Below are 56,529 nucleotides of genomic sequence, written 5' to 3'. Positions count from 1 at the left end.
GGTGCCGACCGTCGGCATCGGCGCCGGCGTCGATTGCGACGGCCAGGTTCTGGTGCTCGACGACATGCTGGGGCTGTTTTCCGACTTCCGCCCGAAATTCGTCAAGCGCTATGCCGAACTGGGCGAGGTGGCCGAGGGCGCCATCGCCGCCTATGCCGCCGAGGTGCGCACCCGGCGCTTTCCCGCCCACGAACACAGCTTCGGCGAGGGAAAACCCGGATGAGCGCGCCGATCGTCCGCCCTCTGGCCCGGTTGCGCGCCATGGTCCGCGACTGGCGCCGGCGCGGCGAAAGCATCGGCGTCGTGCCGACCATGGGCGCGCTGCACGAGGGGCATCTGAGCCTGGTGCGCGCGGCGAAACGCGACTGCGACCGGGTGATCGTGACCCTGTTCGTGAACCCGCGCCAGTTCAACAATGCCGAGGATTTCGCCCGCTATCCGCGCACGGAACTGGCCGATGCCAAGCTGCTGGCACCGCTGGCGGTGGATGCGCTGTTCGTCCCCGACGCGGCCGAGGTCTATCCGCCCGGCCATGCCACCACGATCTCGGTCTCGGGGGTGACCGCGCCGCTTGAGGGCGCGCACCGGCCCGGGCATTTCGACGGCGTGGCGACGGTGGTGACGCTGCTGTTCAACATGACCGGCGCCGACCGCGCCTATTTCGGCGAGAAGGACTGGCAGCAGTTGCAGCTGGTGCGGCAGCTGGCGCGCGACCTGCTGCTGCCGGTCGAGATCGTGGCCTGCCCCTGCATCCGGGCGGCAGACGGGCTGGCGCTGTCCTCGCGCAACCAGCGGCTTGGCCCCGAGGCGCGGGCGCGGGCCGCCGCCCTGCCCCGCGCGCTGTTTCGCGCCGCCGAGCGCATCGCCGCTGACGCCCCGCCCATCGCGGCGCTGTCCGAAGCGCGGGAGGCGATCGCGGCGGCGGGTTTCGACCCGGTGGAATATCTTGAACTGCGGGATGCCGAGACCCTGACCGAGGCGCAGCCCGGCCGCGAGGCGCGGCTGCTGGTCGCGGCCTGGCTGGAGGGCGTGCGGCTGATCGACAATGTGGCGGTCGCCCGGCGCTGAGGCGGCGTCACCCCGGGCGGCAGCGCCGTCACGGGCTGCTGGAACCCGGCTGGTCCCGCTTGGACGCCATCGCGTCGAAGCGCAGTTCCGCCAGGAACCCCGGATGCGCATTCGCCAGCCGCAAGTCGCCCTGCGCCGCATCGACGATATCGGCGACGATGGCCAGGCCGATGCCCTGCCCCTCGCCGCTGGGGTCAAGGCTGAGGCCGCGCCGGGTCAGAAGCGCCAGCTGCGCCTCGGGCACGCCGGGGCCGTCGTCGCGGATGGCGATGACCACGCGCCCGGCCTCGGCGCGAGTGGTGATGCGGATTGCCGTCTCGGCGTGGCGGGTGGCGTTTTCCATCAGCGCGCCCAGGGCCTCGGTCAGGTCGTCGGCGTCGATACGCGCGCGCAAGCCCGGCGCCGCGTCAAGCTGCCAGTCGAGGCCGGCGCCGGCGGGGGTGCGTTTCAGCACCCCGATCAGCTTGGCAAGCACCGTCTCGGGGGCGGCGCCGGCGCCGTCGCGTCCGGAATGGATGCGCGCCCTGGCCAGTTCGCGATCGACATGGCGGCGCATGGCGGTGGCAAGCGATTCGATGCTGGCGGCGATCTCGGGCTGCTGGCGGGCGCGCAGTTGTGCGGCATCGCCCAAAAGCGCCTGCAGCGGTGTCTTGAACCCATGCGCAAGATTGGCAGCGCGGTGGCGGGCGCGGTCCAGTTCCCGGTCGCGGGCATCCAGCAGCGCGTCGATCTGGCTGGCCAGCGGCACCACCTCGGCGGGCAGGTCCTGGCCGATGCGCGGCCTTGCCCCCGAGACCAGCGCCGAGACCCGCGCCCCCACCTGCGCCAGCGGGCGCAGCCCGACACTGATCTGCGCCCATGAGGCCAAAAGCAGCATCGCCCCGAGCAGCGTCATATAGGGCCAGAGGTCGCCCAGAAAGCCGCGCCGCGCCAGGGTCAATTCGTCGCGGTCGGTGGCGACCAGGATGCGCAGCGGCACCGGCTTATCCTGCGGACCGGCCAGCAGGCTTTGCTCGACGGCCAGCAACGGCTCGCCCCGCGGCCCGCTGAGCGACAGCACCGATGTCTGTCCCGGCTGCGGTGCGGGGTGGTCCATCGCCAGGGTGAAATCCCACAGCGAGCGCGAGCGCTGCAGATCATCGCCCAGCCGGATCTGCCAGTAATGACCCGAAAGCGGCCGGGCATAAAGCGGATCGACCGGGGTGGCGCGCAGCACCGCGCCCGGGCCGTCCCGGGCATCGACCATGGCGGCCAGGGCCAGCGCCCGGGTCTTGAGATCGGCCACTGCGACGCGCTCGACATGGCGCTCGAACAGCATGGCCAGCCCCGCGCCGGCCAGCGCCAGCGCAAGCGCGATGGCCACGGCGCCCGCCAGCAGCAGCCGCCAGCGGATCGAGCGGATCACGCCCCGGCCTCGGGTGCCGCGCCCTCCAGATGATAGCCGAAGCCGCGCCTGGTGCCGATCACCCCCGGACCCAGCTTGCGGCGCAGCCGGGTGATCACCGCCTCGATGGCATTGGCCTCGCGCGAGTCGTCGTCGCCGTAGAGATGTTCCAGCAGTTCCGTCGGCGCGATGGTGCGGTCACGGTTCAGCGCCAGATAGGACACCAGCCGGAATTCGAGCGGCGTCAGCGGCACCGGCACGCCGTCCATGGCGACGGTCATGCGGTTCAGATCGACGCTGAGGCGCCCGACCTGCTGCAGCGCCGTGCCGCGGCCGCCGGCGCGGCGCACCAGGGCGCGGGCGCGGGCGATCAACTCCTCCATGCGGAAGGGCTTGGGCAGATAGTCGTCGGCGCCCGCGTCGATGCCCTCGACGCGCTCGGTCCAGGCGCCGCGCGCGGTCAGGATCAGCACCGGGCTTTCGCAGCCCTCGGAACGCCAGCGCTTGAGGATGGTCAGCCCGTCCAGCCGCGGCAGGTTCAGGTCCAGCACGATCAGGTCGTAATTCTCGGTGCCGCCGCGAAACCATGCCGATTCGCCGTCGGCGACATGCTCGACCAGAAAACCCGCCGCCGCCAGCGCCCGTTCAAGATCGGCGGCGATGCGGGCGTCATCCTCAACGACAAGCGCACGCATCAGTCGTCGTCGCCGTCGCTGTCGCTGCCACCATCGCCATCGCCATCGCTGTCGCCGTCATCATCATCGCTGTCGTCGTCCCCATCGTGGCCACCGCCCGGCCCGCCGCGGCCATTATCGCCAGCTTCGCCGTCGCGGCCAAGCCGGCCCGCAACCGATGCAGGGCCGCCATGGACGCCAAGCACCCGGCCGGTGGCGGCATCCGTAGCCACCTCGATCAGGCGCCCGCCGGGGGTCACCAGGCCCACCTCATAGACCAGCCGGCCGCGCTCGCGCGCCAGTTCGACCTCGGTGACCTGGCCGGGATGCGATGCCTGAAGCCGCGACAGCACCTCGGCCAGGGGCAGGATCTCGCCCCGGGCCACCGCCTCGCGGGCGAATTCGTAATCGGGGCGCGACATGGTCTGGCTGCCCGCAGCCTGCGGCAGCGACAGAATCGCGAGGGTCACAATGACATGCATTTTCATGGCCGGATGCATAGCGCAGGTGACCTGACAGCGGGCTGACAGGTCGCGGCCCTGGCTGACAGATTGCTGACAGCACGGGTCAGAACCCTGTCAGCCAGCTTGTGGCATTCCTTGGCCATTCCACGCGGCCGACGATTCGCCGCAGCAGCAACCCCGGGCGCCGCAAGCGCGCCCGCATAAAAGGACAGAGACATGGTTCGCAAGATTGGCACGGAAAAATCGGAAACCCTGAACGGCACGAATTTCGCCGACACCCTGTCGGGTCTGGGCGGCAATGACCGGCTGTTCGGCTTTGGCGGCAACGACCGGCTGTTTGGCGGCAACGGCAACGACTATCTGAACGGCGGCAGCGGCAATGACGACCTTTACGGCGGCAACGGCCACGACTTTGTCTATGGCGGCGCCGGCAGTGACGACCTGGAAGGCAATGCCGGCAATGATTCGCTTTACGGCTTCACCGGCGACGACGAGCTTGAGGGCGGCTACGGCAACGACATCCTGGTTGGCGGCGACGGCAATGACGAGCTGGACGGCGACGCCAACAACGACGTGCTGAACGGCGGTGCCGGCCGCGACAAGCTGGACGGCGGCCGCGGCAATGACGCGCTGGCTGGCGGTGCCGGCGCCGATGTCTTCGAATTCGAGCGCGGCGACGGTTTCGACATCGTCACCGATTTCCAGAACGGCACCGACCGCTTTGATTTCGACGATTTCAGCCGCGCGCAGGTGCAGGCGGTGATCAACGGCGCGCAGCAGGTCGGCAATGACGTGGTGATGCGCCTGGCCGCGGATACCGTGGTCACCGTCCGCGACATGCAGCTGTCGCAGCTGGACATCAACGACTTTACCTTCTGATCGGCCAGAGGCCCGGATCAGCGCATGGGCCGCCGCGGATGCCGCGGCGGCCCATGCCTTGCCAAGCCGGAGATTCGGGCCGATAAGCGCGCCCTGCCAACATGAGCCGCGCCCGTGCCCGACCCCCGCCCCATCACCTCTGTCGCCGGACTGCTCAGCGCCGGCCTGGCCGATGCCGCGCAGGCCGCGACGCTGGAACAGGTCGCGGCCGAGTTCCGCATCCGCCTTACCCCCGCCATGCAGCGCGCCGCGGCGGACGCGCCCTCGGGCCCGGTGGCGGCGCAGTTCACCCCCGACGCGCGCGAGCTTCTGATCCGTGCCGAGGAACTGGCCGATCCGATCGGCGATCAGGCGCACAGCCCGACCCCGGGCCTGACGCATCGCTATCCCGACCGGGTGATCCTGCATGTCACCCGCAGCTGCGCCGTCTATTGCCGCTTCTGCTTTCGCCGCGAGGTGGTGGGCGAGGACGGCGCCCTGCCCGAGGCCGAACTGGCCGCGGCGCTGGATTACATCGCCCGCACCCCCGCCATCCGCGAGGTGATCCTGACCGGCGGCGACCCGCTGGTGCTGTCGGCGCGCCGCCTGCAGGCGCTGATCGCGCGGCTGCAGGCGATCGCGCATCTGGATGTGCTGCGCATCCATACCCGCGTGCCGGTGGTGGCGCCCGGGCGCATCGACAGGGCGATGCTGGCGGCGCTCGCTCCGGGCCGGCTGGCGGTCTGGGTGGCGATCCACACCAATCACGCGCGCGAACTGACGCCCGAGGCCTGCGCGGCGCTGGCACGGCTGGCCGCGGCGGGGATTCCACTGCTGTCGCAGACGGTGCTGCTCAGGGGGGTGAATGCCGACGCCGACACCCTGGCCGAACTGTTCCGGGCGCTGATCCGCAACCGCGTCAAGCCCTATTACCTGCACCACTGTGATCTTGCGCGCGGCACCGGCCATTTCCGCACCACCATCGCCGAGGGCCAGGCGATCATGGCGGCCTTGCGCGGCCGGATCTCGGGCACCTGCCTGCCGACCTATGTGCTGGACCTGCCGGGCGGGCATGGCAAGGTGCCGCTGGGGCCGGAGCATGTCACGGAAACCGGCCCCGGCCGCTATCGCATCCGCGACTGGCAGGGCACCAGCCACGATTATCGCGACCCCGGGGACTGAGCCGGCAGGGGCCTGTCGCCGCCTGCTGGCAGGGGTCGGGCGCGGGTCCCGGGCGGAGAGCCGCCCGGGGTGCCGATCAGGGGGTGCCGGTCAGGGGGGCGTCGGTCAGGCCCGGGCCAGGCGGGCGGCCTGGCGGCGGGCGACGCGGGCGCGGATCGCCTCGATGTCGGTGACCGGCGTGGCCGAGAACAACTCGCGCGTGTAGGGGTGTTTCGGCGCGGCGAACACCTCCTCGCGGCTGCCCTGCTCGACCGCCTCGCCCTTGTGCATCACCAGCACTTCGTCGGCGATATAGCGCACCACCGACAGATCATGGCTGATGAAGACATAGGCCAGGTTGAACTCCTCCTGCAGGTCGGCGAGCAGGTTCAGCACCTGCGCCTGCACCGACAGGTCCAGCGCCGAAACCGGCTCGTCCAGCACCAGCAGCGTCGGCTTCAGCATCAGGGCGCGGGCGACGGCGATGCGCTGGCGCTGCCCGCCCGAGAACATGTGCGGATAGCGGTTGAACACCTCGGGCGACAGCCCGACCTTGACCAGCATCTCTAGCGCCCGATCGCGCCGTTCGGCGGCGGGGGTGTTGGTGTTCAGGATCAGGGGCTCCATCAGCACGTCGCCGATCTTCTGGCGCGGGTTGAGGCTACCATAGGGGTTCTGGAACACCATCTGCACCTTGGAGCGCATCTCGCGCGTGGGGCGGTGGCGGCTGATGTCCACGGGCTGGCCCTCGATCAGCAACTCGCCGCCCGAGGCCGGGTCGATCAGTGCGATGATGCGCGCCAGCGTCGACTTGCCCGAACCCGATTCGCCGACGATGGCCAGGGTCTTGCCGCGGTCCACGGCAAAGCTGATGCCCTTGACCGCGCGCACGGTCCTTGCCGCCCGCGTCAGCGAGCCGGACACGTGATAGTCGCGGATCAGGGCCTTGCCTTCGACGACGCTCATGCTTGGGCCTCCTCAAGGAAACTGCCCACGGTCGGCAGGCGGTCGCCCGTCGCGTTCTCGGGCAGGGCCGAAAGCAGCGCGCGGGTATAGGGGTGCTTCGGGGCCTCGAACAGCGACAGCACGTCGGCCTCCTCCATCTTCCGGCCCTTGTATTGCACCTGCACGCGGTCGGCGGTCTCGGCCACCACGCCCATGTCATGGGTGATCAGGATCAGCGCCATGCCGGTCTGCTCCTGCAACTCCATCAGCAGATCGAGGATCTGCTTTTGAATGGTCACATCCAAGGCCGTCGTCGGCTCGTCCGCGATCAGCAGTCGCGGGCCGGTGGCGATGGCCATGGCGATCATTACCCGCTGGCACTGGCCGCCCGACATCTGGTGCGGATAGGCCTTCAGCTTTTCCTCTGGGTCGGGGATGCCGACCTGCCGGAACAGCTCGATCGCCCGCGCCCGCGCCTCGGCGCGCGACATGCCGGCGTTGAAGCGCAGCACCTCCTCGATCTGGTATCCGGTGGTGAAGGACGGGTTCAGGGAGGCGATGGGTTCCTGGAAGATCATGGTGATCTCGCGGCCGATGATCTGGCGGCGCTGCGCGGGCGTCAGGGACAGCAGGTCCTGGCCGTCAAAGCTCATCTCGTCGGCGGTGACGGTGGCGGTATCGGGCAAAAGCCCCATCGTCGCCAGCATCGACACCGACTTGCCCGAGCCGCTTTCGCCGACGATGGCCAGCACCTCGCCCTTGTCCACATGCACGTCGATGCCGTCCACAGCGGTAAAGCTGCCGGTCGAGGTGGCAAAGCGCACGGTCAGGTTGCGGATGGTCAGAAGGGCCATGGCTCAGCTCCGCTTCAGTTTCGGATCGAGCGCGTCACGCAGACCGTCGCCCATCATGTTGATCGCCAGCACCGAGACGAGGATTGCCAGACCCGGGAAGGTGACGACCCACCAGGCACGCAGGATGAACTCGCGCGCTTCGGCCAGCATCGTGCCCCATTCCGGGGTCGGCGGCTGCGCGCCCATGCCCAGAAAACCCAGCGCCGCGGAATCCAGCACGGCGCTGGAAAAGCTCAGCGTCGCCTGCACGATCAGCGGCGAAAGGCAGTTGGGCAGAATGGTGCGAAACATCAGCCGCAGATTGCCGGCCCCGGCCACGCGCGCGGCGCTGACATATTCGCGCGACTTCTCACCCATCACCGCGGCCCGCGTCAGACGGGCGAAATGCGGCTGATAGACGATGGCGATGGCGATCATCGCATTGGTCAGCCCCGGCCCAAGCACCGCGACCAGCACCAGCGCCAGCAGAAGCGAGGGGAAGGCCAGCACCACATCCATCACCCGCATGATGAGATTGTCGACCCAGCCGCCGTAAAAGCCCGCGACCAGGCCGATGGCGATGCCGCCGGTCAGGGCGATGGCGACGACGACGATGCCGATGAACAGCGAATATTGCGCGCCAAAGATCAACCGCGACAGCATGTCCCGGCCAACGGCATCGGTGCCCAGCAGGAACCCGGCCCTGCCGCCTTCCTGCCAGACCGGCGGCAGCAGCAGCGCGTCGCGGTATTGCTGCGTCGGGTCATGCGGCGCCAGCAACGGCGCGAAGATCGCGGTCAGCACCAGAGCCACAAAGACCACAAGCCCGATCACCGCGCCCCGGTTCTGTCTGAAGTAGAACCAGAACTCGCCGATCATCTGGCGCCGGATGGCGGCATCGGAAAGTTTTGCAGTGGTATCGGTCATTGGTGCCGGATCCTCGGGTTGATGAGGCCATAGGTCAGGTCGACGATCAGGTTCACGATCATCACGATGGCGGCGATCAGCAGCAGGCCCGACTGCACCACCGGATAGTCGCGCCGCGAGATGGAATCGATCATCCATTTGCCAATGCCCGGCCAGGAAAAGATCGTCTCGGTCAGGATGGCACCGGCCATCAGCACGCCGATCTGCAGGCCGATGGTGGTGATCACCGGGATCATGGCGTTGCGCAGCGCATGCACACCGACGACACGCCCCGAGGACAGGCCCTTGGCACGCGCCGTGCGCACGTAATCCTCGCCCATGACCTCAAGCATGGCCGAGCGCGTCTGCCGCGCGATCACCGCCAGCGGGATCGTCGCCAGCACCACCGAGGGCAGGATCAGGTGGCTGACCGCCGAACGGAAGGCGCCCGACTGCCCCGACAGCAGGCTGTCGATCAGCATGAAGCCCGTGACCGGCGGAAAGAAATACATCAGCGAGATCCGCCCCGAAACCGGCGTCCAGCCCAACATGCCCGAAAAGAAGATGATCAGCAGCAGGCCCCACCAGAAGATCGGCATGGAGAAACCGATCAGCGCCCCGGTCATGGAAATCTGGTCGAACCAGCTGCCGCGCCGGATCGCCGCCAGCACGCCCACCGGCACACCGACCAGGGTGGCGATGACGATGGCGACCAGGCCCAGCTCGACCGTCGCGGGAAACAGCGACAGGAACTCGGCCAGCACCGGCTTTTTCGTCACCAGCGAATTGCCGAAGTCGCCCTGCAGCAGATTGCCGAGATAGTGGAGATATTGCTGCCAGACCGGCTTGTCATAGCCCAGCTGCGCCGAGATCTCGGCATAGCGCTCGGCGGTGACGCCGCGCTCGCCAGCCATCAGCAGCACCGGATCGCCCGGCAGCAGCCGGATGAAGCCGAAGGAAACCAGCGTGATCCCGATCATCGTCGGAATCAGGTAAAGCAGTTTTGTGATGATGAACTTTAGCATCGAACCCTGACCCAAGGGCCGCGCGAGGGGGTGCCCCGCGCGGCCGCATGAAGGTTAAGCCGGGACTGGCCTTATTCGGCCAGGTCCACGCTTTCGAAAGTGTAATCGCCCAGCGGCGACTGCACGAAACCGGTCACGTTCTTGGCCATCGGCACATATTGCGTCGAATGCGCCAGCGTCGCCCAGGGGTCCTGCTTCTTGAAGATGACCTGCGCCTCTTCGTAAAGCTTCACGCGCTCTTCATGATCCGAGCTGGCCTTGGCCTTGGCGAGGATATCAGAGAACTCCTTGTCGCACCAGAAGGCGCGGTTCGCACCACCGCCCTCGGCCGCGGCGCAGGACAGAAGCACCGACAGGAAGTTGTCCGGGTCGCCATTGTCGCCGGTCCAGCCCAGGATCACCGCGCCCTTGCGGCCCGGCTCCATCGACTTCTTAAGGTATTCGCCCCATTCATAGCTGACGATGTCCACCTTGACGCCGATCTTGGCGAAATCGGCCTGGATCATCTCGGCGGCGCGGCGCGCGTTCGGCATGTAGGGGCGCTGCACCGGCATCGCCCAGATCTCCATCGACAGGTCCTTGACGCCGGCTTCCTCAAGCATCTTCTTCGCCGCCTCGGGGTCGTATTTGTCATCCTCGACGGCGTCGTTGTAGGACCACATGGTGGGCGGGATCGGGTTCTTGGCCACGACCGCGCTGCCCTGATAGACGGCGTCGATCAGCGCCTGCTTGTCCATGGCCATGTTCAGCGCCTTGCGCACCTCGGGCTTGTCGAAGGGCGCCACGGTGGTGTTATAGGCCAGATAGCCGACGTTCAGCCCGGCCTGCTCATCCACCTTCAGGTTCGGATCGGCCTTGATCGCCGCCAGATCGGCCGGCGCGGGGTAGGGCATCAGGTGGCATTCGCCCGCCTTCAGCTTTTGCAGCCGCACCGAGGCGTCGGGGGTGATGGCAAACACCAGATCGTCGATCTTCGGCGCCTCGCCCCAGTAGTCGGCGTTCTTCTGGTAACGGATCACCGCGTCCTTCTGGTAGGCGACGAACTTGAACGGGCCGGTGCCGATCGGGGCGTTGTTCAGATCCTCCTTGGTGCCGGCCTTTTCCAGCGTGTCGGCATATTCCTTGGAGGCGATCGACACGAAGGGCATGGCGACATTGGCCAGGAACGGCGCCTCGGGGTGGTTCAGGGTGAACTTCACCGTATTGTCGTCGACCTTCTCGATGGACTTGATCAGCTTGTCCATCTCCATCGACGAGTAATATTCATAGGTGATGCCGGGGATGTATTCGTGCCAGGGGTTCGCGGCGTCGGCCTGGCGCATGAAGCTGAACACCACGTCATCGGCGTTGAAATCGCGCGAGGGGGTGAACTTGTCGTTCGAATGGAACTTGACGCCCTTGCGCAGGTGGAAGGTATAGGTCAGCCCGTCTTCCGACACTTCCCAGCTTTCGGCCAGCGCCGGCTCGATCTCGGTGGTGCCGGGCTTGAACTGCACGAGGCGGTTGTAGATCGCGTGCCCCGAGGCGTCGAAGGTGGTGCCGGCGGTATAGGGCGCCGGATCGAAACCCTCGGGCGAACCTTCCGAGCAATAGACGAAGGTCTTGGCGCTAAGCGGCGTCGCGACGATCAGCGCCAGCGCGGACGCGGCCAGGAACCGGGTCGAAAGAATGGACATGTTGCCTCCCATGTTTAGATTTATTTCCTGATGCTGATGCAATCCAATCGGCCAGACAGGTCAAGTGCCCTGACCGGTCTACTGCCCATTCTGCCGGCCTAACGCTGCGGAATGCCCGTCATTCGGCAAGATTCTCGGCGATCTGCCCGAACCCCGGCCTGTGCCTGCATCACGCGCGCGGCGTTCCCCGCCCGCGGGCTGCAACCTGCGCGGATGGCGATGATTCTGGCCGGCGGCAGTCCGGGGCGCATGCGCGCAATTTCGGAGCCAAAGCCTTGGGCATGCGATGGGAACGGCCGCAAGCCGGTTCCGGGCGGAGTTCTCGTCGCGGGTCACGATCTTGCGAGAATGCCTGGGCTTGGCGAAGAACCGCGCGACGAGGCCGGCAGAGCGCCGCATCGACCACATCGCCCGGGCGCAGGATGTGCGGCAGCCCTGGTGGACGCCTGGCCGGGGGTGGGCGCGATCGCCAGCCGCAAGCCCCGGCGATCGACCATCGCGCTGATCCTGATGCCCACCCCGCCACGAGAACGGTCAAGGCTGTGATCCGATCTGCCTGTTGAGCCGCCGCCTGCTGATGCGCGCGGCCAGTTCGGAAGCAGGGGCCGGATCGGATCTCGCTTTGCGTCCGTCAGATCAAGGCGCGCCATCGCTGCAGTGAACCAGCAGTCAAGCCGCGGGGACATTCCCTTGATGGCTGCACATCCCGGACCCCTCCCGGCATGTTGGCGCGGTGGCGGTTTTCTGCTAGGCCATGACCATCCCTTGCCGCTGCCATGGCGGTACGGGGCGGATGGCGGGAAAGGCAGGCTACGGCGATGGGGACCATGCGCATCTACGGACGATACACGATCTTTGGCCTTGTCGGCCTCCTGGCGCTGCTGACCTCGGCGGCGGCGCTGGCCTGGGGCGGATTCTGGACGGTGCTGACCACGGTCTTCTGGCTGCTGTTTCTGGCCGGGATCTATGACGTGACGCAGCGCCGGCACGCGATCTTGCGCAACTATCCGGTCATCGGCCATATCCGCTTCCTGCTGGAGGGCTTTCGCCCCGAGATCCGCCAATACATGATCGAGGGCGACAAGGACGAGGTGCCCTTCAGCCGCGAGGCGCGCGCCCTGGTCTATCAGCGCGCCAAGGGCGTCGAGGACAAGCGCCCCTTCGGCACCATCGAGAACGTCTATTCCGGCGGCTATTCCTGGCTTACCCATTCTGCGACCCCGGTGCACAACAAGGATTCCGACTTTCGTGTGCTGATCGGCGGCCCGGCGTGCAAGCAGCCCTATTCCGCCAGCCTCTACAATATCTCGGCCATGAGCTTCGGCGCGCTTTCGGCCAATGCCATACTGGCGCTGAACAAGGGCGCAAGGATCGCCGGCTTTGCCCAGGACAGCGGCGAGGGCGGCATCAGCCGCTATCACCGCGAGGGCGGGGGCGACCTGATCTATCAGATTGCCTCGGGCTATTTCGGTTGCCGCCATGCCGATGGCAGCTTCAACCCGGAACGCTTTGCCGAAATGGCCGCCGATCCGCAGATCAAGATGATCGAGGTCAAGCTGAGCCAGGGCGCCAAGCCCGGCCATGGCGGCATGCTGCCCGCGGCCAAGATCTCGCCCGAGATCGCCGAGGCACGCGGCATCCCCATGGGCGTCGACTGCATTTCTCCGCCGGCGCACAGCACCTTCTCGACCCCGATCGGGCTGATGGAATTCATCCAGCAGCTGCGCCACCTTTCCGGGGGCAAGCCGGTCGGATTCAAGCTGTGCATCGGGCACCGGCGCGAATTCCTCAGCATGGTCAAGGCGATGCTGAAAACCGGCATCCGTCCCGATTTCATCGTCATCGACGGGGCCGAGGGCGGCACCGGTGCGGCACCGATCGAATTCGTCAACCGCGTCGGCATGCCGATGCTGGAAGGGCTGACCTTCGTGCATAACGCGCTGCGCGGCGCCGGCATCCGCGACGAGATCAAGATCGGCGCCGCCGGCAAGCTGATTTCGGGCTTTGACATCGCCCGCGCGCTGGCCCTGGGGGCCGACTGGTGCAACTCGGGGCGCGGCTTCATGTTCGCCATCGGCTGCATCCAGGCCCAGGCCTGCCACACCAACAAATGCCCGGTGGGCATCGCCACCCAGGACCAGCTGCGCCAGCGCGCCATCGATGTCGAGGACAAGAGCGAGCGCGTCGCCCGCTTTCACCGCAACACCATGCATGCCCTGGGCGAGATCGCCGGCGCTGCCGGGTTGCGCGACCCCAGCGACTTCATGCCCTATCACTTCATGTTCCGGCTGCGCGACAACGAATTCCGCGACGGCAACGAGGTCTTTCCCTATCTGCCCGACGGCTTCCTGCTGGCCGAGGAGGAGATCCCGGAACTGGCCGAGTGGTACAGCCGCTGGGACCGCGCCAGCGCCGAAAGCTTTGACCCGCCCGAGATCCCCTACGGGCCCTTCACCCGCAGCGCCCGCAAGCCGCCCAAGCCGCAATCGGCGCCGGGCTGATCGCGGCGCCGGCCCTCAGGCCCGCGCCAGGTCCTCGTCCATGGCCTGGCCCTGCGCCAGCGCCGCGCCGTCGCGGCCGATGGTGGCCAGCGCGATGATACGGCCGTCGCGGCGATAGGCGATGCTGGCGTCGCGCGCCGCGATGTCGCCGTCGATCTCGATGCTGTCCCAGCCCTCGGCATGGCCGACATAGCGGATCGCCACGTCGTAATGCTCGCTCCAGAAGAAGGGCACGTCGCGGAAGGGCTTGCCGGCGCCCAGCATGTTCTCGGCCGCCACCTGGCCCTGGCGTTCGGCCACCACCCAATGCTCGACCCGCAGGCCCTGGCCGCCGGGGCCGCCGGGCCAGCGCGCCACGTCGCCGGCGGCCAGGATGCCGGGCTGGCTGGTCTCGAGCTGCGCATTCACCAGGATGCCGCGGTCCGTGGCCAGGCCGGCGGCCTCGGCCAGCGCCTGGCGCGGGCGCACGCCGATGCCGATGACCACCAGATCGGCGGCCAGCACCTGCCCGTCCTTCAGCGTCACGCTGTCCGCGCCGATGCCGGCGATGGAGTTGCCCATGTGGAACTGCACGCCCCTGCCCTCGTGCAGGCTGCGGATGAAATCGCCCAGTTCCGGGCCCAGCACCCGTTCCAGCGGTCGGGCATCCAGCGACACCACCTGCACCTGCAGCCCGCGATTGCGCAGCGCCGCCGCCACCTCAAGCCCGATGAAGCCCGAGCCCAGCACCACCGCATGGCGCGCGTCGGCCGCACGGGCCGAGATGGCGCGGCTGTCGTCATAGGATCGCAGGACGAAGACATGCGGCTGCTCGGCGCCGGGCATCGGCACCCGCACCGGCTCGGCGCCGGTGGCGATCAGCAGCCGGTCATAACCCAGGCTTTCCCCCGAGGCCAGCGTCACGCGCCGCGCAGCCGCGTCGATGGAAGCGACCGTGGTGCCCAGGCGCAGCTCGATCCCGGCCCCGGCATAGAATTCCGCCGATTTCAGCGGCATCCAGTCGTCAGGCGCATTGCCCGCCAGATAGTCCTTGGAGAGGTTCGGCCGGTCGCAGGGCGGGTCGGTCTCGGCGCTGAGCATGGTCAGCCGGCCGCCATAGCCGCGCCGGCGCAGCATCTCGGCGCAGGCGAAACCGGCGGCGCCACCGCCGATGATGACGATCTCGCGCGGGTGGGCGGCGGTGTCTGCCGGCTCCTGCCGCGGCGCCGGGGTGATGCGGTCCGTAACCAGGATGCGCCCGCCCTCGTGCCGGACCTGCCAGCAGGGCAAGGCGTCGAAGGCCGGCGCGGCGATCGCCTCGCCGCTGCGCAGGGAAAAGCAGGCGTGGTGCATCGGGCAACGCACGGTGTCGCCCTGCAGCAGCCCCTGGTCCAGCATGGCGTGATAATGCGTGCATTCCGCGCCCACGGCGAGGATCTCATTGCCGACGCGGGCCAGCAGCACCGGCTGATCGCCGACATGGCCGCGCAGCATCGGCTTGCCGCCGAAATCTTCCAGGGTGACGCCCTGCGTCAGATCGGGTCCGGCATCGTCGCTGGCAGGATTGGACATCTCGCATCTCCTTGCTTGCAAAGGTTTCGGCGTGGTTCCCCGGGTTTCAGCCGCGGGCCAGCCCCTCGGCGCGGCCGCGCGTCAGCACCGTGGCGGTGATGCGGTCGCAGCGCAGGCCGGCAAAGCCGAAGGCGCCGCCAAGCGCGGTCTCGACCTCCTGGGCCAGCGCCTCGCGCAGCAGGCCGCGGGCGCGGAAAAAGCGCGAGCGCACCGTGGATTCGGGGATTTCCAGCGCCTCGGCCACATCCGCGACGCTCATCTCCTCGACGGCGCGCAGCACGAAGACGGTGCGGAAACTGTCGGGCAGGCGGTCGATGCGCGCCTCGACCAGCCGCCGGGTCTGCTGGTGCATCAGCGCCGCCTCGGGGCCCTGTTCCGGCAGTTCGGTCAGCGCCGCCCGGGTTTCGGGATCGGATGAGATCATGGCAGTCTCCAGCGGAATGATCTGCGCCTGCTTGCGCCGCAGCCGCCCCAGCGCCTCGTTCACGGTGATCCGCACCAGCCAGGTCGAAAGCCGGCTTTCGGCGCGAAACCCGGCCATCGCCCGCCAAGCGCGCAGCCAGGCCTCCTGCACCGCGTCCTCGGCCTCGGCATCGTTGCGGATGATGCTGCGGGCGCTGCGAAACAGGCGCTGGTTGTAGCGGCGCATGATCAGGGCGAATGCGTCGCCATCGCCCGCGGCGGCGCGGGCGACCAGTTCCGCCTCGCTTTCGGCGGTCTCGGCGGTTCCTGTCTGCATCACGGCCTCCCCCTGCCCGGCACGCCCCCGGCGCCGGGGCGATTGTCGCCGCGGCGGCCGGACATGGCAACCGGGTCAGCCATTGCCCCGGCTCCGCAGGTCGTGGAATTCGCGGCGCAGCCCGGCGTCCTGCTGGAAAGCCCCGCGCATCACGGTATTGCTCATCCGCGCGTGCTCTTCCTTGACGCCGCGCCAGTGCATGCAGAAATGCTCGGCCTCCATGACCACCGCCAGCCCGCGCGGGGTGATGCGGCGCTCAAGCTCGTCGGCCAGCATGACCACGGCCTCTTCCTGGATCTGCGGCCGGGCCATGACCCAGTGGCAGAGCCGGGCGTATTTCGACAGCCCGATCAGTTCCGCATCCGGGTCGGGCAGCACGCCGATCCAGACCCGGCCCATGATCGGGCACAGGTGATGCGAGCAGGCGCTGCGCACCGCGATCGGCCCGATGACCATCAGTTCCGAGAGCTGCGCCACGTTCGGAAAGGCGGTGACCCTCGGCGCCGGCAGGAAACGGCCCGAGAACAGCTCGTCCACATACATCCGCGCCATGCGTTCCGCGGTGCCGGCGGTGTTGTGGTCATGCGCGGTGTCGATGACCAGGGCGTGCAGCACCTCCTGCATGCGGGCCTCGACCTCGTGGCGCAGCTCGTCCAGCTCGCCCGGCTCGATGAAATCCGCGATCGCGTCATTGGCGCGAAAACTCTGTCCCGCCGCCGTCAGGCGCCGGCGGATGCGTTCGGACGCCTTCAGGGCGATGATGCCGTCATGGTCGCGGGGGGCGGGGGCGATTGCGGTGCCGTGCAAGGCGATTCTCCTGTCATCGGGGTCCGGGGCCGGGCGCGGCCCTTTTTGCTGTCCCTCTGTCCATTGGATGCGCCAACCGCAGCCTGCGTTCCCGCAATATGACGAATATTTTCTGGCGCCACGATACAGAATGCTGAATCAATGCCTTGCGCGCAATTCTTGCCGCTGTTTCCAGGTTGGCCAACCCCGCAAACGAAAGGTACCGCCCCTTGGGGCGGCACCGGATCTTCTTATACCAGCTGGCCGGTCGTGGTTCTTTGCCTTGCCCGGAACCCGATCCACAAGAGCCCCAGCCAGAGCGGCAGGATCAGGATCGCGTCGCGCATCTGCTCCATCTGGCTCATCATCACCAGCACCAGCGCCAGGAAGGCCAGGCACAGGTAATTGGCCAGCGGATAGAAGGGCGCCGGGAATGTCGTCGCCTTGCCGCTGCGCGCCTTGCGAAACTTCAGATGCACGATGATGATCATCGCCCAGGTGATGGTCGCCGCGGCAGTGGCCACCGCCATCACCTTCATGAAGGCCCCCTCGGGGATCAGCAGGTTGATCCCGACGATCACCAGCGTGCAGGCCGAGGAGAACAGGATCGCGGCATAGGGCACGCGGTTGGCGCTGAGCCGGGTGAAGATGCGCGGCGCATTGCCCTGCTCGGCCAGGCTGTAAAGCATGCGGCCGTTGGAATACATCCCCGAGTTGTAGACCGAGATCGCCGCCGTCAGCACCACGAAGTTCAGGATATGCGCGGCCGAACCGATGCCGAGCTTGCTGAAGATGGTCACGAAGGGGCTGCCCTCCATGCCGACCTGGTTCCAGGGAAACAGGATCATCATCACCGTCAGCGCGCCCACATAAAAGATCAGGATGCGCCACATGACCTGGCGCACCGCGCGCGGGATCGAGGTCTTGGGGTCGTCGGCCTCGCCGGCGGTGATGCCGATCAGCTCGGTGCCGCCGAACGAGAACATGATGACCACCAGCGACAACAGCAGTCCGTTCACCCCGTTGGGGAAAAACCCGCCGTGGCTCCACAGGTTCGAGACGCCCGTGGCCTCGCCACCCAGGCCCAGCACGATGACGGCGATGCCCAGCACGATCATGCCCACCACCGCCAGCACCTTGACCAGCGCGAACCAGAATTCCATCTCGCCAAAGAAGCGCACGTTCAGCAGGTTCAGCCCGGTGACCGAGACAAGCACGATCAGCGCGCTGGCCCAGGCCGGGAAATCCGGGAACCAGTAGGAGACATAGAGCCCGACCACCGTCAGTTCGGCCATCGAGACGAGGACATAGAGAAACCAGTAGTTCCAGCCGGCCAGGAAGCCGGGAAACTCGCCCCAGTATTTGTAGGCGAAATGGCTGAAGGCGCCGGCGACCGGCTCTTCGGTCGACATCTCGCCCAGCATGCGCATGATGAGATAGATCACCAGACCGCCGATCAGATAGGAGACGATGATCCCCGGTCCGACCAGCTGGATCGAGGCGGCCGAGCCATAAAACAGCCCGGTGCCGATCGCGCCCCCAAGGGCGATCATCTGGATGTGACGGTTCTTCAGACCCCGTTCGAGGTCCGGTGTTGCAGTTTGTGACATGATTCCCCCCAAGGAAGGGGCGGCGCATTGCCTGCGCCGCCCCATGTTCAGCATCGGCTCAGAGCGCGGGCTCGAAGCTGTGTGCCGCCTTGGCAGCCGCAGGGGCCACCGCCGCGATCGGCTCGAGATGCGCCTGGAAGTGACGCAGGATCGGCGGCTCCCAGGTGATGCGATAGCCGCGGGTGATGGTATGGGCGCGCGCCTTGATGTTGACCAGCGCCTCGGCCATCACGTCGATATGGGCCTGGGTATAGACCCGGCGCGGGATCGCCAGGCGGGTGAACTCGAAATCGGCCTTCAGCTGCGCGCCGGTGTCGGGATCGTTGCCCAGCATGTAGGAGCCGATGTCGCAGGTGCGGATGCCGGCTTCCTTGTAAAGCTCGACCGCCAGAACCTGACCGGGGAACTCGTTGTAGGGGATGTGCGGGAACATCGCGCGCGCGTCGACAAAAACGCCATGGCCGCCGACCGGCGCCTGATAGGCGATGCCGGCGTCATCCAGCTTCGAGGCCAGATATTCCACCTGGCCGATGCGATAGCGCAGATAGTCCTGGTCGATGCCCTCGTAAAGGCCGATGGCCAGCGCCTCGAGGTCGCGCCCCGAAAGCCCGCCATAGGTGAAGAAGCCCTCGAAGGAGATGCAGTTCGCCTTGATCTTCAGGATCAGCGGCGAATCGCCCTCGCGCACGCCCAAGAGGCCGCCCATGTTCACGATGGCGTCTTTTTTCGCCGACATGGTGAACATGTCGCCGAAGGAGAACATCTCGCGCACGATGTCCTTGATCGACTTCTGCTGATAGCCCGGCTCGTCGCGCTGGATGAAGAAGGCGTTCTCGGCATAGCGGGCGGCGTCGATGATCATCGGGATGCCGTGCGCCTTGGCGATGGCCGAGACCTCGCGCAGGTTCTGCATCGAGACCGGCTGGCCGCCGGCCGAGTTGTTGGTGACGGTCATCACCACGGCGCCAACCTTGTCGGCCCCGTGCTCGGCGATGGTCGCCTGCAGTTTCGCCACATCCATGTTGCCCTTGAAGGCGGCGCGGTGCGACGGGTCCTTGGCCTCGGCGACGACGCAATCGACGCAGCGCGCGCCGGTCAGTTCGACATGGGCGCGGGTGGTGTCGAAGAACATGTTCGAGATCGCGACCTTGCCCGCACCCAGCAGCAGCGGGAACAGCACCTTTTCCGCGGCGCGGCCCTGGTGCACGGGCTGGATGAACTCATGGCCGAAGATGTCGCGGCCGGCGTCGATCAGCTTGTAATAGCTGGAACCGCCGGCATAGGCTTCGTCGCCACGCATGACGCCGGCCCACTGCTCCTGGCTCATGGCGCCGGTGCCGCTGTCGGTCAAGAGGTCGATATAGCAGTCTTCGCCGCGCAGGTAGAACAGGTTGTAGTTCGCCGCCTTGATGCGGTCATTGCGCTCCTGCTCGCTCAGGATGCGGATCGGCTCGACCGCCTTGATGCGGAAGGGTTCGGGGAAATACTTGATGGCCATGGGGCTTCCTCCTGTAGATCGTCGGGCGCCCCGGTCATCGCAAGCAACTGGCGGACAGCGTCTTCAGGGTGACAATTTTTTCGCACACGATTCGTCGTCTGCCGGCATCGTGTGCAGGTCGTATCGCATGACGCGACGTTGTTTGTCAAATTATTCCCAAAATTGGCCTGCGACATTCCGCCACTGGCAATATTTTCACATATTCTGCCGGCGCGGCGGGAATTTTTCGCCAATCCGGCTTTTGCAGCCGCATTTCCGCCGCTATAGCAGGACAAAAGGAGTGACCGCGATGACCACAGCCTGGGTTCGCCCCTACATGAAGCTCACCGAATTTCTTGGCGCGGTGCTGGGGCCGGATTATGAGGTCGTGCTGCACGACCTCGGCAATGAGGACAAGTCGATCATCGCCATCGCCAACGGCCATGTCAGCGGCCGCACCATCGGCGCGCCGCTGACCTCGATGGCACTGCAGACCATCGTCAACCATTCCCATGACACGCCGGATTTCCGGCTGAACTATGTCGGTGTCGCCGGCGACAAGCTGCTGCGCTCGTCGACGCTTTACGTCAAGGACGAGGCGGGCGCGCTGGTCGGGCTGCTGTGCATCAATTTCGACGACAGCCGCTATCGCGACATCAGCGACCGGCTGCTGAAGCTGCGCCACCCCGATGTCTTCGTCGAGACGAATTTCGTCTTCAACGCGGAAATGTCCGCGCCGCGCCCCCGCCCCGGCTCGGGTGACAGCGAAAGCCTGCACAGCTCTCTGCCCGAGGTCACCGATTACCTGCTGACCGAGGCCCTGGCACGGCGCGGCGGCGACCGGCGGCTGACGCATCGCGACAAGCTGGCGCTGGTCGAGGCGCTGGACGCGCGCGGCGTGTTCCTGATGAAGGGCGCCGTGCGCCATGTCGCGGACCGGCTCGGGGTGTCGCAGACCACGGTCTATCGCTACCTGTCGCAACTGGGCGACAGGGCATCACCCGACACCGACTGAGGCGCCTCAGCCCAGCTTGCCGGCGATCTCGACCAGGCGCCGGGCCTGGTGGCTGATGGCCGCCTGCGCCGTTTCGGTGAATTCGGCGCCCTGGGTATGGCTGTAGCCATAGGGGTTACCGCCGGCGGCAAAGATCGACGGATCGCTATAGCCCGGCGGCACGATGACCGCGCCCCAGTGGCAGGCGGTGACATAGAATGACTGGATGGTGGATTCCTGGCCGCCATGCGTGTTCTGCGCCGAGGACATGGCCGAGATCGCCTTGCCGGCCAGCCCGCCCCGCGCCCAGACCCCGCCCAGCGTATCGATGAAGGCGCGCATCTGGCTGGCCATGACGCCAAAGCGCGTCGGGGCCGAGAACAGATAGGCATTGGCCCATTCCATGTCCCCGGGCGTCGCCGCGGGGATATCGGCGGTGCGCTCGGCCTGGGCCTTCCAGGCCTCCTGCCCGGCAACCACGGCCGCGGGCGCGGTCTCGGCGACCTTGCGCAGCCGCACCTCGGCGCCGGCGGCCCGCGCCGCCTCGGCGGCGATGTCCGCCATGCGGTGGTTGGTGCCATAGGTCGAATAATAGATGATCGCCAGCCTGACCGTCATGCCCTTGTCCCCCTGCAGGTACCGCGCCCGTCCCCGGGCATCCCAGCCCAACGCCCGCGGCGGCGGATGGTTGCCTGCATCGGCGCGGGGCGACATTCCCGGTTGCACAGCGCAGGAAAGGCTTGCCTTGACGCTGCGTTCGTGAAAAGAAACCTGTCACGGCATGGCCCCGGCGTCATGAAAACTTTTGGCACGCGAGGGGAGGCGCTGGCCGAATGTCCGATCTGCGGCGCCTGATCGAGGTGAACTGGCAGGGCATGACCCCGAACCAGCAGCGCGTCGGCGAATTCATCCTGTCGAACCCCTTCCTGGTCGCCACCATGGGGATCGAGGATCTGGCGCAGGCCGCCGCGGTCTCGGCGCCGACGGTGACGCGTTTCGTGCGCGCGCTGGGGCTGCCGGGTTTCGCCGATTTCCGCGCCATCGCCATCGAGCGCTATCAGGCCCTGCTGGCGCCGATCGAGAATGTCAGCCGCGCCAGCCAGCGCCCGGCGACCGACCTGATGCGCGATTCCCTCGCCGCCTCGCGCGACAATCTGGCGGCGCTGGCGGCGGGCTGCCCGCTGGATCTGTGCGAGGTGCTGGCCGACCGCATGGCCTCGGCCGACCGCGTGGGCTTTCTTGGCTTTGGCGGCGCCGCGCGCGCGCTGGCCTATTTCGCCGGCATGGCCGAGCCCTTTCTGCGCAGCCACGACCTGCTCGACGGCACCGGCGGGCATGAGCGGCTGGCGCGGCTGATCGGACGCATGGGCGCGCGCGATCTGATCATCGCCATGTCGCTGCCGCGCTATTCCGCGGCGACGCTGGAATTCCTGCGCCTCGCCCGCACCAAGGGCATCCCCTGCATCGGCATCACCGATTGCGAGGACGCGCCGATGCTTGAGCTTTGCGACCAGGCCTTCCTGGTGCCGGCGGCGCATCCGGTGCTGAACTCCTCGGGGCTGGCGGCCATCGCGCTATGCGAGACCATCGTCGCGGTGCTGACCGCGCGCTATCAAAGCACCTCTGATGCCGCGGCGCAGACCCGGCTGATCTTTCCCTATCTCTATGCGGACGGCTCCGAACCCGCCGCCCCTGCCCGCAAGGAGCCGCAATGACCCGGACCCCCGAACAAGACCGCGCCGCCACCATCAGCGTCCGGGATCTCTGTGTCGAGTTCCAGGGCGACAGCGGCACCTTCCAGGCGGTCAAGGGCCTGTCGTTCGACATCGCCGCCGGCGAGACCCTGGCGGTGGTCGGCGAATCCGGCTCGGGCAAGTCGGTGACCTCGCTGGCGGTCATGCGGCTGATCGAATTCGGCGGCGGCCGCATCACCGGCGGCTCGGTGCGGCTTTCGGGCCATGACGGAAAGCCCCGCGACCTGACCCAGGTGCCGATGCCCGAGATGGAGGACATCCGCGGCAATGATGTCGCGATGATCTTTCAGGAGCCGATGACCTCGCTCAACCCGGTGTTCACCGTGGGCGAGCAGATCGCCGAGGCCGTGCGCCTGCACCAGGGCTGCAGCCCCGCGCAGGCCCGCGCCGAGGCGTTGAAGATGCTGGAAAAGGTCCGCATCCCCGACGCCGAGCGGCTTCTGGACCGCCACCCGCACCAGCTGTCGGGCGGCATGCGCCAGCGGGTGATGATCGCCATGGCGCTGTCGTGCAAGCCGCGGCTTCTGATCGCCGATGAGCCGACGACGGCGCTGGACGTGACCATCCAGGCGCAGATCCTGCGGCTGATCCGGCTCTTGCAGGACGAGATGGGCATGGCGGTGCTGTTCATCACCCATGACATGGGCGTGGTCGCCGAGGTGGCCGACAAGGTGCTGGTCATGCGCCACGGCGAGAAGGTCGAGGAAGGCCCGGTCGAGCAGATCTTCGACGCGCCGCAGCACCCCTATACCCGCGCGCTGCTGGCCGCCGTGCCGCGCCTGGGGGCGCTGAACGGGCAGGAACTGCCGCGCCGCTTTCCGCTCTTGCGCGCCGACGGCGATCACCGCGACGCCTCGGGCTATCAGGAATACCCGCCGCAGGACACGGTGCGATCCGAGGAGCCGATCCTCGAGGCGCGCGATCTTGCCACGCGTTTCGACATCCGCAAGGGGCTGCTGTCGCGGGTGACCGGCCGCATCCATGCCGTCGAGCAGGTGAACTTCGGGCTGCGCAAGGGCGAGACCCTGGCGCTGGTCGGCGAATCCGGCTGCGGCAAATCCACCACCGGCCGCACGGTGATGATGCTGCAGCAGGCGACCTCGGGATCGGTGCTGTATCAGGGCCGCGACATCTTCACACTGCCCCCGGCCGAGCGGCTGAAGGTGCGCCGCAAGATCCAGTATGTGTTCCAGGACCCTTTCGCCTCGCTGGACCCCAGGCTGACCGTGGGCTTTTCCATCGCCGAGCCGCTGATCACCCACGGGCTGGCCAAGGGGCGCGAGATCGACCAGCGGGTGGCGGAACTGCTGCGCGACGTGGGCTTGCTGCCCGAGCACGCACAGCGCTATCCGCATGAATTTTCCGGCGGGCAGCGCCAGCGCATCTGCATCGCCCGGGCCCTGGCCGGCGAGCCCGACATCCTGATCGCCGACGAGGCGGTGGCGGCGCTGGATGTCTCGATCCAGGCGCAGGTGGTGAACCTTCTGATGGACCTGCAGGAAAAGCGCAGCCTGTCCTATATCTTCATCAGCCATGACATGGCCGTGGTCGAGCGCGTCAGCCACCGCGTCGCCGTGATGTATCTGGGCCAGATCGTCGAGATCGGCCCGCGCCGCCGGATCTTTGAAAACCCGCAGCACGCCTATACCCGGCGCCTGCTCTCGGCCGTGCCCATCGCCTCGCCCGAGGCCAGGAACCGCAACCGCCCGCTGATCGAGGGCGAGATCCCCAGCCCCATGCGCCGCGTCGACGACCCGCCGCTGGTCGCGCCCCTGGTCGAGGTCGCGCCCAGCCATTTCGTCGCCCGCCACCCCATCGGCCTGTTCGACTGACCCGGCCGCGAAACGAATGTCCAAAGACAGGAGAGGTAAATGAAACTCAAGTCGCTTCTGGCCGCATCGGCGGTCTGCCTTGCGGGCATGATGCCGCTGACCGGCTGGGCCAAGGACCTGACGGTGGCGGTCTCGGCCAACCTGACCGGGCTTGACCCGCGCGTGGCCAATGACACGCTGTCGCAGACCTCGCTGCGGCTGGTCTATCAGGGGCTGTTCGGCTTCGACAAGGACATGAAGCAGATCCCGCTGCTGGCGGAAAGCTATGAGGCCAATGAAAACGCCACCGAATTCACCATCAAGCTGCGTCCGGGCATCAAGTTCCACGACGGCACCGATTTCAACGCCGAGGCGGTGAAGATCAATATCGACACGCTGCGCAACCCCGACAACAAGCTGTCGCGCCGCAGCCTGGTGCAGATGGTCCAGGAGGTGCAGGTCACAGGTCCGCTGACCGTCAAGCTGATCCTCAGCGAGCCCTTCGGCGCGATGATCGCCTCGCTTGCCCATCCCGGCGCGATGATGATCTCGCCCGCGGCGCTGGAGAAATACGGCAAGGACATCGACCGCAACCCGGTCGGCACCGGCCCCTTCCTGTTCAAGCACTGGGCCGCCGACACGTTCGAGGTGACGCGCAACGACGCCTATTGGAAGGAACCGGCCAAGGTCGATGGCGTCATCATCCGCTCGGTGCCGGAATCGGGGGCGCGCATGGCGATGCTGCAGACCGGCGAGGCGCAGTTCGTGCCCTCCTTCCCGACCGAACTGCTGCAGGTGGTGGAAAAGAACCCCGAATTGCAGGTGGTGACCAGGCCCTCGATCGTCGAATGGTATGTCGGGCTCAACAACATGAAAAAGCCCTATGACAACAAGCTGGTGCGCCAGGCGCTGAACCACGCGGTCGACAAGGACGCCTATTGCAAGATCGTCTGGAACGGTTACTGCAAGCCGGCGGATTCGATCATCCCGGCGGGCCTTGCCTTCCATGTCAGCGCCGGGGACTATGCCTTCGACCTGGAAAAGGCCAGGACGATGCTGAAGGAGGCCGGGCTTGAGAACGGCTTTGAAACCGAGCTCTGGACCGGGTCCTCGACCGGCAGCCTGCGCGCGGCGCAGTTCCTGCAGCAGCAGCTGGCGCAGGTGAACGTCAAGGCCAATGTCGTGCCGCTGGAGGCCGGTGTCGCCGCCGACAAGATCTGGGGCATCGCCAAGCCCGAGGACGCCACGGTGCAGATGTATTACGGCGGCTGGTCGTCCTCGACCGGGGATGCCGACTGGGGCATCCGCCCGCTGCTGCTGACTGAAAGCGCCCCGCCCGCGATGTTCAACGTCGCCTATTTCAGCGACAAGGCCGTGGACGAGGCGATCATGGGCGCGCTCGGCACCGCCGATCCGGCCAAGCGCGCGGGTTTCTATGAAACCGCGCAGAAACTGGCCTGGGAGGGCGCGCCCTGGATCTTCCTTGGCGTCTCGGACGTGATCTCGGCGCAGTCGAAGAACCTGACCGGTGTCTATCAGCTGCCCGACCAGGGCTTCCTGCTGGAAGACGCGGCCTTCGCCGAATAGGCCGCAACCGTGGCGGGGCCGACGGTCCCGCCGCCTGACGACAACCGCCCCCGCCCGCAGCGCGGGCCGGGGCCACCGGGCCGGACCCGAACGGGATAGAGAGACGACATGCCATCCTATCTGATCAAACGCCTGCTTGGGACGGTCCCGGTCATCCTGATGGTGACGATCGCCGTCTTTGCCTTCGTGCACATGCTGCCCGGCGATCCCGCACGCCTGGTCGCGGGTCCGGACGCGACCGCCGACGACATCGCGGCGGTGCAATCCGCGCTTGGCCTCGACAGGCCGCTGCCGCAGCAGTTCCTGCATTACATCGGCAATCTCTTGCAGGGCGATCTGGGCATGTCGCTGAAGACGCGCCGCCCGGTGGCCGAGGAGATCGGCCTGCGGCTGATGCCGACCGTCTGGCTGACCCTGCTGGCGATGATCTGGGCGGTGGCGCTGGGGCTGCTGATCGGCGTCATGTCGGCGGTCAAGCGCGGCCGCTGGCAGGATTACGGCGGCATGGTGCTGGCGGTCTCGGGGATCTCGTTTCCGCCCTTCTGGCTGGGCCTGCTGATGATCAACCTGTTTGCGGTGCATCTGGGCTGGCTGCCCACCGGCGGCTACGGCACCTGGCAGCATTTCGTCATGCCCTCGCTGACGCTGGGCCTGGGCGTCGCGGCGGTGATGGCGCGGTTTACCCGCTCGGCCTTCATCGAGATCTCGCGCGAGGATTACGTGCGCACCGCCCGCGCCAAGGGCGTCCCCGAGCGCCGGGTGGTCTGGAAACACGCGCTGAGGAATGCGCTCATTCCGATCATCACCATGGTCGGGCTGCAGTTCGGCTTTTTGCTGGGCGGCTCGATCGTGATCGAGACCGTGTTCGCCTGGCCCGGCGTCGGCCGGCTGCTGGTCGATTCCGTGACCTATCGCGACTATCCGGTGATCCAGGCGCTGGTCCTGATGTTCTCGCTGCAGTTCATCCTGATCAACCTGCTGGTCGATGTCCTCTATGTCCTCGTCAATCCGGAGATCCGTTACCAATGAGCGCGGTGAACACGAACGCGGCCACGGCCAACCGGACCCGCAAGCCCTTTGCCGAATTCTGCCGCCGCTTCATGCGCCAGAAGGTGGCGCTGGTGTCGCTGGCCTTCCTGACGCTGCTGGTGGCGGTGGCGATCCTCGCGCCCCTCATCGCCCCCTTCGATCCGGCCGAGCCCGATTACAACAATGTCCTCGCCGGTCCCAGCGCGCTGCACTGGGCGGGGACCGACGCTTACGGGCGCGACATCTTCAGCCGCATCATCTGGGGGGCCCGCATCTCGCTGACCGTCGGGTTCCTTTCGGTCAGCCTTGGCGCGCTGGTCGGCGTCAGCCTGGGCATCGTCGCCGGCTATCGCGGCGGCTGGATCGACAGCGCGGTGATGCGGCTGTGCGACCTGCTCCTGGCCTTTCCCGGCATCCTCTTGGCAATCGCGGTCATCGCCATCCTCGGCCCCGGCATCACCAATGTGATCTATGCCGTGGCGGTGTTCTCGGTCCCGGTTTTTGCCCGGCTGGCGCGCGGCACGGCGCTGCAGCTCAAGGGCGCGGTCTATGTCGATGCCGCCCGCGCCGTCGGCGTGAAGGACCGGGTGATCATGCTGCGCCACATCCTGCCCGGCACCTTGCCCAATGTGATCGTCTATTTCTCGATGCGGGTCGGCACCTCGATCCTGACCGCGGCGGCGCTGTCCTTCATCGGCCTCGGCGCGCAACCGCCCTCGCCGGAATGGGGGGCGATGCTGGCCGACGGGCGCAGCTACATGGGCGTCGCCGACCACCTGACGCTGTTTCCGGGCCTGGCGATCTTTCTCACGGTGCTGGGCTTCAACCTTCTGGGCGACGGGCTGCGCGACGCGCTTGACCCCAAGCTGCGCTCAAGCTGAAGGGGGGCCTTGATGCGTGTCTATGTCTCGGCCGACATCGAGGGCGTGGCCGGCATCGTCGCGCCGCTGCAATGCCAGGCCGGCAATGGCGAATACGAAAAGGCGCGGCTCTTGATGACCCATGAGGTCAATGCCGTGATCGCCGGCCTGGTCGATGGCGGCGCCGAAGAGGTGGTGGTCAACGATTCGCACGGGCAGATGACCAACCTGCTGCCCGAATTGCTGCACCCGGCCGCCGACCTGATCCTGGGCAAGCCCAAGCCGATGAACATGGCCTGCGGGCTGGATGCGGGATTCGACATGTTCTGCATGACCGGCCACCACTCCCGTGCCGGCGGCGGCGGCGTGCTGGCCCATACCACCAACGGCTTTGCCTTTTCCCAGGTGCGGCTGAACGGCACCCCCTGCGGCGAGCCGGCGATCTACGGCGCCTATGCCGCGGAACTGGGCGTGCCGGTCGGGCTGATCACCGGCGACGACGTGACCGAGGCCGAGAACCGGCCGCTGTTTCCCGATGCGGAATTCGCCGTGGTCAAGACCGCCTATGGTGAGAGGGCGGCGCGCCAGATCTCGGTCGCGCGCGCGCATGAGTTGTTGCGCCACAAGGCCTGCCGCGCGCTGCAGCACGCCGGCCGTATGCGCGCCCGCCCGATGCAGGGGCCGTTGCGCGCCGAATTCGTGATGTCGCGCGCGGCGCTGGCCGACCAGATGGCGGTGCTGCCGCCGGCAATCCGCACCGACCCGCTGACCGTCGCCTTCGACTGCGCCAGCATGAGTGAGGTGATCGGCTGGATGACCGCTCTTTCGGCGATGAGCTTTGCCCTTCGTTAATTCACAGACAGGCTGACAGATGACCTCTTGCACCCCCGTGATCGCGCTGCATGGCGGCGCCGGCACCATCCTGCCCTCGAACATGACCCCCGAGAAGGAGGCCGCCTATCATGCCGGCTTGCGCGCCTGCCTGCAGGCCGGCCTCGAGGTGCTGCAAAAGGACGGCAGCGCGCTTGATGCGGTGACCGCCGCGGTGATGGCGCTGGAGGCCGATCCCTTGTTCAACGCCGGGCGCGGCTCGGTCTTCACCTCGGCCGGCACGCATGAGATGGACGCCGCGATCATGGACGGCGCCAGCCGCGCCTGCGGCGCCATCACCGGCATCTGCGGCCCGCGCCACCCGATCCTGGCCGCCCGCGCGGTGATGGAGCAGACCGAGCATGTTTTCCTCTCGGGCCAGGGTGCGGCCGCGTTCTGCGCCACGGCCGGGCTGGAGATGATGCCCGCCGACTGGTTCGGCACCCCTGCCCGGCGCGCCGCGCTCGAGGCCGAGCTTGAGCGCCGCCGCCTGAACCTGCCCGACGACGGCGACCCGGCGCGCAAGCATGGCACCGTGGGTGCGGTCGCCTGCGACGCGCGCGGGCACCTTGCCGCCGCCACCTCGACCGGGGGGATGACCGCGAAACTGCCGGGCCGCGTCGGCGACAGCCCGGTGATCGGTGCCGGCACCTGGGCCGATGACCAGACCGCGGCGGTCTCGGCCACCGGGCATGGCGAGTATTTCATCCGCTGGGCCGTCGGGCATGAGATCGACGCCCGCATGCGTTGGGCCGGCCAGGACCTGCTGACCGCGGCGGGCGGGGTCGTGGCGGAACTGGGCGGGCTTGGCGGTTCGGGCGGGGTGATCGCGGTCGACCGCAAGGGCAATGTGACGCTGCCCTTCAACAGCCCCGGCATGTATCGCGCCTGGTGCGGGCGCGACGGCCAGATCCACACCGGCATCTATGCCGAGACCTGAGCACCGCCGCGCACCGGGCGCCCGGCAGCACGCAGCGGTCCGCGGCCGTTGATCCGCCCGATGCCCGGTCGCCTTGCCGATCTCTGGCTGATGCCGCACCGGCCGCTGTTTCTGGCGGCGGGGCTCTGGGCGATCGGCGCCAGCCTGTGGTGGCGCTGGGGCACGCCACCCGCCTCGGCCTTCTGGCACGGGCATGAGATGCTGGCGGGCTTTGGCGGTGCGGCGCTGGCCGGCTATCTGCTGACCGCGCTGGCCAGCTGGACCGGGCGGCCGGCGCCCGCGGGACGGGTGCTGCAGGCGATCCTTGGCTGCTGGCTTGTGCAGCGGCTGGCCATGGGGTGCGGCGACGCGCTGCCGCCCGTGCTGGCAATCCTGCCGGGGCTGGGGTTCTTCGGCCTGATGGCCGCGGTCATGGCGCATGGGATGCGGCATACGGGGCAAGGGGCGCGGCCCGGCCTGGTGCTGGCGGTGGCGGCGATGGGGCTGGCCGATGCGCTGGCGATTCTCGCTGCCAGAACCACGGGTTGGCACGGCCCCGATGGCAGCGCGCTGCTTGAACTCATGCTGCTGGGGTTTGCCCTGCTGATCGCCGGCATCGGCGGGCGCATGGTGCCGGCCTTTACCGGCAACTGGCTGCGCGCCTCGGGCCGGGCGGTCGCGGCGCCGGCCTCGGCGCCACGGACCGGGCGACTGGGGTTGCTGTCGCTGGGTGCGGCGCCGGTGCTGATGCTGGCCGGGGCAGATGCCGCCAGTGGCGCGGCCTTGCTGCTGGCGGCACTGGCCCAGCTCTGGCGCCTTGCCGGCTGGCGCGGCCGGCATGTGCTGGCCAACCCGCTGCTGGTCATGCTGCACGCGGCCTTCCTGTGGCTGCCGCTGGGGCTGGGGCTCGTCGGACTTCAGCGCCTCGGCCTGATCCCCCTGCCCGCCAGCGACCTGCTGCACGCGCTGGCCATGGGGGCGATGGGCGGCATGATCCTCGCTGTTGCCGCCCGCGCCGCCGCCCGGCGCCACAAGGGCCAGCTGCGCGCCGGGCCGGCACTTTGCGCCGCGGCCATGGCGCTGTGGCTGGCGCCCTGGCTGCGCCTGGCGCCGGCACTCTGGCCCGGCGCCCGCGAGGGGCTGCTTGACGCCGCGACCCTGGCCTGGGCCCTGGGCTGGGCGCTGTTTGTGCTGGCCCTCTGGCCCGGGTTGCGCGGCCCGGCACACCAACCGGTGTTCAGCGGCAGCCGCGCCTGAGATCGCCAGTCGCCGGATCAGGCCGGTTTCGGCATCAGATGCGCGACCTCGGGCGCGGCGACAAAGCGCCAGTTCCGCCGCGGTCCGGCCATGACATTCAGATAGTAAAGCCCGAACCCGGGCGGGGCGCCACAGGGATGGTGGCCGCGCGGCACCAGCACCACATCGCCGTCGCGCACCGCGATCACCTCGTCCAGCGCGCCGTCATCGGTATAGACGCGCTGCAGCGCCCAGCCCCCCGCCGGATCCAGGCGGTGATAATAGGTCTCCTCCAGATAGGTCACGCGGGGAAAGTCGTCCTCGTCATGGCGATGGCTGGGATAGCTCGACCAGTTGCCCGCCGGGGTGAACACCTCGGTCACCAGCAGGCTGTCGCAGAAATCCTCGCCCTCCATGGCGATATTGTTGATCCAGCGCGTATTGGCCCCCTCGCCGCGCTGCGTCAGCGTGATGCACTCGGGGCCGATGCGGCGCGCGGCATGGCCGCCATGGCCCGGCGCCGAGCAGACCGCGATCACGCAATCCGTCTCGGCCTCGGCCCGCCAGTCGCTGCCGTCGGGCAGGTAAAGGCAATGCGGCGCGGTCCTTTCAAACACGCTCATGCGGTCGCCCAGCACCCCCCAATCCTGCCCCGCCCCGCGGATCGCCGCGCGGCCCTCGACCATGACCAGGATGACCTCGCGTGCGCCGGTCGCCTCGGCCGCCGCCTCTCCGGCGCGCAGGTGATAAAGCGAAAAGCCGACATGGCGCCAGCCGGCGGATTGCGGCGTGATCTCGTGCACCTTGCCGTGCCTGCCAAAGGGTCTGCGTAACAATGCGCTCATCGCCGGGCCTCGTCTTTCTTGTCCAAATAACCTCGGGGGGTCCGGGGGCAGACAGCCCCCCGGCCGTCAGGCGGCACGGCTCTGGTCAAGCCCCGCCGCCACCGCCGCGGCTTTCAGGGATTTCAGCCCAAGAGTCTGATATTCCAGGGGATTGCGCTGTACCGGATCCTGTTCGGCCTCGATCACCAGCCAGCCGTCATAGCCGGCCCCGGCCAGGATCCGCAGCAGTGGCAGGAAGTCGATCTCGCCCTCGGGGTCGCCCGGCACGGTAAAGGTCCCGGCCAGCACCCCCTGGATGAAGGAAAGCCCCTCGGCGCGCACGCGCTCGGTCACCGGGCGGCGGATGTTCTTGGCGTGGAAATGCGCCACGCGCCCGACGTGGCGGGCCAGCACCGCCGCAGGGTCGCCGCCGCCAAAGGCGCAATGGCCGGAATCGAACAGCAGATGCGTGGCCGGCCCGGTCGCGGCCATGAAGGCGTCGATCTCCTCTGGGCTTTCGACCACCGTGCCCATGTGGTGGTGATAGGCCAGCGTGATGCCCTGCCCGGCCAGGAAGGCGGCGAACTCCTCGATCTTGCGACCGAAGTCGGCCATTTCCGCGGCGTCCAGCCGCGGGCGGTCGTTCACCGCCACATCCGGGCGGCCATGCACGGTGTTCGAGCATTCGCAGACGATGCAGACCTTGCAGCCATTGGCCCTGAGCTTGGCCAGATGCGGCGCGACGGCGGCGATCTCCTCGGCGACCGAGCGGGTCAGCAGCTCGGTCGAATACCAGCCCGAGACGAAGGCCAGCCCATGCCGGCCCAACAGCTCGCGCAGCTCCTGCGGGTCCTCGGGCCAGCGGTGGCCGTTCTCGATGCCGTCAAAGCCGATGACCTCGCCCGCCTCGTGCAGGATCTGTTCGGTCGGAATATGGGCGCCGATCGACGGATCGTCGTCATTGGCCCAGGCGATGGGATTGGTGCCGTAGCGGATCATGCTTGCGTCCTTCAGTTGACCCGCGCCTGATGGCGGGCGTGTTCAAGATAGTCGCGATAGGCGGCGCGCAGGGTTTCGCTGGCGCCGACCTCGGGCACGGCCACGTCCCACCAGTGGCCGGCGCCCGCCAGCCCGTCACCGGGGCCGGGGGCGGCGGTGGTGTCGATGACGATGACCGTGGGGATGTCGCGGGCGCGCGCCGCGGCGATCTCGGCCTCCAGCTCCGCGATGCCTGCGGCCTTCACCGCATGCGCGCCCATCGCCGCCGCATGGGCCACATAGTCGATCTGCGGCTGCACCTCGAGGTTGCAGTCGGCATAAAGGTTGTTGAAGGCCGCGCCGCCGGTGCCGGCCTGCAGCCGGTTGATGCAGCCAAAGCCGCGGTTGTCGGTCAGCACCACGGTAAAGGGGATGCGCCGCATCACCGCCGTCGCCAGTTCGCTGTTGGCCATCATGTAGCTGCCGTCGCCGACAAAACAGATCACCTCGCGCCCGGGCTGCGCCAGCTTCAGACCCATGGCGCCGGCGATCTCGTAGCCCATGCAGGAATAGCCGTATTCCATGTGATAGCCGCCCTGCGTGGGCTGCCACAGCAGCTTCAGCGCCCCGGGCATGGTGCCGGCGGCGCACATGGCGATGGCCGCAGGCGCGGCACGCTGCACGGCGCCGACCACCTGCGCATCGGTCGGCAGGGCGTTGCCGGCGGACGGGGCGGCGCAATGCGCATCCACCGCCGCCAGCCAGGCCGCGCGCGCCGCGCCGTCGAAAGCCGCGCGATGCCCGCCCAGCAGCGCCGAGAGCCTTTCCAGCGCCACGCGCGCATCCGCGACAAGGGCGGTGCCGCCATGCTTGCCCGCGTCATGGGGCTGCACATTGATCGAGACCAGCCGACCCGAGAACAGCGTGCGCGAGCCGGTGGTGAAATCCTGCAGCCGCGTGCCGATGCCGATGACCAGATCCGCCGCGGCCAGCGCCGCATTGGCCGCGGCCGAGCCATCGACCCCCGCCGCGCCCAGGTTCATCGCCTGCGCCTGCGCCAGTGCCGACTTGCCGGCCTGGGTCTCGGCCACCGGGATGGCGTGGCGGCTGGCGAATTCAGCCAGCGCCTTCTCGGCGCCGGAATAGATCACCCCGCCGCCGACGACGATCACCGGCCGCGCCGCCCCCCGGATCAGCGCCGCCACCTCGGCCAGTTCCGCGCCGTCGGGCTCGGGACGGCGGATGCGCCAGACCCGGGGGGCAAAGAAGGCCTCGGGCCAGTCATAAGCCTCGGCCTGGACGTCCTGGCAGAAGGCCAGGCAGACCGGGCCACAATCGGCCGGGTCCGTCATCACCCGCAAGGCGCGCGGCAGGGCGCCGAGAAGTTGTTCGGGGCGCTGGATGCGGTCGAAATAGCGCACCACCGGGCGGAAGCAGTCATTGGCCGACACGGTGCCGTCGTCGAAATCCTCGACCTGCTGCAGCACCGGGTCGGGGCGGCGGCTGGCAAAGACATCGCCGCATACAAACAGCACCGGCAGGCGGTTCACATGCGCCAGCGCCGCCGCGGTCACCATGTTGGTGGCGCCGGGGCCGATGGAACTGGTCACCGCCTGCGCCCGCCTGCGGGCACGACCCTTGGCATAGGCGATGGCGGCATGGGCCATGGTCTGCTCGTTCTGGCCGCGCCATGTGGGCAGGGCCGTGCCGATGCCGTGCAGCGCCTCGCCCAGGCCCGCGACATTGCCATGGCCGAAGATCGCCCAGACCCCTTCGATGAAACGCTCGCCCTCTTCGCTCATCTGCACCGAAAGCCAGCGCACCATGGCCTGCGCGGCGGTCAGCCGGATGGTTCCGCTCATGCCGTCTTCTCCTTGCTGGCGGCAGCGCGTGCCGCGTCCCAGATCGCGGCAAGCCGCGAAAACCGTGCCGCCATCTCTGATACCGCGGCCACGTCGCCGATCTTGCCCTGGAACCAATCCCGCGCCACCTCGGCAAAGATCGTGCGTCCGACGGCAAAGCCCTTGACCAGCGCAAACCCGGCGGCGATCTCGAAGCTTGCCTGCAACTCGGCCTCGGGCGCGTCCAGCCCCAGGACGACGATGCCGCGGGTATGGGGGTCATGCGCCTCGATGGCGGCGATGGCGTTTTCCCATGCCGCATGTGTGCGCATCGGCTCAAGCTTCCACCAGTCGGGAAAGATCCCCGCCGCATAGAATTGCCCGATCAGGGTAGCGGTGGTCGTGTCATCGACCGGGGCGACCTTGGACGGAATGATTTCCAGCAGGAACTCCAGATGGTTGCGGCGCGAAGCTGCAAAAAGCCGCGCCACCTCGGCCTCTTGCGCGGCGCGGGTCGCGGCATCGTCCTCGGGATGGCAGAAGCACAGCACCTTGACCACGTTTTCCCGCGCCCATTCCACCAGCGCACCGCAATCTGGGCCCAGTTCCGGCTCAAGCCGCAGCGGCCGCGATCCCGGCCATTCGCAGGGCCGCCCGATCCACAACCCGGAACCCGAGGCCGCATGCAGCGCCCGCCGCCCAAGCCGGTTGTCGCACAGGATGCCATAGCCTGGGCGCCCGTCTTGCACCAGTTTCGCAGCCTTCAGGCACAATTCCTTGAAGTAACCGCATTTTTCTGGCGTGAAACCGGGCATCTCCTCGAATTGGCCGCGATGGTCGAAGGCAAAGACCCGCATCGCGGACCAGTCGCCCTTGCGGTTCGTGGACCAGTGGATCTGCTCCAGCGCCGCATCATTGCGCAGGTCGGGCCGGATCACGCCGCGCTTCAGAAAGAACTCCAGCTCGGCAAGCGAGGGATAGGCCGGGGTGCAGCCATGGCGGCTGACGGCAAAGGCGCCGCAGGCATTGGCATATTCCAGCGCCCGCGGCCAGTCCTCACCGTCCAGCCAGCCCTTCATCAGCCCGGAAAAGAAACCGTCGCCGGCGCCCAGCACGTTGAACACCTCGATCGGAAAGCCCGGACCGCTGCGGCCGCTGTCCCAGTCCGCGACCGCGCCCTCAAAGGCGACGGCGCCAGCCGCGCCGCGCTTGCAGACCAGCACCGCGTCCGATACCGCACGCACCGCCTGCAGCGCGGCGATGGTGTCGGTCGTGCCGCCGGCAATGTGGAACTCCTCTTCGGTGCCGACGATCAGATCGAAAAGACGCAAGCTCGACTGCAGCTTGGCGGTGACGCGCGCGCTTTCGACAAAGCGGCTTTCGCCCGCGTCATGACCGGCGACGCCCCAGAGATTCGGGCGATAGTCGATGTCGAGCGCCGTCCTGGCCCCGTGCTTGCGCGCCAGTTCCAGCGCCTTCAGCACCGCGGCCTCGGTCCTTTCATGACTCAGATGCGTGCCGGTGGCCAGCACCGCGCGGGCGCTGGCTATGAAGTCCTCGTCGATGTCCGCCTCGCTCAGCGCCATGTCGGCGCAGTTCTCGCGGTAAAAGATCAGCGGGAACTGTTCTTCGTCGCGGATGCCCAGCAGGACCAGCGCCGTCAGCCGCTGGGGGTCGGTGACCACGCCCGAGGTCTCGACGCCCTCGCGCGCCAGTTCCTCGCGGATGAAGCGGCCCATGTGCTCGTCGCCCACGCGGGTGATCACCGCCGAGCGCAGCCCCAGCCGCGCCGTGCCGCAGGCGATATTGGTGGGCGAGCCGCCGATGTATTTGTTGAAACTGCCCATGTCCTCAAGCCGGCCGCCCACCTGCGCGCCGTAAAGGTCGACCGAGGAGCGGCCGATGGTGATCAGATCCAGCGTCTTCATGCCTCGGCCGCCTGAATGCTGGCGCGCAGATGCTGCATGCTGTGGCGCAGGGCGGATTCGATGTCGTCAAGCCCGTGCACCTCGGCGGCGAAGGGCTCGAAGCTGATCGGCCCGTCATAGCCGTCCGAGATCAGCGCCGCGAGCTGCGCCGCATTCTGCAGCCGGTCATCCGCATCCACCAGCCCGCGATGCGCGTCCAGCATCTCGCCGACCGCCAGGGCCGGATCGGCGATGCCCGAGACATGCACAAGCCCGGTGCGGCGCGGATAGAACTGCGTCTCGGCGGCAAGATGGTGGTGGAACGTGTCGTGCAGCACCCGGAAACGGTCGAAGCCGCCGGATTCCGCGATGGCGGCGATGGCCTCGGCCTTGCGCCTGAGCGAGCTCTGCTCGAAGCCCAGCGGCTCGACCAGGCCCATCAGATTGCGCGGCGCGAGGATCGCGGTCAGGTGGTCCAGTGCGTCCACGGTGGCGGAATGGGTGATGTGGTTGCCGTCGTTCAGCGGACACAGCACCAGCGCCTGCGCCCCGCAGGCGGCGGCGAAATCCGCCAGACGCTCGGCGCGTTGGGCCAGATCGGGCGTCCACAGGTTGAAGGGATAAAGTGCATTCACCGACAGGATCGCCAGTCCCGCATCGCGCGCCATGCGCGCGATCAGGGCCGGATCCTCGCCGGTCAGGTCGGGGATGTCGTTGCGGATCTCGACCTCATCGCAGCCGAGGCGGCCGGCCAGGGCCAGGAACGCGGCCAGGGGCAGATGCGGGGCGGTGATGTGGTTCAGGGCAAAGCGCATGGCGGACCTCAGGCATAAAGGGCAGGACGGGCGGGCAGTTCGATGCGGACCGGCTGACCCTCCGCCTCTTGTGCGGCAACGCAGGCATCGGCGGCCACCGCCGCGGCATAGCCGTCCCATGCCGTCGGCCCGGCTGCCCCGCCCTGCGCCGCGGCGCGGATGAAATCGGCCAGTTCGTAATCGTAACTGTCGATGAAACGGTCCTTCCAGTCCATCAGGATCGGCTGGCCCAGCACCGCGCCGGATCGCGTCTGGATCGACATGGGTTCGGGCAGGCGGGCGATGCCATCCTCGCCCACGATCTCGCACTGGATGTCATAGCCATAGTGGCAGTTGACGAATATCTCGACATCGATGACCACGCCGCGCGCGGTTTCCAGCACCACCACCTGCGGATCGCGCAGATTTTCATGCGCGCGGGGCGACTTGCGCGGAAAGAGCACGCGGGCGCTGGTATAGTCGTCATCGAGCAGCCAGCGCAGCACGTCGATTTCGTGGATCAATGTGTCGTGGATCGCCATGGGGGTGACATAGTTCTCGCCCACGCGCGGGTTTCGGTGCGCGGCATGGACCATCAGCGGCGCGCCGGTCACCTCGGCCACGGCACGCTTCAGCGCCACATAGCCCGGATCGTAGCGGCGCATGAAGCCCACCTGCACCAGCCGCCGGCCGGCGGCCTGTTCCGCGGCAACGATGCGGGCCGCGCCCTCGGCGGTGGTGGCCAGCGGCTTTTCGCAAAAGCAGGGCTTGCCGGCGGCGATGGCGGCCAGCACATATTCCTCATGCGTCTGGCCCCAGGAGCAGACCAGCACCGCATCGACACCGCCATCGCGGATCAGCGCATGCGGATCGTCAAAGATCAGCGCCCCGGGGGCGTGCTCGCGCTGGCAGGTTTCGGCATTGGTGCGGTTCACGTCGTTCAGCGCTACCACGCGCGCGCCCGAAAGCACCTTGTTGATGCGGCGCGTGTGGTCCTGACCGATGGCGCCGGTGCCGATCACTCCGATGTTCAGTGTCATTTCTTTCCCCAGTGCTTGTCGATGTAACGCTGCATCTCGGCGCGCATGAAGCTGCCCGACTGGTCGGCGCGCTCTTCCCAGGCAAAGACGCAGGCGGTCATGATGCCGTCAAAGCCGATTTCGGCCAGCGTGCCGAAGAAATCGTCCCAGGGCACCTCGCCCTGGCCGATGTCCAGATGCTGGTGCACGCGCGCCGCCGTGCCGGGCGGGTTCACGATATAGCGCAGCCCCGAGGAGGCGCGGTGGTTGAAGGTGTCGCCCACATGCACATGCGCCAGAACATCGGCGCTTTCGCGCAGCATGGCGCGGGTGTCGTCGCCGAAATAGAAGGTATGCGGTGCGCAATACAGAAAGCGGACCGCCTTGCTGTTCACGGTGCGGATGATGTCCAGCGCCGGCTGCAGCGTCTCGCACCAGTCCTCGGGATGGGGCTCGATGTGAAGCGCGATGCCCTCGCGTTCCAGCACCGGCACCAACTCGCCGATGCTGCGCCACCAGGCGTCCTCGCAGGCCTCGATCATGGCGCCGGTATGGCAGCAATAGCAGCCGCCCTTGTCGGGATGCGGGCCGCGGCCGAATTCGCTGTTCATCGTGTCCACGCCCAGTTCGACGGCGATCTCGATGGCGCGCCTCCAGTGACGCACGGCGGCCTGGCGTTCGGCCTCGTCATTGCTGGCCCAGCGATACATCGGCAGCAGGCTGGCGATGCCGACATCGGCATCGGCCAACGCGCGTTTCAGCGATTTTACGCGGTCGGGAAAGACGCGCGGCGCCTTGAACCATTCCAGGAAATCGCCGCGCGGCGACAGTTCCATCCAGTCGAAGCCCAGTTCCTTCACCTTGGCGGGCAGCTGTTCCAGTGGCAGGTGGCGGTGCATGTAGGGGTCAAGCGCGATCTTCATGGGAAACCTCAGAATGTGACGGGCTGGCCGGTTTCGGCCGAGCGGGCCATGCCGTGGATGATGCGTTCGATGACAAGGCCGGCGGCAAAGTCGGGCCAGGCGGGGGCGGTGCCGGTAATGGCCTGACGCAGCGCCTCGGCCTCGACCACCTTCTGTTCGTTGAAGCCGAAATTATGCCCCGGCGCCGGGCAGAAGGCGGCATATCCGGGCTGCGCCGGGCCGGTCAGGATGCGGCGGAAGCCGTCGGTCTCGGGCTGTCCCGGCTGGTAGAGCCAGAGCTCGTTCATGCGTTCCTGGTCAAAGCGCAAGGTGCCTTCGCTGCCCTGCACCTCCCAGGCGAGGCGGCAGCGCCAGCCGCGCGCCACGCGCGAGCAGGAAAACTCGCCCGAGGCGCCGGAGGCAAAGCGGATCAGCGCCTGGGCCTGATCCTCGTTCTCGACCGGGGCGCTACCGCCCTGATGCGGGCGCGCCCTCACCACCGTATCCATCTGCGCCATGACGCGGGCCACCGGCCCCATCAGCGCCAGCATGACCGAGACCAGATGGCAGCCCAGATCCCCCAGCGCGCCAAGGCCGCCCTGCGCCCGCGTCAGCCGCCAGCTCCAGGGCAGATCCGGGTCGGCCATGTAATCCTCGTCATAGCAACCGCGGAAATGGATCGGCCGGCCGATGGCGCCCTGGGCGATCAGATCGCTGGCCGCACGGAACGCCGGCGAGCGGGTATAGTTGTAACCAAGGATCGTGGCGCATCCCGAGGCTGCGGCCGCCGCCGCCATCGCCTCGGCATCGGCGAGCGTCAGCGCCATGGGCTTTTCCAGCCAGACATGCTTGCCCGCGGCCAGCGCCGCCTCGGCCATCTCGCGGTGCAGCCCGTTCGGGGTGGTGATCGAGACCACGTCCACCGCCGGATCGCTGACCGCCGCCCGCCAGTCGCCGGTGGCACGGGCAAAGCCCCAGGCCTGCGCCAGCGCCCCGGCCCGCGCGGCCGGCAGATCGGCCAGCAGCTCAAGCCGCGGCGGCGCACCGCCAAAGGCGGTCGCGACATTGCGCCAGGCCATGGCGTGGCACTTGCCCATGAAGCCGGTGCCGATCAGCGCGACGCCGAGGGGTTTTCCCGTGCCCGGCATCGCAGCTACTCGAAACTGGCGAGGTTTTCAGCAGTAACCGGCTGGAACGGCACCCAGATATTGCGCTCTGGTTTGTCGCCGCGCGCCATGGCCAGCGCGGTTTCCACGGCGACCTCGCCCTGTTTCGTGGCGTCCTGGAACACGGTCACGTCCAGTTCCCCCGCCTTCATCGCCGCCAGCCCGTCGGGCGTCGCGTCGATGCCGGCGACCACAACCTTGTCCATCGGCACGCCCGCCGCCTTGAGCGATTGCAGCGCGCCGATCGCCATTTCGTCATTGTTCGAGATGATGGCGTCGAAATCCACGCCCGAGGACAGCCAGTTCGTGGTGATGTCCTGACCCTGGGTGCGGTTCCAGTTGCCGACCTGGCGATCGACGATCTTCATGCCGGCGCATTCGGGGGTGGCGATCACCTGTTCGATGTCGCGGGTGCGCACTGCCGAGGCCTCGTTTTCCAAGGGACCCATCAGCACCAGCACATTGCCTTTGCCGCCCAAGAGCTTGCAGACCTCCTGCGTCTGCATGGTGCCGCTTTCCTCCTCGTTCGAGCCGACAAAGCTGGTGCCCTCGGGCAGGGCCCCGTGGTCGATGGGCGGATGGTTCACATAGACCAGCGGCACACCAGACTGTACAGCCAGCTGCGTCATCGCCGGGGTGGCGGCGCCATCGACGGCATTGACGATGATCGCATCGACCCCGTTGGCGATGAAGTTCTGCACCTGGTTCTGCTGCCGGGCCACGTCAAGCTGCGCGTCTTCAAGGATCAGTTCCGCCCCGTCCTTGGCGGCCTGCGCCTTGATCCCGCCCAGCAGGATGGTCAGGAACGGGTTGTCGAAACTGGTCATGGCGACGCCGATGCGCGGGGTCTCGGCCAGGGCGGGCGTAGCCAGCGAAAGCGCCAGCGCCATTACGGTCATGGATGAGGTTTTCATGCTATTCCCCTATGATTTCTTGCGTTTCTTCTGACGATAGACATCGGCGACCACGGCGGCGACGATGATCACCCCCTTGATCATCTCCTGGTAATAGGCGTCCAGGCGCAGGAAGGTGAAACCCGAGATGATGACGCCAAAGATCACCATGCCGATCATCGTGCCCAGAACCGAGCCGCGCCCGCCGGTCAGCGACACGCCGCCGATCACCGCCATGGCGATGGCATCAAGTTCATACATGGTGCCCATGCCGGCCTGGGCCGTCAGGCCGCGCGCCGCCACCACCATGCCGGCGAGCCCCGACAGCAGGCCGGCGATGGCATAGATGCGCACCAGTTGCCGTTCGACATTGATGCCCGAGACGCGGGCGGCCTGCGGATTGGCGCCGATGGCATAGGTGAACTTGCCGTAGCGGGTGTATTTCAGCGCCACGTGAAAGATCAGCGCCACGATCAGGAAGATCAGCACCGGCATCATGCCCTTGCCGATGAAGGCGAAACCCTCGCTTGGGAAGCTGACCGGCTGGCCCTTGGTATACCATTTGGCAAAGCCGCGCGCCGTCACCATCATGCCCAGCGTGGCGATGAAGGGCGGGATGCGGGTATAGGCGATCAGCGCGCCGTTGATGATGCCGCAGACCAGCCCCAGCGCCAGCCCGGCGGCCAGCGGCACGATCACCGGCAGGCCGGTCAGCGCCGGATAGACCGCGCGCTCATAGCCGGCCGCCTGGGCAAGGCTCATCGACACCATCGCCGTGGCGCCGACGATCGAGCCCGAGGAAAGGTCGATGCCGCCCGAGATGATCACCTGCGTCACGCCGATGGCGATGATGCCCACCACCGAGACCTGCAGGATCATGATCGACAGCCGCTGCCAGCTGCCCAGGAAGGACTGGCCCTGGGTCAGCCAGCCCAGAAGTTCAAAGACCAGGCTGATGCCCACCAGCACCAGCAGGATGTTCAGCTCCGCCATCATCGGGCGGTGGCGGCGCGCCGCGGCGCCGAGGCTTGTGTCGGTCATGGGGTTCCTTCCTATTTCGCCGCCAGCGACATGATCCTGACCTGATCGGCCTCGGCCCGGTCCAGAAAGCCCGAGACATGGCCCTCGTGCATGACCATGATGCGATCGCTCATGCCCAGGACCTCGGGCATTTCCGACGAGATCATGATGACGGCCACGCCCTGCGCGGCCAGGTTCGAGATCAGGCGATGGATTTCCGCCTTGGCGCCGACATCGATGCCGCGCGTCGGCTCGTCGAGGATCAGGATGCGCGGCTCGGTCAAAAGCCAGCGCGCGATCAGCAGCTTCTGCTGGTTGCCGCCCGAGAGGTTCTCGACCGTTTCGTAAAGGCTGGGGGTCTTGACGCGCAGCCGCGCGGCCATGGCCTCGGCCTTGGCGGTCACCGCCTTCTGGTCGATGAAGCCGCCCCTGACATGGCTGCGGGTGATCAGCGCCGACTGGATGTTTTCCAGACAGTCGAGGATCAGGAAACAGCCCGTCTCCTTGCGGTCCTCGGTCAGAAAGGCCATGCCATGCGCCATGGCGTCCGAGGGGCAGGCGATGCGCGCATGGTGCCCGTCGATCAGCACGTCTCCGATGGGGGCCGGATGCACGCCGAAGATCGCCTCGGCCACGTTCGACCGCTTTGAGCCGACCAGCCCGGCGATGCCCAGGATCTCGCCCGAGCGGACGGAAAAGCTGACATCCTGGAACACGCCCGGCAACGTCAGGTTGCGGACCTCGAGCACGGTCCCGCCGATCGGGCAGGTCTGCTTGGGGAACATCTCGGTGATCTCGCGCCCGACCATCATGCGGATGATGTCGTCGCGCGTCACATCGGCGCTGGCATGGGTCCCGACATATCTGCCGTCGCGGAACACGGTGAATTCATCCGCGATCTCGAACAGTTCGTTCATCTTGTGGGTGATATAGACGATGCCGATGCCACTCGATTTCAGGTCGCGGATGATGGCGAACAGATGCGCCACCTCGGCCTCGGTGATGGCGCTGGTCGGCTCGTCCATGATCAGCACGTCGGAATTGTAGCTGACCGCCTTGGCGATCTCGACCATCTGCTTTTGCGCCACGGTCAGTTCGCTGACTTGGCTCTCCGGGTCCAGGCGGATGTTCAGCCGGCCCAGCAGATCCGCGGTCATCTGGCGCATGCGGCCATGATCGACGAGGCCCAGGCGGTTCAGCGGCTCACGCCGGATCCAGATGTTTTCCGCCACCGTCATCCAGTTCATCAGGTTCAGTTCCTGATGGATCATGGCAATGCCCGAGTTCAGCGCATCGAGCGGCGTGCGCACCTGCAAGGGCTTGCCGGCAAAGCGCACCTCGCCGCCATCGGGCGTATAGACGCCGGCGATGATCTTCATCAGCGTGGACTTGCCGGCGCCGTTCTCGCCCATCAGCGCATGCACGGTGCCGGGGCGCAGGCGCAGCTGCACGCCGTCCAGCGCCTTGACGCCCGGAAACTCCTTGGTGATGTTGTCGACTTCCAGAATGTATTCGCCCCTGAAGGCGCTGGTCCGGTCAAGCATCGGCCTTCCCCTTGTCGTGTCGGGCGGGGCCATCGCGGCCCCGCGCCAGGGTCAGTTTTTCGACAGGAACTGGTCCACATTCGCAGGCGTGACCAGTTGGAAGGGGATATAGACCTTCTGCTCGACCGGCTCGCCGCGCACCAGCTTCAGCGCCGTGTCGACCGCGCCCGCGCCCTGCCCGGCCGCGTCCTGAAACACCGTCACGTCCAGTTCCCCCGCCCTCATCGCCGCCAGTGCATCCTGTGTGGCATCGACGCCGCCGATCACCACCGAGCCCATGTCGCGCCCCGCCGCCTTCAGTGCCTGGATGGCGCCGATCGCCATCTCGTCGTTGTTCGAGATCACCGCGTCGAATTCGGTGCCCGCCGACAGCCAGTTGCTCATCAGGTCGGTGGCGGCGGTGCGCTGCCAGTTCGCCGTCTGCTCCTGCACGATCGAGATGAAGCCGCAATCGGGCGTCGCCAGCACGTCCTTGATGTCCTGGGTGCGCATGCGCGCCGCCTGGTTCGACAGTTCCCCCATCAGCACCACGGCCCTGGCCTCGGTCTTGCCCTGCTCTTTCAGCAGCCGGCAAACTTCCTGCGTCTCCAGCGTGCCCGATTCCTTTTCGTCCGAGGCGACGAAGGCCTGTTTCTCGGGCAGGTTGTCCAGGTTCGCCGGCTGGCGGTTGACAAAGACCAGCGGGATGCCGGCGTTCTGGGCGGCGGCGCTCATCGCGGCGGTGGCATCGGTGTCGACGGCGGTCACGATGATGGCATCGACACCCGAGGCCACGAAATTCTCGATCTGGTTCAGCTGCTTGCCCACGTCGTTTTGCGCGTCGTCGATCTGGATGGTCACGCCGTCCAGCGATTTGGCATGGGCCTCCATGCCATTGCGCAGCACGGTCAGGAAATTGTCGTCGAACAGCGCCATGGTGACGCCGATATTCTCGGCCATGGCCGCCCCCGAGATCGAGATGGCGCAGGCGCTCGTCAGCAGGATTGTCCTCATTCTTGTCCTCCCCAGGATGGCCGGGCGCTTGCCGGCGATGTTCTTGCGCGACCGGGCAAGCCGGATCCGGTCACCGCGGGCGGTTGCCCCGGATGCTGGTCTTGCCCTGATCGTCTTGGTCGGGCGGTCGCTCCTCCTGACGGCCCGGGCGGAAAGGTCGGCGAAAATCCGGCTTCGGTCAAACGCTTTCGTCGCCAGATCCCATCATGAATGATGAAAACTCTGCGTCAAATGATTGAATCACATCATCTGCGTCACAGGCTCTCCGGCGTCACCACCAGCGGCGCCAGAAAGCGCTGGCCAGGATTTTCCGCCATGCCATGTTCAAGCACATGCGCGACCGCGGCCAGCAGCTCGCCGGCCAGCGGCTGCAGCGGCGTCGCCAGCGCCACCGAGACCACGCCCTGAAGCAGGCCCTGGCGCGACTCCGGTGTCAGTTCGTGCACGATCAGCGCGACCCTGCCCGCCAGCCCCAGCTCACGGATGGCGGCAATGGCGCCCTCCATGCCGCCGCCGGCGCAATAGATGCCGGCAAGGTCGGGGTGGCGTGCGGCGATCTCCAGCGTGGTCTCATAGGTCAGCTGCCGGGTTTCCAGGTTGATCATCGTGTCAAGGAACCCGATCTCGGGCGCGTATTCGCGGAAATAGCTGCGAAAGCCGGTCTCGCGCAGGTCGTGGCCGTGAAAGCGGTGGCCGCCGATGAACACCGCCAGCCGGCCGTGCTGGCGCATGATGCGGTGCATCAGCCAGCCGGCGGTGCGCCCGGTCTTGAGGTTGTTGGTGCCCAGATAGGCCTCGCGCAGGCCGGCGGCGAAATCCGACAGCAGCGAGAACACCGGGATGCCGCGTTCGCGCAGCAGGGTGACGGCGGCGCTGACCTCGTGATGGTCGATGCCGGTGGCGGCCACCGCCTGCACCTTGCCGGCCATGGCGGCGATGGCCTCGGCGAAATCGGCCGGCGACTGGCCGGGGGAAAAGCGCATGGTCACCCGCCAGTTGCGCTGGGGATCCTGCCGCGCCGCCTCGTGGATGCGGGCAGCGAATTCCTGGTAGAAGGCATGGCGTTCCTTCTGCAGCACCACGCCCAGGTGACATTCTTGCAGGCCGCTCAGCGCCCGGGCCCGGATCGCGGTCGCGGCGTGATAGCCCACCGCCTCGGCCGCGTCCGAGACCTTGCGCGCCGTCTCGGCCCGCACCCTGGCGCGCCCGTTCAGCACCCGGTCCACGGTGGCCGAGCTGACGCCGGCGGCGCGGGCGACATCCTCGATGGTGGGGCGCGACGACATGGCATCCTCCGGCGAATCCCGCATCAGCTTGCCGAAATTCCGTCATCCCGACAAGAAACATCGCAGGCGGGCTTGCACAGGCGGCGGGTCGCCGCGGCGTCACACCGGCAGCGGCCGGTCGCTGATGATGTCGCGCAGCCCGATGCGGGTGGAAAGGTGCTGCACGCCGGGCAGCGGCAGCAGTCGTTCCTTGATCAGCATCTCGAAGGCGCGCAGGTCGCGGGCGACGATCTCCAGCATGTAATCCTCCTGCCCGGTCAGCAGGGCGCAGCCGACGATTTCGGGGATGCGCGCCACCGCCTTCTCGAAATCGGGCAGCGTGTCCTTGTCGTGGATCTTCAGCGTCACCATGCACCAGGCGCGCACCTGCAGCCCCATGGCCTGGCGGTCCAGCCGGTAGCGCCGCCCGGCGATGATGCCCTGGCGCTCCATCGCCTGCATGCGGCGCCAGCAAGGGGTGTGGCTAAGGCCGACCCGTTCGGCGATCTCGCGCAGCGACAGGTCGTCGCCGGTCTGAATCACCCGCAGAATGCGGCGGTCCGTTTCGTCCATCGCGGCCTTTCCATGACATATGTCCTATGCAGCCGCCCGCATACATGACAGGATATGCAAGGTCCAGTCGCGCAGGCCCGCGAAAGGCAACACCTGTCACTGGCGTTGCGGTCTAGTTTCCCGTCAGAAAATCCGCGCTCGGGGAGGGGTGCATGCTGTTTGACCACCTGGAATTCGACAATCACGAGACCGTCAGCTTTGCCCGCGACAAGGCCAGCGGCCTGACCGCGATCATCGCCGTGCACAGCACCCGGCTGGGGCCGGCGCTGGGGGGCTGCCGGCTGCGCGCCTATGCCAGCACCGATGCGGCGCTGACCGACGTGCTGCGGCTCTCCAGGGGCATGTCCTACAAGAACGCGCTGGCCGGGCTGCCTCTGGGCGGCGGCAAGTCGGTGATCATCGCCGAGCCCCGCGCCAAGACCCCGGCGCTGCTGCGCGCCTTCGGCGAGGCGGTGGACCGGCTGGGCGGGCGCTATATCACCGCCGAGGATTCGAACACCACCCCCGCCGACATGCAGATCATCGCCACCGCCACCCGCCATGTGCGCAACATGGGCTTTGGCGCCGGCGACAGCCCCTCGCCGGTGACGGCGCGCGGCACCTTCCTGGGCATCCAGGCGGTGCTGGCCCATATCGGGCAGGGGCTGGACGGCGCGGTGATCTCGATCGAGGGGTTGGGCGCGGTCGGCATGGACCTGGCGCGGCAGCTGCATGAGGCCGGGGCGCAGCTGGTCGTCGCCGATGTCGATGCCGCGCGCACCGACGAGGCCGCGCGGCGCTACGGCGCCAGGATGGTGCCGGTCGGCGCCAGCCACCGTGTCAAGGCCGACTGCTTTGCCCCCTGCGCGCTTGGCGCCGGGCTGAACGCACGCACCATCCCGGAACTGGCGGCGCGCACCGTCGCCGGCGCCGCGAACAACCAGCTGGAAACCCCCGAGGACGGCCAGCGCCTGCGCGCGCGCGGCGTGGTCTATGCCCCCGATTATGTGGTGAACGCCGGCGGCGTGATGAGCATCCCCCTGCCCGGCGAGACCCTGACCCTGGCCGAGCGCATGGCCCGCACCGAGGTGATTCCCGCCACCATCCGCAAGGTTCTGGACCTGGCCGAGCGCGAGGGCATCGCCAGCAACCTCGCCGCCGACCGCCTGGCCGAGGCGGTGCTGGCCGCCGGCCCGCAACCGCGTGCCGCCGCCTGACGCCCGCCCGCCGGTCGCGGCGCTGGACGCGAAGGCCCTGATGCGCTTTCATGAGGCGGTCAGGCCCCGCGCCCGTGTCCCGGGGCCGGCGTTCCCAACCGCGCGGGCATGCCTTGCCCGCCCCAACCCGCAATCCGGAGCCGCCATGACGCCCACCGATCCCGACGCGCTGCCGCCCCTCAGCCTGACCGTGCCTGAACCCGAGGTCCGTCCCGGCGGCCAGCCGGATTTTTCGCGCGTGGTGATCCCGCCCGCCGGCTCGGTGCGCCGCCCGCCGGTCGATGCCGACCCCGAGGAGATCCGCGACCTCGCCTTTACCATCATCCGCGTGCTCAGCCGCGAGGGCGAGGCCGTGGGCCCCTGGGCCGAGGCGCTGGACATCTCGCCCGAGGACCTGCTGACCGGGCTGCGCCACATGATGACGCTGCGCATCTATGACGCACGCATGCTGACGGCGCAGCGCCAGCAGAAGACCAGCTTCTACATGCAGCACCTGGGCGAGGAGGCGATCTCCTGCGCCTTCCAGCGCGCGCTGCTGCCGGGCGACATGAACTTTCCCACCTATCGTCAGGCCGGGCTGCTGATTGCCGGCGGCTATCCGATCAAGACGATGATGAACCAGATCTATTCGAACGCCGAGGATCCGATGCGGGGCCGGCAGCTGCCGGTGATGTATTCCTCGAAACCGCATGGATTCTTTACCATTTCCGGCAATCTTGCCACGCAGTACGTGCAGGCGGTGGGCTGGGCCATGGCCTCGGCCATCTCGGGGGATCGCAAGATCTCGGCCGCCTGGATCGGCGACGGCTCGACGGCGGAAAGCGATTTTCACGCGGCGCTGGTATTCGCCTCGACCTACAAGGCGCCGGTGGTGTTGAACATCGTCAACAACCAGTGGGCGATCTCGACCTTTCAGGGCATCGCGCGCGGCGGCTCGGGCACATTCGCCGCACGGGGTCTGGGCTTTGGCATTCCGTCCCTGCGCGTCGACGGCAACGACTATCTGGCGGTGCTGGCGGCGGCACAATGGGCGACGGAACGCGCCCGGCGCAACCTCGGTCCGACGATGATCGAATATGTCACCTACCGCGCCGGTGGGCATTCGACCTCGGACGACCCCTCCGCATATCGCCCGGCGCAGGAAAGCACCGCCTGGCCGCTGGGCGATCCGATCCTGCGGCTGAAGAACCACCTGATCCGCCTGGGCGCCTGGAGCGACGAGCGCCACGCCCAGGCCGAGGCCGAGATCCTGGCCGAGGTGACCGCGGCGCAAAAGGCCGCCGAGGCCATCGGCACCCTGCATCACGGCCAGCGCCCCAGCCCGGCCGACATGTTCGAGGATGTCTATGCCGAAATGCCGCCGCATCTTCTGAAACAGCGTCACGAGGCGGGGTTCTGACATGGCACGCATGACAATGATCGAGGCCATCCGCGACGCGCTGGACGTGGCCATGGGCGCCGACCCCTCGGTAGTGGTCTTCGGCGAGGACGTGGGCTATTTCGGCGGCGTCTTCCGCTGCACCGCCGGGCTGCAGGCAAAATACGGCCGCACGCGCTGTTTCGATTCGCCGATCAACGAATCCGGCATCGTCGGCGTGGGCATCGGCATGGCCGCCTATGGCCTCAGGCCCGTGGTGGAAATCCAGTTCGCCGATTACGTCTATCCAGCCTATGACCAGATCGTGTCCGAGGCGGCGCGGATGCGCTATCGCTCGGCCGGCGAGTTCACCTGCCCGATGGTGATCCGCATGCCCGCGGGCGGCGGCATCTTCGGCGGCCAGACGCACAGCCAGTCGCCCGAGGCGCTGTTCACCCATGTCACCGGGCTGAAAACCGTGGTGCCGTCGAACCCGCAGGACGCCAAGGGCCTGCTTCTGTCGGCGATCGCCGACCCGGACCCGGTGATTTTCCTTGAACCCAAGCGGCTTTACAACGGCCCCTTCGACGGCCATCACGACCGGCCGGTGACGGCCTGGAAAAGCCACGACCTGGGCGAGGTTCCCGAGGGCCATTACACCGTGCCGCTGGGCAAGGCCGTCATCCGCCGCCCCGGCAAGGCGGTCACCGTCCTGACCTGGGGCACCATGGTGCATGTGGCGCTGGCCGCCGCGCAGGAATCGGGTATCGACGCCGAGGTGATCGACCTGCGCACGCTGCTGCCGCTGGATCTGGACGCCATCGTGGCCTCGGTGAAGAAGACCGGGCGCTGCCTGGTGCTGCACGAGGCGACGCTGACCTCGGGCTATGGCGCCGAGCTGACGGCGCTGGTGCAGGCAGAATGCTTCTGGCAGCTCGAGGCACCGGTGCGCCGCGTCGCGGGCTGGGACACGCCCTATCCGCATGTCCACGAATGGAGCTATTTCCCCGGCCCCGCACGGGTGGCCGAGGCGCTGCGTCAACTGGTCGAGGTGGCCTGACATGGGAATTCACGCAATCCGCATGCCCGATATCGGCGAAGGCATCGCCGAGGCCGAGATCGCCGAATGGCTGGTCAAGCCCGGCGACATCCTGCGCGAGGACGATCCGATGGTCGCGGTGATGACCGACAAGGCCACGGTCGAAATCCCCTCGCCCGTCACCGGCAAGGTGGTCTGGCAGGCCGGCGCGCCCGGCGATGTGATCGCCGTCGGCGCCGAGCTGATCCGCCTCGAGGTGGACGGCGCCGGCAATGTCGCGGGCGACGCTGCCGAGGCCGCTGCCGCCCCGGTAGCCGCCGCACCTGCCCCCGCCGCGCCCCAACCCGCGCCCCAACCCGCGCCCCAGGCTGCCGAGGCCGCGCCGCGTCCCGCCGCCCCCGCCGCCGCCCTGCGCCCCGAGGGTGAAAAGCCCGTGGCCTCGCCCTCGGTGCGGGCCCGCGCGCGCGAGGCCGGCGTCGATCTGCGCCTGGTGCGCGGCTCGGGACCCGCTGGCCGCATCGGCCATGAGGACCTTTCGGCCTTCATCGCCTCGGGCGGTATTCCGGCGCCCTCGGGACCGCAGGCCGACACCAGCATCGAGGACATCCGCGTCATCGGCCTGCGCCGCAAGATCGCCGAACGCATGGAGGCCGCGAACCGCGTCCCCCATATCACCATCGTCGAGGAACTGGACGCCACCGCGCTGGAGGACCTGCGCACGCGCATGAACGCGCAACACAAGGGCGAGCGGCTGAACCCGCTGGCCTTCATCGCCCGCGCCATCGTGCGCGCGCTGCGCGAACAGCCGATGCTGAACGCGCATTACGACGCCGATGCCGGGCTGATCCGCCGCTTTGGCGCCGTGCATCTGGGCATCGCGGCGCAGACCCCATCGGGGCTGATGGTGCCGGTGGTGCGCCATGCCGAGGCGCTGGACCTGCGCGCCACCGCGGCCGAGATCGCCCGCGTCGGTGCCGCCGCCAAGGACGGCAGCGCCAGGCGCGACGAACTCTCGGGCTCGACCATCACCATCACCTCGCTGGGACCGCTGGGCGCGATCGCCACCACGCCGATCCTGAACGTCCCCGAGGTGGCCATCGTCGGCGTGAACCGGCTGGCGGTCAGGCCGTTCTGGAACGGCACGGCCTTCGAGCCGCGCAAGATGATGAACCTGTCCTGCAGCTTCGATCACCGGGTGATCGACGGCTGGGACGCGGCCGTGTTCGTGGCGCGGCTGAAAGAACTGCTGGAGACCCCGGCACTGATCTTCGTGGAGGGCTGAGATGCGCGAAATCCAATGCCGGATGCTTGTCATCGGGGCCGGCCCGGGCGGCTATGTCTGCGCCATCCGCGCGGGGCAGCTGGGCATCGACACCGTGGTGGTGGACAGCGCGCCCCCGGGCGGCACCTGCCTGAATGTCGGCTGCATCCCCTCCAAGGCACTGATCCATGCCGCTGAGGAATTTCATCGCATTACACATATTTCCTCGAATTCTTCGATGGGGATTGCGGCCGGGGGCGCCACGCTTGACCTGGGTGCGACCATGGCCTGGAAGGACGGCATCGTCGAGCGCCTGACCGGCGGCGTCACCACGCTGCTGCGCAAGAACAAGGTGCGGCTGGTCAGCGGCGAGGCGCAGATTCGCGACGGCAAGACCGTGCTGGTCGCCACACCCGAAGGCCCGGTGCAGATCCGCGCCGAGGTGCTGGTCCTCGCCACCGGCTCGGAACCGGTGGAACTGCCCTCTCTGCCCTTCGGCGGCAAGGTCATCTCCTCGACCGGGGCGCTGGCGCTGACCGAATTGCCCCGGCGCCTTGCCGTGGTCGGCGGCGGCTATATCGGGCTGGAGCTGGGAATCGCCTTTGCCAAGCTCGGCGCAGAGGTGACGGTGATCGAGGCCGCCGCCCGCATCCTGCCGCAATATGACGCGGAACTGACCCGCCCGGTCAGCCAGCGCCTGCAGGCGCTCGGCATCCGCCTCCTGACCGGCGCCCGGGCCGGCGGCCTGTCAGAGAGCGGCGCCCTGCGTGTCGCCGCCGCCGACGGGGCCGAGGACATCGCCGCCGACAAGGTGCTGGTCACCGTGGGCCGACGCCCGCGCGCCAGCGGCGCCGGGCTCGACAGCCTGCGGCTGGACATGGCGGGGCCTTTCATCCGCATCGACGAGCGCTGCCGGACCTCGATGGCCGGGGTCCATGCCATCGGCGACGTGACCGGAGAGCCGATGCTCGCCCATCGCGCCATGGCCCAGGGCGAGATGGTGGCGGAACTGGTCGCGGGCCTGCCGCGCGCCTGGGACAAGCGCGCCATACCGGCGGTCTGCTTCACCGACCCCGAGATCGTCAGCGTGGGCCTCTCTCCCGACGAGGCGAAAGCCCAGGGCAGCAAGATCGTCACCGGCCTGTTCCCCTTCGCCGCCAATGGCCGCGCCATGACCGCAGATGACGAATTCGGCTTCATCCGCGTCACCGCGCGCGAGGACACGCACGAAGTCCTCGGCATCCAGGCGGTCGGCGCCCATGTCGCGGAAATGGCCGGAGGCTTTGCGCTGGCCCTGGAAATGGGCGCCCGGCTCGAGGACATCACCGGCACCATCCACGCGCATCCGACGCGCGGCGAGGCGCTGCACGAGGCCTGCCTGCGCACGCTTGGCCACGCGCTGCACATCTAGCACCCGGGCCTTCTTCGTTCGCCAAATACTCTCGGGGGTCCGGGGGCAGACAGCCCCCGGCTTTCCCTCAGGCCGGCATCCCGACCAGCCGCCTGCGTCAGCAGATCAAAACTCGCCGTGCGAATCCGCAGATGCTCCTGCCCCGAGGTCCGGCCATCGCCCGTCGCGCGGCGCGGCAGACTCCGGCCCCAGCCCTGCCCGCCCAGTGCGCGGTCCAGATGCATATCGCCGCCATCCGGGAAACAGCCATTGCCCAGTGGTCTGACTGGCGCGATCCGACAGCAGAAAGGTGCAGCTGTCGGCGATCTCGCGTGCGGTGGTCATGCGCTGGCCCAGCGGGAAGTTTCTGGTGATCGCCGTCAACTTGCCCTCGGGATCGGGCAGCGTATCCAGCCAGCGGCGATAAAGCGGCGCCATCACCTCGGCCACGACGATAGCGTTGACGCGCGCACCGTCGGGCAGGAATTGGGCCGCCCATTCCCACGCCAGCCAGTCCGCATCCGGCGCCGATGCCCGAGCCGCCACCGGTCACGACCACCACCCTGCCTTGCAGATGCAGGTGCATCAGGCACCCCGAAAGCGACATTCTTTCCAGGCTTTGCGGTTTCATCTCGATCGAGGAGCCGGGCATGGCGGGTGGCATGTGGGCGGCGTTCTCGATCCGGCAGGGGTCGAGGAAATGCGCGTGCAGATGGTCGACATATTCGATCACCCTTCCCTCGCGCGTGCCGGCGCTGCACAGGTCGTCGATCATCGACATCTGCCGGACATATTCGCACAGGCCGACGCCGCCGGCATGCGGGCAGACCTTCGGCCCGGATTTCGCCGCCATCAGCATCACCGCCAGCACCTCATTGAGCCCGCCCATGCGGCAGCTGTCGATCTGCACCGCGTCGATGGCGCCTTCCATGATGAACTGCCTGAACATGATGCGGTTCTGGCACATCTCGCCGGTGGCGACCTGCACCGGGGCGACGCCGGCGCGGATCTTTCTGTGCCCGGCCACGTCATCGGGGCTGGTTGGCTCCTCGATGAACCAGGGGGTCACGAAAGAAGTTTCCTCACCCAGTCGATCGCCTGGTCGACCTCCCGGACCTGGCTGGCGTCGATCATCAGGTTCACATCCGGGCCGCATTTGTCGCGCGCGATGCTCAGGCGGCGAATGTCGTCGTCCAGATCGCGGCCGACCTTCATCTTGATGTGGCGAAAGCCCGCATCCACCGCCTCGCGGCAAAGCCGGCGCAGTTTCGCATCGTCATAGCCAGGCCAGCCGGCCGAGGTGGTGTCGCAGGGATAGCCCTCGCGCTTCAGCGTCTCGATGCGCCCGGCCTTGCCCTCGGCCTGCGCGGTCAGGAAGTCCAGCGCCCATTCGGGAGTGATGCAATCGGTGATGTAGCGGAAATCGATGAGCCGCACCAGTTCCGCCGGCGTCATCTCGGCCACCAGCTGTCAGACCGGCTTGCCCTCGGACCTGGCCCACAGATCCCAGGCGGCGTTCACCACCGCGCCCGTGGCCAGATGGATGGCACCCTTGTCCGAGCCGATCCGGCGCAGCTGGCTGTCGGAGGTGACATGGCGCCAGAACCGGCCCATGTCGGCGGCGATCCAGTCCAGATCCAGCCCCAGGACCAGCGGGCGCAGGGCCTCGATCGCGGCGACGCAGATCTCGTTGCCGCGGCGGTGGTGAAGGTCAGCCCGCGGCCCTGATACACCCCGTCGGTTTCCAGAATGACATAGGCGGCCGAGCAATCCGGGTCCGGGTTCATCGCATCCAAGCCGTCCAGCGACGCGCTGGTCGGGAAGCGCACATCGACCGTGCGCAGGCCGGTGATCCTGGTCATGCCTTCACCACCTTCTGGCACTGCTCGCCCAGGCCCGCGATGCCCAGGCGCATCACCTCGCCGCCCTGCAGATAGACCGGCGGCCTCTGCCCCAGCCCGACGCCCGGCGGCGTGCCGGTCGAGATCACGTCGCCCGGCTGCAAGGACAGGAAGCGCGACAGATAGGCGATGATCTGCGGCACCTTGAAGATCATCGTCGCGGTATTGCCGTCCTGATAGCGCTTGCCGTCCACCTCAAGCCACATGGCCAGGTTGTCGATGTCGCCCGCCTCGTCGGCGGTGACCAGCCAGGGGCCGGTCGGGCCATGCGTGTCGTGGCCCTTGCCCTTGTCCCAGGTGCCGCCGCGTTCCAGCTGCCATTCGCGTTCCGACACGTCGTTGACCACGCAATAGCCGGCGACATGCGCAAGCGCCTCCTCCTCGGGGATATAGCGCCCGGGCTTGCCGATCACCACGCCCAGCTCCACCTCCCAGTCGGTCTTGGCCGCGCCGCGCGGGATCTCGACATCGTCGTTCGGGCCGCAGATGGCGCTGGTCCATTTGCTGAAAACCACCGGCTCCTCGGGGATGGCCATGCCGCTTTCGGCGGCGTGGTCGGCATAGTTCAGCCCGATGCAGATGAACTTGCCCACCCGGCCGACGCAGGCGCCCAGCCGCGGCGTGCCCGCGACCAGCGGCAGCCCGGCCGGATCAAGCGCCGCGATCCGCGCCAGGCCCGCGGGCGTCAGCGCCGCGCCGGCAATGTCCTCGACATGGGCGGAAAGATCACGGATGCACCCCTCATCGTCCAGAAGCCCGGGCTTTTCCTGCCCCAAGGGGCCATAGCGCAGGAGTCTCATGTCATCCTCATGTCTGAATATGGCGGTCAGATGGTGACGCCGCCATCGACCAGCATGGCCTGGCCCGAGACGAAGCGGCTTTCGTCCGACAGCAGGTAGATGATCAACGGCGTGATGTCCTCGACCGTGGCGAGGCGGCCCATGGGCTGGCGGGCGATGAAGTCCCTTTCCGCCTGCACCGGATCGGCGGCGGCCTTGATGCGGCCGCGCAGGCTGGGTGTGTCCACCGCGCCCGGGCAGATGGCGTTGCAGCGGATGCCCTGGCGCACGAAATCGGCGGCGATGGCCTTGGTCAGGCCGATGACCGCGGCCTTGGTGGTGCCATAGGCGGTGCGGTTCACGAAACCTTTGATCGAGGAGGCCATCGAGGCCATGTTCAGGATCGAGCCGGCGCCGGTTTCCCCGGCCCGCGCCAGCATCCCGGGCAGTACCGCGCGGGTCAACCGCACCATCGAGGTCCATTGACCGCCACGCTGAGATCCCAGTCCGCATCCGTCGGCTCCAGCAGGCTGCCATGCGCGACAATGCCGGCGCAGTTGAACAGAGCCCGTCCAGCGGCCCGACCCGCTCGGCGATGGCGGCGACCGCCGCGGCATCGGTCACGTCCAGCGCCGCGCACTCGATGCCCTCCAGCCCCTGCAGCAGATCGGCGCGCAGATCGGTGGCGATCACGCGGGCACCCTCGACAGCCATGGCAATCGCCGCCGCACGCCCCATGCCCTGACCCGCAGCCCTGACCAGAATCGATTTCCTCCCAAGACGCATGAGACCCCCTCGTCCTGATATGAACGTAGCATTTACATATGAATCGCACACGCAAGCGATTCCCCGCACCATGTCCGGAGCGGAGGCAGCAAGGGGAGTGGCGATGGTCGGCAAGACAGAAGACGCGGCGGCGCATCGCTATCGCGCCCCGGCGCTGGACAAGGGGCTCGACATCCTCGAGGTGCTGGCCGAACAGGCGCGCGACCTGACCCGGGCCGAGATCGTGCGCGAACTGGGGCTGAGCCCGTCGCAGATCTATCGCATGCTCGAACGGCTAGTAGCGCGCGGCTATGTCACCCGCGACGATGCGTGTTTCGCGCGATGACGGGCATTGATTTCACGCGATCGCGGGCAGCGATTTCGCGTCATCGCGGGCAGCGATT

At 67.8% G+C, this 56,529-nt stretch carries 51 protein-coding genes and 2 pseudogenes (1 of these 53 only partly in view); 20 read left to right on the top strand and 33 right to left on the bottom strand.

Annotation, left to right across the window (positions count from 1 at the left end):
- Window positions 1-223, top strand: partial view of a 3-methyl-2-oxobutanoate hydroxymethyltransferase gene (gene panB, locus WMK75_RS05405; protein WP_347266638.1) — the end only. 608 nt of this gene lie to the left of the window's left edge; the window shows 223 of its 831 coding nt (coding positions 609-831); its start codon lies beyond the left edge, outside the window; it ends in the stop codon at window positions 221-223.
- Complete coding sequence (gene panC, locus WMK75_RS05400; RefSeq protein ID WP_347266637.1) at window positions 220-1,068, top strand: pantoate--beta-alanine ligase; 849 nt, start codon at window positions 220-222, stop codon at window positions 1,066-1,068. The genes panB and panC overlap by 4 nt, the downstream gene beginning before the upstream one ends.
- A 28-nt stretch (window positions 1,069-1,096) precedes the next feature.
- Here the strand turns inward: panC and WMK75_RS05395 are convergent, their stop codons facing one another.
- From WMK75_RS05395 to WMK75_RS05385, 3 genes are read right to left on the bottom strand one after another with little or no spacing between them, the layout of a single operon-like run.
- Window positions 1,097-2,473, bottom strand: a complete 1,377-nt coding sequence (locus tag WMK75_RS05395) for a HAMP domain-containing sensor histidine kinase (RefSeq protein ID WP_347266636.1) — start codon at window positions 2,471-2,473, stop codon at window positions 1,097-1,099.
- Window positions 2,470-3,147 carry a response regulator transcription factor gene (locus WMK75_RS05390; protein ID WP_347266635.1) on the bottom strand — a complete coding sequence of 226 codons (678 nt, stop codon included), beginning with the start codon at window positions 3,145-3,147 and terminating at the stop codon, window positions 2,470-2,472. The genes WMK75_RS05395 and WMK75_RS05390 overlap by 4 nt, the downstream gene beginning before the upstream one ends.
- Window positions 3,147-3,596, bottom strand: a complete 450-nt coding sequence (locus tag WMK75_RS05385; protein ID WP_347266634.1) for a PepSY domain-containing protein — start codon at window positions 3,594-3,596, stop codon at window positions 3,147-3,149. Before WMK75_RS05385 ends, WMK75_RS05390 begins: the two co-directional genes overlap by 1 nt.
- A 210-nt stretch (window positions 3,597-3,806) precedes the next feature.
- Here WMK75_RS05385 and WMK75_RS05380 point away from each other — a divergent pair, with 210 nt between their 5' ends.
- Together WMK75_RS05380 and WMK75_RS05375 are read left to right on the top strand one after the other, a co-directional pair.
- A complete protein-coding gene (locus tag WMK75_RS05380) occupies window positions 3,807-4,469 on the top strand; it encodes a calcium-binding protein (RefSeq protein WP_347266633.1) in 663 nt (220 codons plus the stop codon).
- A gap of 114 nt (window positions 4,470-4,583) precedes the next feature.
- On the top strand, window positions 4,584-5,630 hold the full coding sequence (locus tag WMK75_RS05375; RefSeq protein WP_347266632.1) for a lysine-2,3-aminomutase-like protein: 1,047 nt from the start codon (window positions 4,584-4,586) through the stop codon (window positions 5,628-5,630).
- Between the two features lie 105 nt (window positions 5,631-5,735).
- Here WMK75_RS05375 and WMK75_RS05370 read toward each other — a convergent pair whose 3' ends face one another.
- The 5 genes from WMK75_RS05370 to WMK75_RS05350 all read right to left on the bottom strand — a co-directional run bounded on the left by WMK75_RS05370 (window position 5,736) and on the right by WMK75_RS05350 (window position 10,994).
- Complete coding sequence (locus tag WMK75_RS05370) at window positions 5,736-6,575, bottom strand: ATP-binding cassette domain-containing protein (protein ID WP_347266631.1); 840 nt, start codon at window positions 6,573-6,575, stop codon at window positions 5,736-5,738.
- Window positions 6,572-7,408 carry an ABC transporter ATP-binding protein gene (locus WMK75_RS05365; RefSeq protein WP_347266630.1) on the bottom strand — a complete coding sequence of 279 codons (837 nt, stop codon included), beginning with the start codon at window positions 7,406-7,408 and terminating at the stop codon, window positions 6,572-6,574. Before WMK75_RS05365 ends, WMK75_RS05370 begins: the two co-directional genes overlap by 4 nt.
- Window positions 7,409-7,411: 3 nt before the next feature.
- The gene (locus WMK75_RS05360) at window positions 7,412-8,314 is read right to left on the bottom strand and encodes an ABC transporter permease subunit (protein WP_347266629.1); all 903 of its coding nucleotides are present in this window, start codon (window positions 8,312-8,314) and stop codon (window positions 7,412-7,414) included.
- Complete coding sequence (locus WMK75_RS05355; RefSeq protein ID WP_347266628.1) at window positions 8,311-9,318, bottom strand: ABC transporter permease subunit; 1,008 nt, start codon at window positions 9,316-9,318, stop codon at window positions 8,311-8,313. Before WMK75_RS05355 ends, WMK75_RS05360 begins: the two co-directional genes overlap by 4 nt.
- A 71-nt stretch (window positions 9,319-9,389) precedes the next feature.
- Window positions 9,390-10,994 carry an ABC transporter substrate-binding protein gene (locus WMK75_RS05350; RefSeq protein ID WP_347266627.1) on the bottom strand — a complete coding sequence of 535 codons (1,605 nt, stop codon included), beginning with the start codon at window positions 10,992-10,994 and terminating at the stop codon, window positions 9,390-9,392.
- An 818-nt stretch (window positions 10,995-11,812) separates the two neighbouring features.
- Between WMK75_RS05350 and WMK75_RS05345 the strand changes: the two genes are divergently transcribed.
- Window positions 11,813-13,495: an FMN-binding glutamate synthase family protein gene (locus tag WMK75_RS05345; RefSeq protein ID WP_347266626.1), complete on the top strand. Its 1,683-nt coding sequence runs from the start codon at window positions 11,813-11,815 to the stop codon at window positions 13,493-13,495.
- Window positions 13,496-13,510: 15 nt separating this feature from the next.
- Here WMK75_RS05345 and WMK75_RS05340 read toward each other — a convergent pair whose 3' ends face one another.
- From WMK75_RS05340 to WMK75_RS05320, 5 genes are all read right to left on the bottom strand, one after another.
- Entirely contained in the window at window positions 13,511-15,046 is a 1,536-nt protein-coding gene (locus WMK75_RS05340) for an FAD-dependent oxidoreductase (protein WP_347266625.1), read from the bottom strand.
- A 46-nt stretch (window positions 15,047-15,092) separates the two neighbouring features.
- Window positions 15,093-15,785 carry an RNA polymerase sigma factor gene (locus WMK75_RS05335; RefSeq protein WP_347266624.1) on the bottom strand — a complete coding sequence of 231 codons (693 nt, stop codon included), beginning with the start codon at window positions 15,783-15,785 and terminating at the stop codon, window positions 15,093-15,095.
- A gap of 75 nt (window positions 15,786-15,860) precedes the next feature.
- Entirely contained in the window at window positions 15,861-16,592 is a 732-nt protein-coding gene (locus WMK75_RS05330) for a GTP cyclohydrolase I (protein WP_347266623.1), read from the bottom strand.
- Between the two features lie 230 nt (window positions 16,593-16,822).
- A complete protein-coding gene (locus tag WMK75_RS05325) occupies window positions 16,823-18,181 on the bottom strand; it encodes an amino acid permease (protein WP_347266622.1) in 1,359 nt (452 codons plus the stop codon).
- A gap of 58 nt (window positions 18,182-18,239) precedes the next feature.
- Window positions 18,240-19,679: a tryptophanase gene (locus WMK75_RS05320; RefSeq protein WP_347266621.1), complete on the bottom strand. Its 1,440-nt coding sequence runs from the start codon at window positions 19,677-19,679 to the stop codon at window positions 18,240-18,242.
- A gap of 289 nt (window positions 19,680-19,968) precedes the next feature.
- Here WMK75_RS05320 and WMK75_RS05315 point away from each other — a divergent pair, with 289 nt between their 5' ends.
- Window positions 19,969-20,673: a PAS domain-containing protein gene (locus WMK75_RS05315; RefSeq protein ID WP_347266620.1), complete on the top strand. Its 705-nt coding sequence runs from the start codon at window positions 19,969-19,971 to the stop codon at window positions 20,671-20,673.
- Window positions 20,674-20,679: 6 nt separating this feature from the next.
- Here the strand turns inward: WMK75_RS05315 and wrbA are convergent, their stop codons facing one another.
- A complete protein-coding gene (wrbA, locus tag WMK75_RS05310; protein WP_347266619.1) occupies window positions 20,680-21,270 on the bottom strand; it encodes an NAD(P)H:quinone oxidoreductase in 591 nt (196 codons plus the stop codon).
- 215 nt (window positions 21,271-21,485) lie between these two features.
- On the opposite strand from wrbA, the gene WMK75_RS05305 reads away from it, so the two are divergent.
- The 8 genes from WMK75_RS05305 to WMK75_RS05270 all read left to right on the top strand — a co-directional run bounded on the left by WMK75_RS05305 (window position 21,486) and on the right by WMK75_RS05270 (window position 30,739).
- Entirely contained in the window at window positions 21,486-22,367 is an 882-nt protein-coding gene (locus WMK75_RS05305; protein ID WP_347266618.1) for a MurR/RpiR family transcriptional regulator, read from the top strand.
- A complete protein-coding gene (locus tag WMK75_RS05300; protein WP_347266617.1) occupies window positions 22,364-24,238 on the top strand; it encodes a dipeptide ABC transporter ATP-binding protein in 1,875 nt (624 codons plus the stop codon). Before WMK75_RS05305 ends, WMK75_RS05300 begins: the two co-directional genes overlap by 4 nt.
- A gap of 39 nt (window positions 24,239-24,277) precedes the next feature.
- A complete protein-coding gene (locus WMK75_RS05295; protein WP_347266616.1) occupies window positions 24,278-25,804 on the top strand; it encodes a glutathione ABC transporter substrate-binding protein in 1,527 nt (508 codons plus the stop codon).
- A 108-nt stretch (window positions 25,805-25,912) separates the two neighbouring features.
- Window positions 25,913-26,833 carry a glutathione ABC transporter permease GsiC gene (gene gsiC / locus WMK75_RS05290; RefSeq protein WP_347266615.1) on the top strand — a complete coding sequence of 307 codons (921 nt, stop codon included), beginning with the start codon at window positions 25,913-25,915 and terminating at the stop codon, window positions 26,831-26,833.
- A complete protein-coding gene (locus tag WMK75_RS05285; RefSeq protein ID WP_347266614.1) occupies window positions 26,830-27,714 on the top strand; it encodes an ABC transporter permease subunit in 885 nt (294 codons plus the stop codon). Before gsiC ends, WMK75_RS05285 begins: the two co-directional genes overlap by 4 nt.
- A 12-nt stretch (window positions 27,715-27,726) precedes the next feature.
- A complete protein-coding gene (locus WMK75_RS05280; RefSeq protein WP_347266613.1) occupies window positions 27,727-28,545 on the top strand; it encodes a M55 family metallopeptidase in 819 nt (272 codons plus the stop codon).
- Window positions 28,546-28,564: 19 nt separating this feature from the next.
- Window positions 28,565-29,503, top strand: a complete 939-nt coding sequence (locus WMK75_RS05275; RefSeq protein WP_347266612.1) for an isoaspartyl peptidase/L-asparaginase — start codon at window positions 28,565-28,567, stop codon at window positions 29,501-29,503.
- A 60-nt stretch (window positions 29,504-29,563) separates the two neighbouring features.
- On the top strand, window positions 29,564-30,739 hold the full coding sequence (locus WMK75_RS05270) for an NnrS family protein (protein WP_347266611.1): 1,176 nt from the start codon (window positions 29,564-29,566) through the stop codon (window positions 30,737-30,739).
- A 17-nt stretch (window positions 30,740-30,756) separates the two neighbouring features.
- Here WMK75_RS05270 and iolB read toward each other — a convergent pair whose 3' ends face one another.
- The 14 genes from iolB to WMK75_RS05200 all read right to left on the bottom strand — a co-directional run bounded on the left by iolB (window position 30,757) and on the right by WMK75_RS05200 (window position 46,437).
- On the bottom strand, window positions 30,757-31,563 hold the full coding sequence (gene iolB / locus WMK75_RS05265) for a 5-deoxy-glucuronate isomerase (RefSeq protein ID WP_347266610.1): 807 nt from the start codon (window positions 31,561-31,563) through the stop codon (window positions 30,757-30,759).
- A 66-nt stretch (window positions 31,564-31,629) separates the two neighbouring features.
- Entirely contained in the window at window positions 31,630-32,541 is a 912-nt protein-coding gene (gene iolE, locus WMK75_RS05260; protein WP_347266609.1) for a myo-inosose-2 dehydratase, read from the bottom strand.
- A gap of 11 nt (window positions 32,542-32,552) precedes the next feature.
- Entirely contained in the window at window positions 32,553-34,382 is a 1,830-nt protein-coding gene (gene iolD / locus WMK75_RS05255; RefSeq protein WP_347266608.1) for a 3D-(3,5/4)-trihydroxycyclohexane-1,2-dione acylhydrolase (decyclizing), read from the bottom strand.
- On the bottom strand, window positions 34,379-36,289 hold the full coding sequence (gene iolC / locus WMK75_RS05250) for a 5-dehydro-2-deoxygluconokinase (protein WP_347266607.1): 1,911 nt from the start codon (window positions 36,287-36,289) through the stop codon (window positions 34,379-34,381). Before iolC ends, iolD begins: the two co-directional genes overlap by 4 nt.
- The gene (locus WMK75_RS05245) at window positions 36,286-37,083 is read right to left on the bottom strand and encodes a TIM barrel protein (RefSeq protein ID WP_347266606.1); all 798 of its coding nucleotides are present in this window, start codon (window positions 37,081-37,083) and stop codon (window positions 36,286-36,288) included. The genes iolC and WMK75_RS05245 overlap by 4 nt, the downstream gene beginning before the upstream one ends.
- Window positions 37,084-37,091: 8 nt before the next feature.
- Window positions 37,092-38,102 (bottom strand): Gfo/Idh/MocA family oxidoreductase, encoded by a 1,011-nt coding sequence (locus WMK75_RS05240; RefSeq protein ID WP_347266605.1) that lies wholly within the window; start codon window positions 38,100-38,102, stop codon window positions 37,092-37,094.
- Window positions 38,099-39,004: a sugar phosphate isomerase/epimerase gene (locus WMK75_RS05235; RefSeq protein WP_347266604.1), complete on the bottom strand. Its 906-nt coding sequence runs from the start codon at window positions 39,002-39,004 to the stop codon at window positions 38,099-38,101. Before WMK75_RS05235 ends, WMK75_RS05240 begins: the two co-directional genes overlap by 4 nt.
- Window positions 39,005-39,012: 8 nt before the next feature.
- On the bottom strand, window positions 39,013-40,131 hold the full coding sequence (locus WMK75_RS05230) for a Gfo/Idh/MocA family oxidoreductase (protein WP_347266603.1): 1,119 nt from the start codon (window positions 40,129-40,131) through the stop codon (window positions 39,013-39,015).
- Between the two features lie 5 nt (window positions 40,132-40,136).
- Window positions 40,137-41,063: a sugar ABC transporter substrate-binding protein gene (locus tag WMK75_RS05225; protein ID WP_347266602.1), complete on the bottom strand. Its 927-nt coding sequence runs from the start codon at window positions 41,061-41,063 to the stop codon at window positions 40,137-40,139.
- A 9-nt stretch (window positions 41,064-41,072) separates the two neighbouring features.
- On the bottom strand, window positions 41,073-42,083 hold the full coding sequence (locus tag WMK75_RS05220) for an ABC transporter permease (RefSeq protein WP_347266601.1): 1,011 nt from the start codon (window positions 42,081-42,083) through the stop codon (window positions 41,073-41,075).
- 11 nt (window positions 42,084-42,094) lie between these two features.
- Window positions 42,095-43,606, bottom strand: a complete 1,512-nt coding sequence (locus WMK75_RS05215; protein ID WP_347266600.1) for a sugar ABC transporter ATP-binding protein — start codon at window positions 43,604-43,606, stop codon at window positions 42,095-42,097.
- 51 nt (window positions 43,607-43,657) lie between these two features.
- Window positions 43,658-44,599 (bottom strand): sugar ABC transporter substrate-binding protein, encoded by a 942-nt coding sequence (locus WMK75_RS05210; RefSeq protein WP_347266599.1) that lies wholly within the window; start codon window positions 44,597-44,599, stop codon window positions 43,658-43,660.
- A 254-nt stretch (window positions 44,600-44,853) separates the two neighbouring features.
- Complete coding sequence (locus tag WMK75_RS05205; protein ID WP_347266598.1) at window positions 44,854-45,885, bottom strand: LacI family DNA-binding transcriptional regulator; 1,032 nt, start codon at window positions 45,883-45,885, stop codon at window positions 44,854-44,856.
- 99 nt (window positions 45,886-45,984) lie between these two features.
- Complete coding sequence (locus WMK75_RS05200) at window positions 45,985-46,437, bottom strand: Lrp/AsnC family transcriptional regulator (RefSeq protein ID WP_347266597.1); 453 nt, start codon at window positions 46,435-46,437, stop codon at window positions 45,985-45,987.
- A gap of 152 nt (window positions 46,438-46,589) precedes the next feature.
- Between WMK75_RS05200 and WMK75_RS05195 the strand changes: the two genes are divergently transcribed.
- From WMK75_RS05195 to lpdA, 5 genes are all read left to right on the top strand, one after another.
- On the top strand, window positions 46,590-47,633 hold the full coding sequence (locus WMK75_RS05195; protein ID WP_347266596.1) for a Glu/Leu/Phe/Val dehydrogenase dimerization domain-containing protein: 1,044 nt from the start codon (window positions 46,590-46,592) through the stop codon (window positions 47,631-47,633).
- A 145-nt stretch (window positions 47,634-47,778) separates the two neighbouring features.
- Complete coding sequence (locus WMK75_RS05190) at window positions 47,779-49,032, top strand: 3-methyl-2-oxobutanoate dehydrogenase (2-methylpropanoyl-transferring) subunit alpha (protein ID WP_347266595.1); 1,254 nt, start codon at window positions 47,779-47,781, stop codon at window positions 49,030-49,032.
- Between the two features lies 1 nt (window position 49,033).
- Window positions 49,034-50,050: an alpha-ketoacid dehydrogenase subunit beta gene (locus WMK75_RS05185; RefSeq protein WP_347266594.1), complete on the top strand. Its 1,017-nt coding sequence runs from the start codon at window positions 49,034-49,036 to the stop codon at window positions 50,048-50,050.
- Between the two features lies 1 nt (window position 50,051).
- Window positions 50,052-51,311, top strand: a complete 1,260-nt coding sequence (locus tag WMK75_RS05180; protein ID WP_347266593.1) for a dihydrolipoamide acetyltransferase family protein — start codon at window positions 50,052-50,054, stop codon at window positions 51,309-51,311.
- A gap of 1 nt (window position 51,312) precedes the next feature.
- Window positions 51,313-52,701 carry a dihydrolipoyl dehydrogenase gene (gene lpdA, locus WMK75_RS05175; RefSeq protein ID WP_347266592.1) on the top strand — a complete coding sequence of 463 codons (1,389 nt, stop codon included), beginning with the start codon at window positions 51,313-51,315 and terminating at the stop codon, window positions 52,699-52,701.
- A 105-nt stretch (window positions 52,702-52,806) separates the two neighbouring features.
- On the opposite strand, the gene WMK75_RS05170 is transcribed toward lpdA, so the two are convergent.
- The 5 genes and pseudogenes from WMK75_RS05170 to WMK75_RS05150 form a co-directional block, all read right to left on the bottom strand.
- Complete coding sequence (locus tag WMK75_RS05170; RefSeq protein ID WP_347266669.1) at window positions 52,807-53,118, bottom strand: hypothetical protein; 312 nt, start codon at window positions 53,116-53,118, stop codon at window positions 52,807-52,809.
- A 241-nt stretch (window positions 53,119-53,359) separates the two neighbouring features.
- A pseudogene (locus WMK75_RS05165) lies at window positions 53,360-53,895 on the bottom strand (enolase C-terminal domain-like protein); the annotation flags it as partial.
- A gap of 255 nt (window positions 53,896-54,150) precedes the next feature.
- Entirely contained in the window at window positions 54,151-54,450 is a 300-nt protein-coding gene (locus WMK75_RS05160; RefSeq protein WP_347266591.1) for a hypothetical protein, read from the bottom strand.
- An 88-nt stretch (window positions 54,451-54,538) separates the two neighbouring features.
- The gene (locus WMK75_RS05155) at window positions 54,539-55,381 is read right to left on the bottom strand and encodes a fumarylacetoacetate hydrolase family protein (protein WP_347266590.1); all 843 of its coding nucleotides are present in this window, start codon (window positions 55,379-55,381) and stop codon (window positions 54,539-54,541) included.
- A 26-nt stretch (window positions 55,382-55,407) separates the two neighbouring features.
- Window positions 55,408-56,146, bottom strand: a pseudogene (locus tag WMK75_RS05150) (SDR family oxidoreductase).
- 103 nt (window positions 56,147-56,249) lie between these two features.
- On the opposite strand from WMK75_RS05150, the gene WMK75_RS05145 reads away from it, so the two are divergent.
- On the top strand, window positions 56,250-56,471 hold the full coding sequence (locus WMK75_RS05145) for a helix-turn-helix domain-containing protein (protein WP_347266589.1): 222 nt from the start codon (window positions 56,250-56,252) through the stop codon (window positions 56,469-56,471).
- Window positions 56,472-56,529 lie beyond the last annotated feature (58 nt).

This window comes from Paracoccus sp. (in: a-proteobacteria), assembly GCF_039808215.1.
GTDB lineage: Bacteria > Pseudomonadota > Alphaproteobacteria > Rhodobacterales > Rhodobacteraceae > Paracoccus.
The sequence above is the reverse complement of the archived record's forward strand: the minus strand, read 5'-3'. Positions and strand labels throughout refer to the sequence as shown.

Excerpts from the sequence above, each read along its gene's own strand:
- panC (WP_347266637.1), top strand. The coding sequence starts at position 220 with ATGAGCGCGCCGATCGTCCGCCCTCTGGCCCGGTTGCGCGCCATGGTC.
- WMK75_RS05390 (WP_347266635.1), bottom strand. The coding sequence starts at position 3,147 with ATGCGTGCGCTTGTCGTTGAGGATGACGCCCGCATCGCCGCCGATCTT.
- WMK75_RS05380 (WP_347266633.1), top strand. The coding sequence starts at position 3,807 with ATGGTTCGCAAGATTGGCACGGAAAAATCGGAAACCCTGAACGGCACG.
- WMK75_RS05370 (WP_347266631.1), bottom strand. The coding sequence starts at position 6,575 with ATGAGCGTCGTCGAAGGCAAGGCCCTGATCCGCGACTATCACGTGTCC.
- WMK75_RS05365 (WP_347266630.1), bottom strand. The coding sequence starts at position 7,408 with ATGGCCCTTCTGACCATCCGCAACCTGACCGTGCGCTTTGCCACCTCG.
- WMK75_RS05360 (WP_347266629.1), bottom strand. The coding sequence starts at position 8,314 with ATGACCGATACCACTGCAAAACTTTCCGATGCCGCCATCCGGCGCCAG.
- WMK75_RS05355 (WP_347266628.1), bottom strand. The coding sequence starts at position 9,318 with ATGCTAAAGTTCATCATCACAAAACTGCTTTACCTGATTCCGACGATG.
- WMK75_RS05350 (WP_347266627.1), bottom strand. The coding sequence starts at position 10,994 with ATGTCCATTCTTTCGACCCGGTTCCTGGCCGCGTCCGCGCTGGCGCTG.
- WMK75_RS05345 (WP_347266626.1), top strand. The coding sequence starts at position 11,813 with ATGGGGACCATGCGCATCTACGGACGATACACGATCTTTGGCCTTGTC.
- WMK75_RS05340 (WP_347266625.1), bottom strand. The coding sequence starts at position 15,046 with ATGTCCAATCCTGCCAGCGACGATGCCGGACCCGATCTGACGCAGGGC.
- WMK75_RS05335 (WP_347266624.1), bottom strand. The coding sequence starts at position 15,785 with ATGCAGACAGGAACCGCCGAGACCGCCGAAAGCGAGGCGGAACTGGTC.
- WMK75_RS05325 (WP_347266622.1), bottom strand. The coding sequence starts at position 18,181 with ATGTCACAAACTGCAACACCGGACCTCGAACGGGGTCTGAAGAACCGT.
- WMK75_RS05320 (WP_347266621.1), bottom strand. The coding sequence starts at position 19,679 with ATGGCCATCAAGTATTTCCCCGAACCCTTCCGCATCAAGGCGGTCGAG.
- WMK75_RS05315 (WP_347266620.1), top strand. The coding sequence starts at position 19,969 with ATGACCACAGCCTGGGTTCGCCCCTACATGAAGCTCACCGAATTTCTT.
- wrbA (WP_347266619.1), bottom strand. The coding sequence starts at position 21,270 with ATGACGGTCAGGCTGGCGATCATCTATTATTCGACCTATGGCACCAAC.
- WMK75_RS05305 (WP_347266618.1), top strand. The coding sequence starts at position 21,486 with ATGTCCGATCTGCGGCGCCTGATCGAGGTGAACTGGCAGGGCATGACC.
- WMK75_RS05300 (WP_347266617.1), top strand. The coding sequence starts at position 22,364 with ATGACCCGGACCCCCGAACAAGACCGCGCCGCCACCATCAGCGTCCGG.
- WMK75_RS05295 (WP_347266616.1), top strand. The coding sequence starts at position 24,278 with ATGAAACTCAAGTCGCTTCTGGCCGCATCGGCGGTCTGCCTTGCGGGC.
- gsiC (WP_347266615.1), top strand. The coding sequence starts at position 25,913 with ATGCCATCCTATCTGATCAAACGCCTGCTTGGGACGGTCCCGGTCATC.
- WMK75_RS05285 (WP_347266614.1), top strand. The coding sequence starts at position 26,830 with ATGAGCGCGGTGAACACGAACGCGGCCACGGCCAACCGGACCCGCAAG.
- WMK75_RS05280 (WP_347266613.1), top strand. The coding sequence starts at position 27,727 with ATGCGTGTCTATGTCTCGGCCGACATCGAGGGCGTGGCCGGCATCGTC.
- WMK75_RS05275 (WP_347266612.1), top strand. The coding sequence starts at position 28,565 with ATGACCTCTTGCACCCCCGTGATCGCGCTGCATGGCGGCGCCGGCACC.
- WMK75_RS05270 (WP_347266611.1), top strand. The coding sequence starts at position 29,564 with ATGCCCGGTCGCCTTGCCGATCTCTGGCTGATGCCGCACCGGCCGCTG.
- iolB (WP_347266610.1), bottom strand. The coding sequence starts at position 31,563 with ATGAGCGCATTGTTACGCAGACCCTTTGGCAGGCACGGCAAGGTGCAC.
- iolE (WP_347266609.1), bottom strand. The coding sequence starts at position 32,541 with ATGATCCGCTACGGCACCAATCCCATCGCCTGGGCCAATGACGACGAT.
- iolD (WP_347266608.1), bottom strand. The coding sequence starts at position 34,382 with ATGAGCGGAACCATCCGGCTGACCGCCGCGCAGGCCATGGTGCGCTGG.
- iolC (WP_347266607.1), bottom strand. The coding sequence starts at position 36,289 with ATGAAGACGCTGGATCTGATCACCATCGGCCGCTCCTCGGTCGACCTT.
- WMK75_RS05245 (WP_347266606.1), bottom strand. The coding sequence starts at position 37,083 with ATGCGCTTTGCCCTGAACCACATCACCGCCCCGCATCTGCCCCTGGCC.
- WMK75_RS05240 (WP_347266605.1), bottom strand. The coding sequence starts at position 38,102 with ATGACACTGAACATCGGAGTGATCGGCACCGGCGCCATCGGTCAGGAC.
- WMK75_RS05235 (WP_347266604.1), bottom strand. The coding sequence starts at position 39,004 with ATGAAGATCGCGCTTGACCCCTACATGCACCGCCACCTGCCACTGGAA.
- WMK75_RS05230 (WP_347266603.1), bottom strand. The coding sequence starts at position 40,131 with ATGCCGGGCACGGGAAAACCCCTCGGCGTCGCGCTGATCGGCACCGGC.
- WMK75_RS05225 (WP_347266602.1), bottom strand. The coding sequence starts at position 41,063 with ATGAAAACCTCATCCATGACCGTAATGGCGCTGGCGCTTTCGCTGGCT.
- WMK75_RS05220 (WP_347266601.1), bottom strand. The coding sequence starts at position 42,083 with ATGACCGACACAAGCCTCGGCGCCGCGGCGCGCCGCCACCGCCCGATG.
- WMK75_RS05215 (WP_347266600.1), bottom strand. The coding sequence starts at position 43,606 with ATGCTTGACCGGACCAGCGCCTTCAGGGGCGAATACATTCTGGAAGTC.
- WMK75_RS05210 (WP_347266599.1), bottom strand. The coding sequence starts at position 44,599 with ATGAGGACAATCCTGCTGACGAGCGCCTGCGCCATCTCGATCTCGGGG.
- WMK75_RS05205 (WP_347266598.1), bottom strand. The coding sequence starts at position 45,885 with ATGTCGTCGCGCCCCACCATCGAGGATGTCGCCCGCGCCGCCGGCGTC.
- WMK75_RS05200 (WP_347266597.1), bottom strand. The coding sequence starts at position 46,437 with ATGGACGAAACGGACCGCCGCATTCTGCGGGTGATTCAGACCGGCGAC.
- WMK75_RS05195 (WP_347266596.1), top strand. The coding sequence starts at position 46,590 with ATGCTGTTTGACCACCTGGAATTCGACAATCACGAGACCGTCAGCTTT.
- WMK75_RS05190 (WP_347266595.1), top strand. The coding sequence starts at position 47,779 with ATGACGCCCACCGATCCCGACGCGCTGCCGCCCCTCAGCCTGACCGTG.
- WMK75_RS05185 (WP_347266594.1), top strand. The coding sequence starts at position 49,034 with ATGGCACGCATGACAATGATCGAGGCCATCCGCGACGCGCTGGACGTG.
- WMK75_RS05180 (WP_347266593.1), top strand. The coding sequence starts at position 50,052 with ATGGGAATTCACGCAATCCGCATGCCCGATATCGGCGAAGGCATCGCC.
- lpdA (WP_347266592.1), top strand. The coding sequence starts at position 51,313 with ATGCGCGAAATCCAATGCCGGATGCTTGTCATCGGGGCCGGCCCGGGC.
- WMK75_RS05170 (WP_347266669.1), bottom strand. The coding sequence starts at position 53,118 with ATGGCGCCGCTTTATCGCCGCTGGCTGGATACGCTGCCCGATCCCGAG.
- WMK75_RS05155 (WP_347266590.1), bottom strand. The coding sequence starts at position 55,381 with ATGAGACTCCTGCGCTATGGCCCCTTGGGGCAGGAAAAGCCCGGGCTT.
- WMK75_RS05145 (WP_347266589.1), top strand. The coding sequence starts at position 56,250 with ATGGTCGGCAAGACAGAAGACGCGGCGGCGCATCGCTATCGCGCCCCG.